Below are 56,483 nucleotides of genomic sequence, written 5' to 3'. Positions count from 1 at the left end.
AACGTAGCTCCGCTTTCTTTTTATAAAAACTCTATTTAAATCAAAAGACATAAGAATAATTGACGATTCTTGTCGGTTTTTTTGCTAGGATAGCACTTTAATTTTTCTATTTGATTTTTGAGTGATTACAACGAGGTTTTTATGAACCCAAGACGCAAATCTAGATTGAAAGTGGTGATGGCAGTGTTAAGTGGGCTTGCCGTTGCTGTTGGTTTAACCCTATATGCGTTAAGCCAAAACATTGACTTATTCTATACGCCATCAGAGATTATCTATGGTAAAAATGATGACCCGAAAACCAAGCCTGAAGTTGGACAGCGTATTCGAGTTGGGGGTATGGTGGTTGATGGTTCAGTGAAACGTGATGAGAAAACCCTTAAAGTGACCTTTGATCTCAATGATATTGGGCCTGCAATTCAGGTGGAATATGAAGGGATTTTGCCTGACTTATTCCGTGAAGGGCAAGGGATTGTGGCACAAGGTACTTTAGTTGAGCCAACCAAACTGAAAGCGACAGAAGTGTTAGCCAAACACGATGAAAACTATATGCCACCTGAGTTAGGCGATCAGATGAAAAAGCAACATCAGCCGATGGGGATTTCAGAAGCCGATCTGAAAGGAAAATCAGAACGTGATGCAACGCAGATCTCTCAGCCGTCTGGAGAAAATAAATGATTGCTGAATTAGGTAACTATACCCTTGCTCTTGCTCTCGCATTGGCAATTTTATTGGCGATCTTACCGCTTGTTGGTGCTCATAAGCAAAATGCAAGTCTGATTGCGTTAGCTCGCCCGATGACCTGGGCGGTTTTTTTAGCCTTGTCTATTTCGTTTGGCTCGCTTTTTTATCTGTTTGCCGTCAATGATTTTACCGTGCAGTATGTGGTGAATAACTCAAACAGTACTTTACCGCTAGAGTATCGCCTTTCTGCTGTTTGGGGTTCTCACGAAGGATCTTTGTTACTCTGGATTTGGCTACTTTCCCTTTGGAGCGTTGCTGTTGCGACATTCAGCAGACAAATGCCTGAAGAAGCTGTAGCTCGTGTATTGGGCGTAATGGGCTTGGTCAGTATTGGCTTTTTAGTCTTTATTCTGTTTACGTCTAACCCGTTTAACCGAACTTTCCCTGATTTTCCTGTTGATGGTCGGGAGCTTAATCCGATGTTGCAAGATGTTGGCTTAATTTTCCACCCGCCATTACTGTATATGGGCTATGTGGGCTTTTCTGTTGCCTTTGCTTTTGCTATTGCTTCTTTGATGACGGGTCGTCTTGATACCGCTTGGGCGAGATGGTCACGTCCTTGGACTATGGCGGCGTGGGTATTTTTAACATTAGGCATTGTACTCGGCTCTTGGTGGGCATACTACGAGCTTGGCTGGGGCGGTTGGTGGTTCTGGGATCCTGTGGAAAATGCGTCGCTAATGCCGTGGATTGCCGGTACTGCATTAATTCACTCTTTAGCCGTTACGGAAAAACGTAGTACTTTCAAAGCGTGGACGGTATTGTTGGCTATTCTTGCCTTTTCACTCTGTTTACTCGGCACATTCTTAGTGCGTTCAGGGATTTTAGTGTCGGTTCACGCTTTTGCTTCTGATCCAACTCGGGGCTTATATATTTTGGCTTATCTCGTGGTTGTGATTGGCGGTTCGCTACTACTTTACGCTTATCAAGGCAGTAAAATTAAGAGCTTAGATAATTCAGAGCGTTACTCACGAGAGTCAATGTTACTACTCAATAATGTGCTGTTAATGGCGTTTTTGTCGGTGGTCTTTTTAGGCACGATTTTGCCGTTAATTCATAAGCAAATTGGTTTAGGAACAATTTCTATCGGTGCGCCTTTCTTCGATCAAATGTTTATGATCTTAATGGTGCCTTTTGCATTTTTATTGGGGATCGGACCGCTTGTAAAATGGCGTCGAGATCAGGTTTCTGCTATCCGTAAGCCTGTACTCATTTCATTAGCCGTAATGGCATTACTCGGCTTTGGGTTGCCTTATCTTTTTGCCAGCAAAATTACGGTCAGCGTTGTATTAGGGACAATGATGTCTGTGATTATCGTGGCACTGAGTTTGTATGAACTACATCAACGAGCAACACATCGTCACAGCTTCTTACAAGGTATTTTGAAACTTTCTCGCTCCCATTGGGGAATGGTATTGGCTCACTTAGGGGTTGCAATGACCGTGTTTGGCATTGCCTTTAGCCAAAATTACAGTATCGAAAAAGATGTACGAATGAATGTTGGCGACAAAGTTGAAATTTTAGATTACAGCTTTACCTTTAAGGGTATTCGCGACTCAAATGGGGCAAACTACATTGGTGGCACAGCGGATATTGAAATTCATCGAGATGGTAAATATGAAGCCACGCTACACGCAGAAAAACGCTTTTACAACGTTAGTAAAATGGGTATGACCGAAGCTGCGATTGACTGGGGATTTAGTCGAGATCTCTATGCAGCCTTAGGTGAACGTTTAGAAGATGGTTCTTGGGGCGTACGTTTATACTACAAACCGTTTATCCGTTGGATTTGGTTCGGTGGCTTGTTTATGTCCATTGGTGGCATACTTTGTATGATGGATAGACGTTATCGCTTGAAAGTAGCTAACCACTAACCTAAGAATATATAAAAAGAATATATCAAACAAAAAGGCATAGTCGTAAAACTGAGACTATGCCTTTATCGTTATTTGGGCAAAATTACATCATTCCGCCCATGCCACCCATGCCGCCCATTCCAGCGCCTAGGTCAGCTTTTTCTTCTTTTGGTAGGTCTGTTACCATACATTCCGTGGTAATCATTAAACCTGCGATAGAGGCTGCAAATTGTAATGCAGAGCGAGTTACTTTAGTTGGGTCTAAGATACCCATTTCTAACATATCACCATACTGTTCTGTTGCAGCGTTATAGCCGTAGTTACCATTGCCATCTTTTACGTTACGAGCAACAACAGAGGCTTCTTCACCTGCGTTTGTTACGATCTGGCGAAGTGGTGCTTCCATTGCACGAAGTGCTAAACGGATACCTACGTTTTGTTCTTCGTTATCGCCTTTCACTACATCAGCCACTTTGCTTGCAGCACGTACTAATGCCACGCCACCGCCTGCAACGATACCTTCTTCCACAGCCGCACGAGTTGCGTGAAGCGCATCATCTACACGATCTTTTTTCTCTTTCATTTCAACTTCAGTTGCAGCACCGACTTTGATTACTGCAACACCGCCGGCTAATTTAGCCACACGCTCTTGTAGTTTTTCTTTGTCATAGTCTGAGGTTGAATCTTCGATTTGTTGGCGGATTTGAGCTACACGACCTTTGATTTGTGCTTCATCGCCAACGCCGTCAATGATGGTGGTGTTGTCTTTTGAAATCACTACACGTTTTGCTTGACCTAACTCTTCGATAGTCGCTTTTTCAAGTTCCATACCGATCTCTTCAGAGATCACAGTACCCGCAGTTAAGATCGCAATGTCTTGTAACATCGCTTTACGACGATCACCAAAGCCAGGTGCTTTCACTGCAGCCACTTTCACAATACCACGCATCGTGTTCACAACTAAAGTTGCTAATGCTTCGCCTTCGATATCTTCTGCGATAATCAATAACGGTTTGCCCGCTTTTGCTACGGCTTCTAATACAGGCAGAATTTCACGGATATTTGAAATTTTCTTATCCACTAAAAGAATGTATGGATTTTCTAATTCTACCGTGCCTGCTTCCGGTTTATTGATGAAGTATGGTGATAAGTAACCACGGTCGAATTGCATACCTTCAACCACATCTAATGCATCTTCTAAACCTGTACCGTCTTCAACAGTGATTACGCCTTCTTTGCCCACTTTTTCCATCGCTTGAGCAATTAATTTACCCACAGTGCTGTCTGAGTTCGCAGAAATCGTACCAACTTGTTCAATCTCTTTTGAAGTTTCGCACGGTTTAGAGAGCGATTTTAACTCTTCAACAACCGCTGCTACTGCTTTGTCGATACCACGTTTTAAATCCATCGGGTTCATACCGGCTGCAACCGCTTTTAAGCCTTCGTTTACGATAGCTTGAGCAAGTACTGTTGCAGTTGTTGTGCCGTCACCTGCTGCATCGTTGGCTTTAGAAGCAACTTCTTTAACCATTTGCGCACCCATATTCTCGAATTTATCTTCTAATTCGATTTCACGAGCAACAGATACACCGTCTTTAGTGATGGTTGGAGCACCGAAAGCTTTGTCTAATACTACGTTACGACCTTTCGGGCCTAAAGTTACTTTTACTGCATCTGCTAATACATTTACGCCCTTTAACATTTTCACACGAGCGTCGTTACCAAATTTTACATCTTTTGCTGCCATTTTTTTATGTTCCTATAAATTAGTTTTATTTTCCCTCTCCCGTTTACGGGAGAGGGTGGAGAAAATTCGAAGAATTTTCGGAGGGAGAGGGCATAATTCCCTCTCTCTGCCAAAATTGCTGAACGCAATTTTGTCTGTCTCTCCCCCGTAAACGGGGGAGAGGAAAAAGTTATTCAACGATTGCTAAAATATTGTCTTCAGAAAGAATTAACACTGTTTCGCCGTCAATTTTTTCTTCTTTCACGCCATATTCATTGAAAATCACCACATCACCGACTTTCACATTTAACGGCAACACAGTGCCATTATCTAAAGTACGACCATTGCCAACGGCAATCACAGTACCACGAGTAGATTTAGTTGCCGCAGAGCCAGTTAAAACGATACCGCCTGCAGATTTAGTTTCGATTTCTTCACGTTTTAAAATCACTTTGTCGTGTAACGGACGAATTTTCATTGAGTTGCTCCTAAAATTGATTGAAAAATTTTGCGTCACCTAACGTGACGCAACGGTGGGTATTTGGTGACTTGATTTGATATTTCAAGGGGAAAAGCAAAAAATTTGCAAAATTTTATCGAAATCTGACCGCTTGTAATTAATGTAATTGCATAATCTGATCTTTTTCTACACTCAGTATCCCCTTTACTTGTGAAAAAAATATTTTGGCTTGTTCAATATCTTTTTCTTTAGGTATGCGAATTGCAAAACTGTTGAAGTTTTGGTACTCATAAACAATATCGGCTTGATAGTTTCTTATCGCATCTAATACTGCTTGCTTTCCTGTTTCATCATAAAAGAGCAGTAGCGTATCAGATGAATAGTGTTGATTTTGTTGATTTTTCTGCTCAATGTTCGCATTAGCACTTGCTAAAAAACCTAAGCATAATATCAAAGTAAAAAAGTAGACTTTCATTCAATTTCCACAAATTTCAATGCTTCAGTTACCACTTCCACACCAGCTCCTTGCTTGCAAGCATTTTCACTTAAATGCCTACGCCACTGTCTTGCACCCTTGCAGTTTTGGAATGCGCCAAGAATATGGCGGACAATGTGATTGAGATAAACGCCTTGTGAAAGTTGCTGTTCAATGTAAGGTAGCATTTTTTCAACGGCTTGTTTTGGTGTAACAATCTCGGCATTTGGGTCAAACAGCTCTCGATCAATATAACCAAGCAAAGACGGATTTTGATAGGCTTCACGCCCGACCATCACACCATCAACAAATTGCAAGTGATGTTTGATCTCTTCAATCGTTTTAATCCCGCCGTTAATGCTCATTTTAAGATGTGGAAAATCCCGTTTGAGTTGATAGACTCGCTCATAATCAAGCGGTGGGATTTCACGATTTTCTTTCGGGCTTAAGCCTGACAGCCACGCTTTACGTGCGTGGACAATAAAATCGTCACAATAAGGCTGAATTTTCTCAATAAAATCACATAGAAATTCATAGCTATCTAGATCGTCAATGCCAATACGATGTTTAACGGTAACAGGAATACTCACTTCTTTTTTCATTGCTTCTACACAGCGAGCGACTAAATCCGCTTTTCCCATTAAACAGGCACCAAACATACCATTTTGAACACGATCTGATGGGCAACCGACATTCAGATTGATTTCCGCATAGCCCCGTTCTTCCACTAATTTTGCACATTTCGCTAACTGTTCAGGATCGCTCCCCCCTAATTGCAACGCCACAGGATTTTCTGTGGGATCGTAAGCAAGCAGATCATATTTCGCGTGCAAAATTGCGGGTGCGGTAATCATCTCACTATAAAGTAAGCTATGTTGAGTAAATTGACGGTGAAAATAGCGACAGTGGCGAGTTGTCCAATCAAGCATTGGTGCAACAGAAAATCGTCCGCGATAGTAGTTTTCTTGCATTGATAAAATCCAGATAAAATAAAGCGGTCGGATCTTAATCCTATTTTGCAAAAAATAGAGAAGATCGAACCGCTTGTGAAGTTCATTGATGACAATGATACTATAAAATTTCAAATTCAGTTAATTAGACATAACAAGAAGATTGTTCTCTATTAGCATATTTCTTATTTATTTGAACCTTCAGGATGTAAGCCTATGCCCTGATGCCGTTCTTTTAATTTCAAAATCACATCTTGCCACGCCAGATTTTCATTATGGAGTAACACCGTTAAGTGATAAACCAAATCTGCCGCTTCGCTAACTAATTCTTCGCGAGCTTTCGCCATCGCAGCCAGTGCGGTTTCAACCCCTTCTTCGCCCACTTTCTGTGCAATTTTCTTCGTGCCTTTGGCATAAAGTTTTGCCGTGTAAGAGCTTTCAGGATCGGCGTTTTTACGCTCAGCAAGGGTGCGTTCTAATTTGCTAAACCACGTCCAATCGCCTTCGGATTGGGTTTCAAACTGATGAAAACAACTTTCTGCCCCTGTATGACAGGTTTCTCCAATCGGATCGGCTAAAATCAGCAAGGTATCGTTATCACAATCCAAGCTCATATCCACCACGTTTAAGAAATGCCCCGAGGTTTCCCCTTTCGTCCATAAACGTTGTTTGGTACGTGAGAAAAAGGTCACTTTTTTCTCGGCTAATGTTTTGTCTAATGCTGCTTGGTTCATATAACCCAGCATTAGGACTTCACAGGTTTGAGCGTTTTGGACGATCACGGGGAGTAATTGATCTACTTTTTGCCAGTCTATTGTGTTTATCATTCTTTAATCCTTGTTTTTTCCTAGGTACTAACGGCGGATCTCAACATTTTGCTGAGCCAGATACTCCTTCAACTCCCCAATATTGATAATCTGCTTATGAAACACGCTTGCCGCCAGCGCACCGTCCACATTGGCGTCCACAAAGGCATCATAGAAGTGTACCATTTCGCCTGCACCGCCCGAGGCAATCAGCGGTACGTGGCACACTTCACGCACTTTTTTCAGTTGGACTAAATCATAGCCGTTGCGTACACCGTCTTGGTTCATCATATTCAGCACGATTTCGCCTGCGCCACGTTTTTGTACTTCGACAACCCAATCAAGCAATTGCCAGTTGGTTTGGCGCGTGCGGCTTTCATCGCCTGTGTATTGATTCACCCAATATTTACCTGTTTCTTTCTCAAACCTGCTGTCAATACCTACCACAATGGCTTGCACGCCAAAGCGATCTGCAAGGCGGGAAATCAGATCAGGATCCGCAAGTGCGGGCGAATTTATAGAGATTTTATCCGCACCAAAGGCAAAAATCTGCTCCGCATCCTCAATGGTTTTAATGCCACCCGCCACACAGAACGGAATGTCGATCACTTCCGCTACCCGCTCCACCCAGCTTTTATCCACCGTTCTGCCGTCTGATGAGGCAGTAATATCGTAGAAGACCAATTCGTCCGCCCCTTCTTCCGCATAGCGTTTAGCAAGCGGTACGATATCGCCGATAATTTCGTGATTGCGGAACTGCACACCTTTGACCACTTGCCCGTCACGCACGTCTAAACAAGGGATTATCCGTTTTGCCAACATTCGATTGCCTCCGCCACATTAAATTTATCCTCCAATAACGCACGCCCGATAATCACACCGCCTACGCCCTTGCCTTTCAATGCGTCCACATCCGCCAACGAGCCGATACCGCCGGAAGAAATAAAATTGATTTCAGGGAAAGCCTCGCACACTTCGCGATATAAATCCACATTTGAGCCTGCAAGGGTGCCGTCGCGGGAAATGTCGGTGCATAGCACATATTGCAAACCAACTTCGCGGAAATCGTTAATCAAAGCTTCCAATGACACACCGCTATTTTCCTGCCAACCGCTCACGGCAATCTGTTTTTCACCTTGGTCGTTGATGTTCACATCCAACGCTAATACAAACTTGTCCGCACCGTATTTGCGGAACCAGCCTTTGACCAATTCGGGCTCTTTCACCGCCGTTGAGCCAATCACCACGCGGTTCGCCCCCACCGCTAATAAATCCGCCACATCTTGCTCCGAGCGGATACCGCCGCCCACTTGAATTGGGCATTTCACCGCTGCAATAATGTCGCCAATCAGCTTGGTTTGACGTTTGCTCGGATCTTTTGCACCAGTCAAATCGACCAAATGCAGTTGCTCCGCACCTTGTGCTACATAATCTTGAAATTGCGCAATCGGATTATCGCTATACAAGGTTTTCTGCGCATAATCCCCTTGATACAACCGCACCACTTGACCGTCAATCAAATCAAGGGCGGGGATAATTATGGATTTTTTCATGTTGTGTTTCCTGTTATCTTGCTGGCACGAGCTTCTCGCTCGTGCCTTTGTAAATTTATTCTAAAATCTGACCGCTTGTAGGGGCGGGGTTTATCCCCGCCCGTTTGAGTTTAATTTGGATGCGGGCGGGGATAAACCCCGTACCTACGAATTAAATATTCTCCACAAAATTTTTCAACAACTGCGCCCCATTTTTGCCCGAACGTTCAGGGTGAAATTGCACGCCATAAAAGTTTTTGCTCGCAATCGCCGCCGAAAAATCCACGCCATAGTTGCTGGTCGCAATAGTGTTTTCATTCGGCAACACCGCATAGCTATGCACGAAATAGAAATGGCTGTCTTGCTCAATGCCGGCAAACAACGGATGATCCGCCGCATAACGCACACGGTTCCAGCCCATATGCGGCAACGGCAGGCCTGTATTCGGAATTAACTCCGTTTTGCCGTTCATCAGGCGCAAGGTTTCCACATTACCCTCCGAGGAAAACTCCGTCATCAGCTGCATCCCCAAACAGATCCCAAGCATCGGTTGAGTAGCATTTTGGATGGTTTCAATCAGCTGACGATCTTGCAGATTTTTCATCGCAGCAATCGCCGTCCCCACGCCCGGTAACAGCAATTTATCCGCCGATTTGATTTTCGCCAAATCACGGCTAATTTCCGCTTGAATACCCAAACGGTCGAATGCAAATTTTACAGAAGACAGGTTTGCACAGCCTGTGTCGATGATTACTAGGTTGATCATTTTATATTATCCTAATGTCTAAAACGCTCTAACGACAAATCAAAATATGGTTTAAGAATTAACTCTTCAAAAAGCTCTTCTTCATCTTCTGGAATTTGAATAAACGTTGAAGGTTCTGTTGGTGTCCACCACTTTCTTTGTCCTTTATAAGGAGAAATTTTAAGTGATTTTCGGATTAGTCTAAATGGTCGTTCCATCCAATCATCTTCAAATTTAGTGAAATAATTTACAGGGCCAGTAAATTGCCCCAATAAATAAATACCATTATTTCCATGAGTTAGATAAAAATAGTCTCCGATAGCTGCACTTACAAAATCTTCTACTTGTGTAGTTGATGATGTTCCCTTAGCTCCCGTTTGACGATGCACATAAACCAGTTTTTCATCAATACTCGAAATCATATCTTCAAATGTAAAATCAACACTTGTTCCTTGAGATAATTTCCAAAAAATTGGTTTTAAATTTTTAGTCATTTTATTATTCCTATCAATTAATTATACAAGCGGTCAGATCTCGCAAAAACTTCACAAATCCCAACCGCACTTTAATCCCGTCTTTGTGCAAAATAAACCGCTCTTTGCTCTTCCACTTTTTGCTCAAAGCTCTCAATTTCTTTCTGCATTTCGTCCAATAACATTTTTTCTGTCGGCAAATAAAGCTGATATTGGCTGGCGAAAATTTGTTTTTGGTTTTCAGGTAGGCTGAATTTGACTACCGCATCATTTTTATCGGCGCAAAGCAAAATACCGATAGTCGGGTTTTCGTGGGGCAGTTTTTCCACACGGTCAAAATAATTGACATACATCTGCAACTGCCCCAAATCTTGGTGCGTAAGTTTGTGGGTTTTAATTTCAATCACCACAAAACATTGCAGCAAGCGGTTGTAAAACACCAAATCGGCAAAGAATTCATCGCCGTCTAAATGCAAGCGTTTTTGGCGCGCCACAAAAGAAAAGCCGTTGCCCAATTCCAACAGAAAATCTTGCAAATGGGTAATGATCGCTTGCTCCAAATCCTTCTCATAATAAGCACTTTCACGGCGTAAGCCTAAAAACTCCAACACCATCGGATCTTTAATAATCTGTCTCGGATCGGTCGGCACCGCCTCATTTCTCGCCACCGCAAGCACACTGGCTTTATCGTTGCTTAGCAATAAACGTTCGTACAAATTGCTGTAAATCTGCCGTTCCAACTGACGCGAACTCCAGTTATTTTTCACGCTTTCCGCAATATAAAATTCACGTTTATCTGCATCATCAAGAGAAAGTAGCAACTTATATTGCGTCCAGTTCAATTGCGTCCGCAGTGCGGACGCAATTGGAAACGCACGATAAAATTGGCGATAACGTTCCAATTGACGAGCAGAAAAACCACTACCAAATTCAGGCTGTAACTGTTGTGCAAGGGATTTGATTAAGTAAGCGCCATAATCCGCGCGATCTTGCCCTTACTGTTCTTCTTCAAAAATCCGCTTGCCGATATGCCAATACATCAGCACCCGATGGAAATCCACCGAGCGGATAGCGGTTTCACGGGATTGTAGGATGATTTGTTTGATGTCGGTGGTTAAAGTATTGGCTGTGAGCATGTTTTTTCCTTACTATTTCCACTTGTTACAAGCGGTCTGATTTCTACAAATTTTTGCAAAATCAATCTCTTGAAATACGAATAGTTTTTTTAATATGTTTTAAATTTGCCACAATAGTAAATGTCATCACAATTAAAAGCGACCAAGCTCCCCATTTTCCTAAATGTACTATTGTCCATGCTCCCATTTGGTTTGGATATTGCCAGATGCCGACAAACGTTCCGATATTTTCAGCTAACCAAATAAAAAAGCCAATTAATGCAAATGCTAATAAAAGCGGCATTCTTCGCTTGCGATCGTAAGGGGTGAAATAAACATAAGTGCGTGCATATAATCCCATTGCAAATGCAGCTAAATACCAGCGATAGTCACCAATATAATGATGAGTAAAAAAATTCAAATAGATCAGTATAGCAACTAAGGTTGATAGCCAATAAGGTGGATGGCTTTTTATTTTTAAATCAAATAATCGCCACGCCTGAATAATATAACTTCCTACCGCTGCATACATAAAACCGGTAAATAATGGTACACCACCAATTTTAGTATAAGCAAAATCAGGATACGCCCAAGATTGTATACTGCTTGATGTTTTAAAATATTCCAAAATAAAACCAATAAGATGAAATAAGGTAATGGATTTTATTTCATCGAGAGTTTCTAATTTTGTCCAGAACATAATCCCTTGTACGGCTAATGCAAAAATTAACAATAAATCGTAACGGGGTATATTCCAGATTCCTTCCTTAGGAATCATAAACATCGCAATAAAAAATAATCCAGCAAATAAACACGCTCTGGCTTCTTTTAAACCAAAAAATAGAAATTCAACACAAAAACGTTGTATGCCTTTCAACTGATTATTAGTTTGATGATAAATAAGCCATTGATCTAATTTATTGAGCATTTTAGTTCCAATTTAATTCTTCTAATTTGTGTTTTTTTCATTTAATTTCTCTTGAATTTATAGAACAAGCAGTCAAATTCTCCCAAAACTTTGCAAAATCCAACCGCACTTTAGGGCGAATATAATTCGCCCCTACAACATTACAATACTCCTTTACTACTCGGCAATTCATTCCCTTCAATGCGGATAGCTTGTCTTAAGGTTCTGCCGAATACTTTAAACAGGCTTTCGATTTTGTGGTGGTCGTTGTCGCCTTTGGCTTTGATATGCAAGGTGGCGAGCATGGTGAAAGCGATGGATTGGAAGAAATGCTCTGTCAATTCTGTGCTGAAATCGCCGACTTTGTCACGTTTAAATTCCGCTTTGAATTTGATAAATGGTCTGCCGGATAAATCCATAGCACATTGAGCTTTGCATTCGTCCATTGGCAACACGAAACCGAAACGGGCGATGCCGCGTTTGTCGCCGATAGCTTGTTTTAAGGCGGCGCCGAGGGCAAGTGCGGTATCTTCGACCGTGTGATGTTCGTCAATCCAGAGGTCGCCTTTGCACGAGATGTTCATTCTAAAACCGCCGTGGGTGGCGATTTGGTCGAGCATATGGTCGAAAAAGCCTACGCCGGTTTTGATGTCGTTCACGCCAGTTTCGTCCAGCCATACTTGCACTTTGATGTCGGTCTCTTTGGTTTTGCGTACCACTTCTGCATAACGTGGTTGGCGTTCGCCAATGTTAGTGACAGCTTCGCCTAGCAGTTTCTCTGCGATTAAATCCCAATTTAATTTTTCAGGGTGATATTGCAAGGCACGAATACCGAGATTTTCCGCCAACTGAACGTCCGTGGCACGGTCGCCAATCACAAAACTGGTGGCAGGATCGAAGAGTTCTCGCTCAATGTATTTTTGCAACAACTTGGTTTTCGGTTTACGACAATCGCAGTTGTCTTCAGGCTTATGCGGGCAAATTAACACGTCATCAAACTCAATGCCTTGCGAGCGGAATAGCTCCATCATCGCATTGTGCGGTTTGTCGAAAGTCTCTTGCGGAAATGAGCTAGTGCCTAAGCCGTCCTGATTGCTGACCATCACAAAACGGTATTTCTGTTTGAGCTTAAGTAAGGCTGGGATCACATTCGGCTCAAATTTGAGTTTTTCTAAGCTGTCGATTTGAAAATCGGTTTTTGGTTCGTCAATTAACGTGCCGTCACGGTCGATGAAAAGGGTTGGTTGCATAATTTTTTCCTTTTTTGCTGTTGTTTTTCCCCGTATTGCATACGGGGTTAATCTAGTGAGAGTGCTCTGCACTCTTGTTACATAAATTATATGTCTCTTTCGAAATATTTTTCGTTAATTTCAATTCCTGCCGATGTCAGAAGAAATTTAGTTTCATCCATAAAGTTTTGTGATTTATGATGCTCTTTTTGTTTTTTGATGTAATTCTTGATTTTTTCTTTTTCTAGCTCGCTATATGTCAAGGCACAGTAGCCTATCGACCAAGCATAAAAATCAGGAAATAACGTCTTATTTTGATCAATCCAGTTATGTGAACTGATCTTAATTTTTTGCACAAATTCGCCGATTGAAATCATCGGATGTAAATCAACTAATAAATGAAGATGATCAGGCATTCCATTTATTTGGTATAAATCACATTTTAATTCTTTGATTATTCCCCAAATGTAGTTATATAGCTGTTTTTCATTTTCTTCACAAATTGTTGGAGTTCCGAATTTTGTACGAAAAATAATATGGTATATCGCTTTGGTATAACTCAAGATGTATCTCCAATCCTGCATTGCAGAGCAATGCAACTAGATTAACCCCGTACGTAGTACGGGGGGTGCCTATATTACTCTTACTTCCCCAATCGCCTCCACTACTCTCGCATTTTCCTCTTTCGTTCCTACAGTAATCCGAATACAGTTTGCCAATCCTAATGCTTTATGTTGATCTCTTAATATAATCCCTTGCTCCCACAGTGCTTTGAACACTTTTGGACCATCTTGGAATTTGACCAGCAAATAGTTGCCATCACTTTCAAAGACTTTTTCTACAAGCGGTAAGTTTTCGAGATTTTTTTGCAAATCGGCGCGCAGTGTTAAAACCTCTTCCACCCGTTGTTTGACTTGTTCGATACCTTGTGCGCTCAAGGCTTGAGTGGCGATATCGGCGACAGGTACAGGGAGCGGGTAAGGGGCGATGACTTTTTGTAGCACGTTAATCAATTCAGCATTAGCAAGAGTAAAGCCACAACGCAAGCCAGCAAGGGCGAAAGCTTTGGAGAGCGTGCGGATAATGGCTAAGTGCGGATAATTTGGCAGTTCATTGACCATTGTCGCTTGCGGACAGAAGTCGATATAGGCTTCGTCCACCACCACAATCGCTTTGCCTGCGGTGATTTGCAAAAGTTTGAGCAAATCCGACCGCTTGACGAGCGTGCCTGTTGGGTTGTTTGGGCTACACACAAACACCACTTTCACACCGTCCAAATTGCGTTCGATTTCAGTTAAGTTCAGTTGGAAATCGGCAGTTAAAGGCACAGTTTTGAGCACAATGCCACAAGTTTCTGCCGACACGCTGTACATTCCGTAAGTCGGCGGGCAGTACAACACACTGTCGGTCGGCTCGCAAAAAGCACGGATAATTAACTCAATACTTTCATCACCACCGCGGCTAACCAGCACATTTTCAGGCGCAACGCCGGCATAGGTGGCATAACCTTCAATCACCGCTTGCGGTTGTGGCTCAGGATAGCGGTTAAAAGTGCGGTCGGTTAAATCAAAGTTTGGCGAAAGCGCATATTCATTCGCATTCAGCCACACATCCCCCGAACCACCCAAACGGCGTGCGGATTGATATGGAGTTAGAGATTGGACGTTTTTTCTGGAGAGTTGTGAGATTGTCATATTGTTTTTCCTGTTGTAGGGACACACTGCGTGTGTCCGTTAATACTTCCGATTATTTATTTTTCGGACACACTCAGTGTGTCCCTACTGTTTATTTTAATTTTTCCAATCGAATCGACACCGCCTGCTTATGCGCTTCCAACTGCTCCGCACTTGCCATCAGTTCTACCGTTTTTGCCAAATCTTTAAAGCCTTGCGGAGTGAGTTCTTGCACGGTCATTCGTTTGCAGAAATCCGCTAAACCAAGGCTGGAATAGGTGCGGGTGTAGCCGTAAGTTGGTAGTACGTGGTTAGTGCCGCTGGCGTAATCGCCCATACTTTCGGGGCTGTATGCCCCTAAGAAAATCGAGCCGGCGTTATCCAGTTGATCGAGCAATGCGCGTGGATTTTCCACTTGCACCACTAGATGTTCGGGAGCGTAGGCGTTGCTGATTTGGACACACTGTTGTAAGTCTTCGGCAATAAATACCCGACTATGCGAAAGTGCCTTACAAGCGGTCTCTTTGCGCGGTAATTTTGCAAGTTGGCGTTCGATGGCTTGTTCGGTGGCTTGAGCAAGCTCAGGGCTATCCGTGACCAAAATCACTTGACTGTCGGCGCCGTGTTCCGCTTGGGAAAGCAAGTCGCTGGCGACAAAATCAGGATCGGCAAATTGATCAGCTAACACCAATACTTCCGAAGGCCCTGCCGGCATATCAATCGCAGCGCCGTTGAGCTGTTGGCTGACTTGGCGTTTGGCTTCGGTCACAAAGGCGTTGCCCGGCCCGAAGATTTTATCCACTTTCGCCACCGTTTCTGTGCCGAACGCCATCGCCGTAATCGCCTGCGCACCGCCTACGGCGTAAATAGTTTCAACGCCACATAAATTGGCGGTGTAGAGAATCTCATCGGCAATCGGCGGCGGTGTGCAAAGCACCACTTTTTGACAGCCGGCAATTTTGGCGGGAATGGCGAGCATCAACACCGTTGAAAACAAGGGGGCTGAACCACCTGGGATATACAGCCCGACTCGTTGAATCGGTCGAGTCAGTACTTGGCAACGCACCCCTGCTTGGGTTTCCACATCCACGACTTGCGGTTTTTGCGCTTCGTGGAAGGTTTTGATATTGCGGTAGGCATTTTGAATTGCTTGTTTTAGTTCATCTGAAATGCGTTTTGTCGCTTGTTCGATCTGCTCTTTTGATACTACAAGGCTGTTAAGTTCGGTTTTATCGAATTTTGCTGTTAGTTCAAATAACGCCTTATCGCCTTCGGTTTTCACTAAATTGACGATATTTTCCACCGCACTTTTGATGTCGCTTGATGCGGAAATCGCAGGGCGGGTAAGGGCTTGTTGTTTTTCCGTTTCGGTTAAATTATTCCAAATTAGGGTTTGCATATTATCGTTCCTTTTTTGCCTAGCACGGCAAAGCCGTACTAGGTTACGCATAATTTTGTATTATGTAGTATTTACTTAATTTTATCGTAGGGGCGGGGTTTATCCCCGCCCGAATATCACGCTGCGTTTACGGGTGGGGATAAACCCCACCCCTACACAAATTTCTTAAACTACTCCATCATCTTCTCGATCGGTAACACTAAAATCGAGCTAGCCCCGATCTCTTTGAGGCTTTCCATCGTTTCCCAGAATAAGTTCTCTTGGCTGACCACGTGCATAGCAACTTTGGAATCATCGTGTGCAAGAGGGAGAATCGTCGGATTTTCCACACCCGGTAGCAATGCGGTGATTTCTTCGAGTTTGTCTTTCGGGGCGTGGAGCATAATGTATTTAGATTCGGCAGCTTGTTGTACGCCTTGAATGCGGGTGAGAAGTTTATCGACGAGAGCTTGTTTATCAGCGTCTAACGGTTCGGCACGTTGAATCAGGCAAGCTTTGGATTTATAGATTACTTCGACTTCTTTTAAACCGTTTGCTTCTAAAGTTGCCCCAGAGGAAACCAAATCGCAAATCGCCGAGGCAAGTCCTGCGCTTGGCGCCACTTCTACCGAGCCTGTTAATAGACAATTTTTAAACGGCACGCCTTGTTCTGCCATATAGCGTTTGAGTAAGTTTGGGTAAGAGGTAGCGATACGGGCATCTTTGAAATCTTGCACGCCGTTGTAGGTGCGGTCGCGATCAATCGCTAATGATAAACGACAACCGCCGAAATCTAAGGTACGGAGCTTTTTATATTCGACCGACTCGCCAGCATATAAACGCCCTAATTCTTCCTCTTCCAACACGTTTTCGCCGATGATACCGAGATCCACCACGCCGTCAAACACTAGTCCTGGAATATCGTCATCCCGTACGCGTAAAATTTCAATCGGCAGATTTTCGGAATAAGCGATCAAACGCTGTTCGTTCCAAGTGATTTTCACGCCGCACTGTTTGAGTAATTCACTGCAATCTTTGCTTAAACGTCCTTTTTTCTGCATTGCAATGCGAAGTCTGTTGTCTGACATATTGTGTTCCTTCTGTTTTTTATTTTGAATAAAGAAAAACCCCTCGAAAGTTGTCTTCCGAGGGGTTGTGAATCTGTGCTGTTAGCCTGCTATTCGCTCTCGGAAGTTATCTTCCGAACACGCCAAATGCCCGAAAGATTAGTCGGTCAAATGGTGATGATGGTGAGTGCGAATAAAAGTTGTCATAGTTTTGCTCCAAAAATGAATGGCTCACAAAATACGATAAAAAGAGAAAGATGACAAGCTTTTTTTGTGTTAAAGATAAATTATTTTTATGACAAATAGCAAACGTTTGCGTAAATTGCTATAATTAGCCTGAATTGTTCAATCTAATAGGAATCCTGCCATGCAAATCAGCCTAAAAAAAATCTATTCGGGTAAAGTCCGTGACCTTTATGAAATTGATGATAAACGTATGCTTATGGTAGCAACGGATCGCCTGTCCGCTTTTGATGTCATCTTAGATGATCCGATTCCACGCAAAGGGGAAATTCTGACCCAAATTTCTAACTTTTGGTTTGATAAATTAGCGCACATTATGCCAAATCACTTTACGGGTGATTCAGTCTTTGATGTGCTTCCAAAAGAAGAAGCAGAAGCGATTCAATACCGAGCAGTCGTGTGTAAGCGTTTAACCCCTGTTAAAATTGAGTCGATTGTTCGTGGCTACTTAACAGGCAGCGGCTTAAAAGATTACCAAAAAACAGGCACAATTTGTGGTCTTGAATTACCAGAAGGTTTAGTTGAAGCAAGCAAATTGCCTGAACCAATTTTTACACCATCAAGCAAAGCGGAAGTAGGCGATCACGATATCAATATCAGTTATGCCGAATGTGAACGTCAAATTGGTGCAGAATTAGCGGAAAAAGTGCGAGATGCTGCAATTCGTCTTTATAAAGAAGCTGCAGATTATGCCTTAACAAAAGGCATTATTATCTGTGATACCAAATTTGAATTTGGTTTAGATGAAAATGGCGTATTAACATTAATGGATGAAGTATTAACCCCTGACTCAAGCCGTTTTTGGTCGGTTGAGACTTATAAAGAAGGGACAAACCCGCCGTCGTTTGATAAACAGTTTATTCGTGATTGGTTGGAAAACAGCGGTTGGAACAAACAAGCACCAGCGCCTAAAGTGCCAGCCGATGTCATTGAGAAAACCGTGGAAAAATACCAAGAAGCGTTGGATCTACTAACAAAATAAGTAAACAAGCGGTAAGATTTTAGCAAATTTTTACTATATCGTAGTTACATAAAGTCTGATTAACTCAATATTTCAAAGGCATAGTAGACAAAATGGTTGCTAATGAATATTTTTAATTATTCTTAGCAACTCTTTTTATTTAAAAAATCCTTTATAAACATAATCTCATGTCTTTTCGTTAATCCTGCATGATGCGATAATTTCTTCTTTAGTTGTCCAAATAAGTTTTCAAGTCTATTTGTCGTTTTTTCGATATTTAAATCGCCATGCTTTTCATAGGTAAATAAATAATCCATATAACGTTTAAAACTATGATAAGCACTTCTTACATTCCGATGTTTATAAGGATAAAACACTTGCCATAGACTGTCCCATAATTATTTATATAATCTTTGTAAAATTATTAATATTAAGGAAAAGATAAATAACATTTTATAGAGAAATGAATTTAGTAGAAGATATCTCTAACAGGCTAAGTTGGTAAAGATCTTAGTAAATGATCATTACCAACTTTTATTCCTAGCGCTATATAGAATAAAAAATTCTAATAACTATTCTATTTACCTTTAGAGCCTATCTCCAAGTTTTGAACTGATTAATCAAACCATTCGTTGAACTGTCGTGGCTAGTAATGGTTTCGTTATTTTCTAGCTCTGGCAAGATACGGTTGGCAAGTTGTTTGCCTAACTCAACGCCCCATTGGTCAAAGCTATAAATATTGAAAATCACGCCTTGAACGAAGATTTTATGTTCATACATTGCAATCAACGCCCCTAAAGTGAATGGGGTGATTTTTTGGACTAAAATCGAGTTCGTTGGTTTGTTTCCTGTAAATACTTTAAATGGCACAATTTCTGCAACTTCTTCTAAAGATTTACCCGCTTGTAAGAACTCTTGTTCTACCACTTCTTTGGACTTACCAAAAGCAAGTGCTTCAGTTTGTGCGAAGAAGTTTGAAAGCAATTTAGGGTGATGATCACCAATCGGATTATGCGTTTGCGCTGGTGCAATAAAATCACACGGGATTAATTTTGTGCCTTGGTGAATTAATTGATAGAAGGCGTGCTGTCCGTTTGTGCCTGGTTCACCCCAAATGATAGGTCCTGTTTGATAATTAACAACTTTCCCATCTCGTCCAACATATTTACCGTTAGATTCCATATTGCCTTGTTGGAAATAAGCTGCAAAACGGTGTAGATATTGATCGTAAGGTAAAATCGCTTCTGATTCTGCACCTAAGAAGTTATTGTTCCAAATGCCGATAAGGGCGAGTGTCAATGGGATATTTTGCTCTGCTGGGGCATTAAGGAAATGTTTATCCATTGCGTGTGCACCATCAAGTAGCTGCTCAAAGTGTTCAAAGCCAATAGAAAGTGCAATAGATAACCCAATCGCAGACCAGAGTGAATAGCGTCCGCCAACCCAATCCCAAAATTCAAACATATTTTCCGTATCAATGCCAAATTTAGCGACCTCTTTGGCATTGGTTGAAAGCGCTACGAAATGTTTCGCCACAGCAGATTCTTCTTTGGCGGTATCCAATAACCATTGACGTGCTGAAAGGGCATTCGTCATTGTTTCTTGAGTGGTAAAGGTTTTTGATGCAACAAGGAAAAGGGTTGTTTCTGGATTGACTTTAGCTAAAGTTTCAGCAATATGAGTACCATCAACATTAGAAACAAAGTGCATTGTTAAGTGATTTTTGTATGGGCGTAATGCTTCGGTGACCATATATGGCCCTAAGTCTGAACCGCCAATCCCAATGTTTACCACATCAGTAATCGCTTTGCCTGTGTAGCCTTTCCACTCCCCTGAAATTACACGCTCACAGAAGCCTTTCATCTTCGCAAGAACTGCATTCACTTCTGGCATCACATTTTTGCCATCTACTTCAACAGGAGTATTTGAGCGGTTGCGTAAAGCAGTATGAAGCACCGCACGATTTTCCGTACGGTTAATTTTTTCGCCATTAAACATTGCATAAGTGGCTGATTTAACTTGGCATTCATCAGCTAACTGATGAAGTAATGCTAATGTATGTTCATTAATCGCATTTTTAGAAAAATCAACGAGAATTTGATCTTCAAAACGCAGTGAATATTTATCAAAACGTTTTGGATCTTCATTAAATAACTGTGGAATCGTCAAATTCTCAGCTTTGTGCTGTTCAAGGGCATTCCAAGCGAAAGTTTGGGTTGGATTGATATTTTTCATTAAATTATCCTCTAAAATTTAATTTTGTAATTCTGTTGATGATGTTGAACTTAATTCATCTAAGCGTTTTTCTAATTCATTCAATTTTTCACGGGTGCGAAGTAATACTTGCGATTGAACTTCAAACTCTTCACGAGTGACCACATCAAGTTTAGCAAGTTGGGCTTGTAAGATTTGTTTAAATTTTTCTTCTAAATCATTGCCCACGTTTTTTAAACCTTGTGGTAATGTGTTGTGAAGTTGCTGTGCGATAGACTCTAAATTTTTTGGATTAAGCATAATATTCCCCTTGTAAATTAGGGCATTAATTTTAAAGAATTTCAGTAAAGATAAAAAGCAAAGAATAGAGAGAATTCGAAAAATCAGAGAATTATTTGATCTAGGGAGATAAGAAGATGGCTGGGGTACTAGGATTCGAACCTAGGGATGCTGGGATCAAAACCCAGTGCCTTACCGCTTGGCGATACCCCAAAAGAAAAAAACTAACTTGCGTTAGTTCATTTGATTTGAAATAATATGGCTGGAGTACTAGGATTCGAACCTAGGAATGCTGGGATCAAAACCCAGTGCCTTACCGCTTGGCGATACTCCAGTCGTTTTATTTGCAAGCTTCAAATGGTGCGGGACGAGGGACTTGAACCCACACACCTCTCGGCGCCAGAACCTAAATCTGGTGCGTCTACCAATTTCGCCAGTCCCGCAAATGGTGGCTACAACGAGATTCGAACTTGTGACCCCAACATTATGAGTGTTGTGCTCTAACCAGCTGAGCTATGTAGCCATTTGCGTCACCATATCGGCTTTGCGGGGCGTATTATGCTGATTTCACTCTACCTCGTCAAATACTTTTTTGAAAAAAGTAAATTTTTCTGTCTGTTTGACTAGAGATTCGGCAAATTGTTAGAAAAATCAACAATACACTATAGAAACTATTGATTTTATAATAAGTTAACATTTGCTTTTTTAAGATTCCATTTCTTGTTTTAACTGTTTCAATATAGGTTCAACATCTGGTAATACATCTTCCCACAACTGAAACGCATAAGCCGCCTGCCCGACTAACATTCCTAAACCATCTTGGCACTGTGTTGCCCCTTGTGAACGGGTGTATTCAAGAAATGGGGTCTGCATATTTGGGGCATACTGCATATCATAAATGTTGGCGTACGTAAGCAACTGTGCTGGCAATTCAACGCACTTACCTTGTAAGCCAAGCGATGTCGCATTGATAATTAAATCAAACGACTGTTCGATAAGTTCATCGAAACAAGCGGATTGAATTTGCCCAAATTTTGCAAATTTTTCAGCTAAACTGACCGCTTTATCTGCAGTTCGATTGTAAATGGTGATCTGCTGTTGAGCTTGTAATAAGGGATAAAGCACGCCTTTGGTTGCTCCCCCAGCCCCTAAAATCAGTATACGTTGACGTGGTTTAAGCCAACCTAAACGGGCAAGATCGGACACTAACCCAACACCATCAGTATTATCCGCATATAAACGCCCATCATCTAACCGTTTGAGCGTATTACAGGCTTCGGCTTGTAAGCAACTTTCGCTATAAAGATCCGCAAGAGCAAAGGCTCTCTCTTTAAAAGGGGCTGTGATATTTGCACCTTTGGATCCTTCTGCAAAAAATTGTTTGAGTTGCTGTTCAAACTGTTGTTCATCGCCTAATTTCGCTACATAAGAGATCGCTTTGTCCGTTTGTTGCCCGAAAAGTGTATGTATTCTTGGGGATTTGCTTTGTGCAATCGGATTTCCCCACACTGCGTACTGGTTCATTGTCTATCCTTGTCGAAAAATATATTGGCTAAAAATGTCACGGATTTCAGACGGATTTGATTTTCCACCTGTGGCTTGATCTAATACTGGGAACTCAGATCCAAATTGTTGTCGAACCTCGTCGGCCGTTCGGCAAGGGGGCAATGTCGTTAAATTTGCACTAGTTGAAGTGAGTGCAAAACCTGTCGCTGTACAAAGTTCAATAACGGCTGGCACTTGGCATAATCGCACGGCAATGGTTTCAAACTGCCCCTTCAGATAACGTGGAACCGTTGCTTTGGCTGGCATTATCCAAGTAATCGCCTGATCGCCGAGCGTTTCAAAACGTTGCCATTCCACTTCTGTCAAATGTGTATCATCAATGTAGGGCAGAAGCAGTTCTTTGTGGTGAGCAATTAAAATCAGCCCCTTGTCTTCTGGACGATTTTTTAATTGAAGTAGGGATCTCACCGCTTGTTCACTTTGCGGATTGCAACCTAATCCGAAAACGGCTTCAGTAGGATAGGCAATTACTTGATTTTGTTTAAGTTTTTCAATAAGTTGATTAAAAGAATACATTATTCGCTTTCACTAAATAGATGCTGACATTTTCTGTTTGCACAGAGAAAATAGGTTTTCCCACGCACTTTTTTTATGGTGGCGAGTTCACCCAAACATTGTGGGCATTGTTGTTTTACAGGCTTAGTGGGTAAGGTAAATTTACACTCAGGAAAACCTGAACAGCCATAAAATGTTTTACCTGAACGCCCTGTGCGTGCCACTAATTTATGTTTTTGACATTCTGGGCAGTCAAATTCTTCTTCGATTTCAGTTTCTTCGTGTACCGTAAAATGGCAGTCAGGATACTGGCTACAACCGATAAACATACCAAAATGCCCTTGTTTTAATTGCAATGGCGATTGACATTCTGGGCATTGTTCATCAAGGGTTTTGATGATATGGCTTGCTTGATGGATAGGTTTGAGATAATCGCATTGCGGATAGCTACTACACCCTAAAAAAAGCCCCTGCTTCCCCCGTTTTAGTTGTAATGGGGAATGGCATTGCGGACATAATTCTGTCTGTTTCGTGGACTTAAAAAGGCTCATTTTTAAACTATATTAACTCAAATTCAATCACAAAAAAGTCGTTATCGTTCGGGTAAATCTCTTTGATCACTTGTTTTAGTTCGGCAAGTGTCATATTTTCCTGTTTAGCGTGTGTTTCATTAAGCTGTTCAAACTGAATAGGAGTAACAGACAGCACACGAATACGGGCAAACAAACGGTCTGTTTCATTTGTAAAAACACTCAACTCTTGACCCGCTTGAAAATAGCTTTCTGACTTATCTCGAATGGTAATGGTCTTTTTACCACTGACAATATCTGCTTCAAAACGGCTAAAAAAAGTAATTTTATTCATCATAGTCACCATAATTCAGATCCAATAAATGCCTAAAATGATCGTTATAAAAACCGTGGCTAACCATATATCGCCACATTTTTTGCTTCGCTTTTATATCCCAATGTGATGGTCTTTTTTTCTCAAAAAGACGTTCGGCAAGTTCAAAAAAATCAACTTCCGCTTCATCAATGGCTTGGCTAATCACCCACTCTTTTACCCCTTTGAGCTGTAACTCTTGTTTTAGACGGCGTGGTCCATAGCCTTGTTGTGAACGATAGCGGACGTAACTTATCGCAAAGCGTTCATCACTTTGCCATTTATTCGCTTTTGCCTGTTCAATGGCTTGCTCAATTTCTTGTGCATTATATTCTTTAAGTTGTAATTTGTGGCGAATTTCAGCTTCGCTATATTCTCGTTTAGAAAGTAGATAAAGCAAATAGCTATTTGCAGAATATTTATGTGTCATTAATTTACTGCGGTAAAATAAAAATGCGGTTTATGATAAACCGCATTGAAATTAGATTATAGTTCTTCTTCGTTAAACTCATCTGCATCATCTTCCACAACTTCTGCATCAGACGATTTCAGTGAGCTATTATTTTTCATTAATGTTTGACGAATCTCTTGTTCAATCTTATTCGCAATTTCAGGGTTCTCTTTTAACCATGTCACTGCATTATTTTTACCTTGACCAATCTTCGTTCCTTCATAAGAGAACCATGCGCCTGCTTTCTGAATTAAACCATTTGCTTCAGCTAAAATCAGTAATTCATTCATTCGTGAAATACCTTCACCATACATGATATCAAATTGTACTTCACGGAATGGGGGTGCAACTTTATTTTTCACCACTTTTACTTTCGTCTCGCTACCAATAACTTCATCGCCATCTTTTACAACACCGCTACGGCGAATATCTAAACGAACAGAAGCATAGAATTTCAGTGCATTACCGCCTGTTGTCGTTTCTGGGTTACCAAACATCACGCCAATTTTCATACGGATTTGGTTAATAAAGACCACTAAACAGTTGGTATTTTTGATATTTGCCGTGAGTTTACGCAATGCTTGCGACATTAAACGCGCTTGTAAGCCCATATGCGAATCGCCCATCTCACCTTCAATTTCTGCTTTTGGTGTTAATGCAGCAACGGAGTCAACAATAATGACATCAACAGCACCTGAACGCACTAACGCATCACAAATTTCTAATGCTTGTTCACCGTTGTCAGGCTGAGAAATTAATAATTCATCAGTATCTACGCCTAAGTTTCTTGCATAGATAGGATCTAAGGCGTGCTCTGCATCAATAAAGGCACAGGTTTTACCCGTTTTTTGTGCTTGAGCGATTAAAGAAAGCGTCAAGGTCGTTTTACCTGAAGACTCAGGACCATAAATTTCAACAATACGCCCCATTGGCAAACCGCCAATACCTAATGCAAGGTCTAGACCAATCGAACCCGTTGAAACGGCTTCGATATCTAATTGCTGAGTCTGTCCTAATTTCATAATTGAGCCTTTACCAAATTGTTTCTCAATTTGAGTAAGTGCAGCTTCAAGAGCTTTTTGTTTGCTTTCTGGATCTGCTTGCTTTGTTACAGCGGTATTTTTAGATGACTTTTTGTTATCAGCCATAATGCTTTCCTTTATCTATTCAGTGTTTCTATTCGACGTTCGACGACAGTGCCGCCACTTAACTGTAAATTATTATACTGTTTAACTATACAGTTTCAACTGTTTTTTTCAAGTTTTTCGATCGATGTCACAAATTTTGCAAAATTACCGCAAGATGTGACCGCTTGTAATAGGTACTGCCCTTTGAAGATCAAAAGGATTTAAGGCATTAATCACCATTATCTGCTCATAATCAAAAAGTGCTTCCACAGGTATATCAGCTAAGCTAATTTTTTGCTCATCTAATAAATAACTCAGCTGCGTGCCTTTTAATAAATAATGATTTGGGCTATACCATTTTCCTTGTTTTAAAAAAAGTAAATTACCAATAGAACAATCACTAATAAAACCATTATTAACAAGAATAATTTCATCACAAGCGGTTTGTTTTAATTTATCTAATTCAAGTCGGTCAGTATATTTGAATTGATAATCAAAATTTTCCACATAAACGCATTGAAAGGTTTTTATTGATTTAGGTATATAATGAAAAAACTGAATTTGATATTCTTTTGTATTATAATCAATGCGACAACGCACTAATCCATTTTGATATTCTTCAGGCACTTTAATAATATCTAACAGTTCAAAACTATTTTCGTGCTTAAAATAATCTATAAATGCATTATTCATTCGTTGTTGATGATAAAAAATATTTTGTATTTTACCATCAATAATCGCTACCGTTTCAAAGAGTGGATATTGGCACATAAACTTTCTCTAAAATTTCATTATATTCTTCATCTAGCTGACTTAATGCAGTAATTCCGCCACCGCTACGAAAATAATATGTATCCCCTTGTTTTTCAATATAGCGAATAGCCACCGCACTCTCTACATTTTCACCATCAAAATAACCGAAAATCCCCGTATAATAACCACGTTCTTGTTGTTCTGCTTGTTGAATAATTTCAACGGTTTTCACTTTAGGCGCACCGCTAATTGAGCCTGCTGGCAAGAGTTTATCCAACATTGTGCCAATATTTTCTTGCCAATTTTCATCAAGTTCTCCACAAATTTCGGAACTCGTCTGATAAATCGCCCCACGATGTGTTTCCACTTTTTCAACATAGCGGTATTTCGTGACTTGAATATATTTCGATACTAAAGCTAAATCATTCCTAATTAAATCAACAATGGTATTATGTTCGGTAAACTCTTTTTCTGAATTTAATAATTTATTTACCGCATCTTCTTCATTTGCATTTATTGTTCCTTTCATAGGATAAGAATAGATTTTATTCTCTTTAATACGAATGAAACATTCAGGAGAAAAACAGACAAACTTTTCATCTAATAACAATTTGTATCTAGCTTTACCTTGCTGAAAAATTTGTGCTAAATGATAATTTGTTTTAATTTCAGTTTGCTGAGTTAAGTTTAAAAGGTAACTATTTCCAATTTGGATTTGTTGTTGAACAAAATCAAAGGCTTTTTTATATTGTGGATAATCAGGTGGAATAATCTCTAACTCAAAATTTCCATTTATTTTTAATGGTTGAATGAACTTTTGTTGTCCATTAAAATCAAAATAAAGCCCTTTATCTTCAATTTCAGATAAAGGATAAATTAATGGTTTCTGTTTTTCAAAATCAATTAAAAAGAAAAAAGGCAAACGCATTTTTCCATACTGATTGGCTAGTTGAATAAATTGTTGCATTTTGATATTTCTATTATTCGGAGTTAAAACCTATGTCGCATTCACATTCTTATATGGAGTCGCATGCCCCACAAAATAAGCGTATCCTATTGATTAGCTTAGCTATTATAACGACTTTTATGGTCGTTGAAGCAATCTCTGGCTATTTCTTTAATAGCCTTGCCTTACTTGCTGATGCAGGGCATATGGCAAGCGATAGTTTATCGCTCTTATTATCGCTTTTTGCACTCTATATTGGCAAAAAAAATGCCAAATAAAATAATGAATTTTGGTTATCGCCGTGCAGAAACACTGGTTGCCCTTGTAAACGGAAGCACACTTGTGATCATTGCAATCTACATTATCATTGAAGCCGTCGGGCGTTTAGTCAATCCAAGCCCAATTATGTCACTACCGATGATTGCCGTTGCCATACTTGGCTTGATAATGAATATTGTGGTTGCTCGCATTATGTTATCAAGCGACCAAAGCAATCTAAATATGAAAGCGGCATATTTACACGTTGTGGCTGATACATTGGGTTCTGTTGCAGCTATTCTTGCTGGGCTTGGAATGTATTTCTTTAACTGGTTATGGCTAGATGCCGTGGCGAGTGCGGCGGTGAGTATTATTATCTTCCGTAGTGGCTTTAATGTCTGTCGTACAGAGATCCGTTTGTTAATGCAGGGTGTGCCAACGAATGTAGATGTGGCAAAAGTAGAGCAAATGTTGCTCGAGCCGAAAGAGATTAAATCGATCACCCGTATGCAGATTTGGGGCTTAACCGAAGATGAAATCTACCTTTCTGCTCAACTCTGCTTCGCCGAAGATGTGGATACAGAAACAGAAAGACAAATTTTGTATAACCTTGCGAAACGTTTTCACGAAATGGATATTCACGCCACATTGCAAAATGATTTAGCCGTCTATTTTGAACAGCACGGAAAAGCGGAGATTGCTCATCATCACTAGACTTCAATCTTATCTACTTTCTAGCTACTATATCATAAGTAGTAGCTAGCTATTCTCCCTGTATTTTCAGACACAAATTTGATCAAAAAAAAAAAAAACGATTTATAATCACCATTATTTTTCACAAAAGGAATATATTGGTCATGAATATTTTTCAAATTTTTATTTCTGATGAAGGTGAAAAAGACGTCGTATTTTCTCCCTATTTGGAAATGGCAATAAACTCTGTCAAATCAAGTATCCCACATACATCACACCATATTTATTCTCATCAAGAATTAAGAGAATGGATTCAGCATGAATATGGCAATGAAATTCTACAAGCCTTTGATAAACTTATTCCTTACGCCTTTAAAGCGGATCTTGCTCGTTATTTATTGCTTTATAAATTTGGAGGCTGGTATTTTGATATCTCCGTTCGAGTACTTAATGGAGTCAATGTTGGAAATGATATTGATTTTATTACATTTTTCGATATGCCTCTTTATTCTAAAGTTTCATACGCTTGCAACAATGCCATTATTTATTCAAAAGCAAAAAGTATTATTCTTGAAGACACCATTAATGAGGTCTTAAAAAATATTGCAAATGAAAATTATGGAAAAAGTGTATTAGCACCAACAGGCCCTATTTGCTTAGGAAAGTTTGTTGCAAAACATACTGAAAAACTCAATATTCATACAGGACTATTCACAGAATTAACTCCTTCATACCCAAATAAAAATAGAGGTTTTGTTTTAGATAATGGTATTTTGTTTGCATTACATAAACCAGGAAATATTGGAGGAGATCTTACTCAACTAGGCGCGAAAGGCACAAATAATTATGGTGAACTCTATAGAGTTAGAAATATTTACAATAAAAATATTCATTTACCCAATGATTTGATACTAAATTATAACATTTAAGAATTTATAGATAGAATATTTGACGAGTAAGAAGGTTCTTTAATCTGACAAATTTAACCAATTTCTCAACATCTGTTCCCCGTATTCCGTAATAAAAGACTCAGGGTGAAATTGCACGCCATAGATTGCAAGAGAGCGATGTTTAACCGCCATTAATACGCCTTGATCGCAAGTCGCAGTAGCAACAAGCGGTGTATTTTCTAATGATTTTTGCGAAATCGCCCAAGAATGGTATAAGCCGATATTGAATTGCTTCGGTAAATTTTTAAACAGTGGGTTGGCTTGTTGCTGAATTAATGGGCGTTGCTGTCCGTGGCGAACTTGATTAAGATTGTAGAGTTCACCGCCAAAAAATTCGCACAAAGTTTGATGTCCAAGACAAACACCTAAAATTGACTTATGTTGGTGATAACGTTCTAGCATTGCAAATAGTTGTGGATATGCTCTTGGCACATCAGGACCTGGTGAAATCATAATATGGCTAAAACGTTCCACGTCGTCTAAATCTAACTCTTCCACAGGCACCACCTGCATTTCAACCCCGATTTTGCGTAATAAATCAACAAGGTTAAAAGTAAAAGAGTCGTGATTATCAATAATAAGCAACATTAAACATTATCCTGTGTTATCGGTTTTTCAACCAGTAAATGTAAACGAGTCGTATCCCAATCGGTTTCAAGTAATTCAACTTGTGGCGTTGTCTGCTGTGCTTTAGCGGAAAGCTGTTGGAACCGCTCGACTTTCCCTAGTAATCCCTGTTTACCGACCAGTGCTGTGACACTTTGGTTATATTGATTGCTCGCTGTATTCAAGGTGTTACCCAATTTAGCAAGACGCTCTGCAATGACGCAAACTTGGTTATAAATATCCCCTGCTTTTTCGCTGATCTCTCGTGCCTCTGCATTACCTCGCTCAATTCGCCATAAATTTGCGACCGTGCGTAAAATCGGCATTAACGTTGTGTGAGAAACCAAAATGACATTACGTTCATAGCCATAATTAAAGAGCTGTGGATCGTGCTTCATTGCTTCAATATAAGCAGGTTCAATCGGTACAAACATCAGCACGAAATCAGGGCTTTTTATCCCAATCAGCTGGCTATAATTTTTCTTAGACAATCCATCAATATGGGTACGAAGTGAACGGCAGTGTTCATCAAGTGCTTGTTGAATTGCAAAATTATCTTCGGAACGTACCGCTTGATCGTAGGCAATCAAGGAAACTTTACTGTCTAAAATCAAATGCTTATCGTCAGGTAACTTCACCACAAAATCAGGAGCAAAGCGTTTTCCCTCTTCATCTCGGTAGCTCTCTTGGGCGACATAATGTTCCCCAGCCAAAAGCCCTGCTGTTTGTAACGCACTTTCTAACTGAATTTCCCCCCAGTTTCCTGCAATTTTATTATTGCCTTTTAATGCAGTAGTAAGATTTTGTGCTTCCTGTGACATTGACAGCCCAATTTCAAGCACGCGTTTGATCTCAGCCCCCAAATCCGCATTGCCTTTTATTGCTTCACTATGCACCTCATTGACACGTTTTTGAAAACTTTCGATCTGCTCTTTAAAAGGCTTGAGCAGTAAATCGAGTGCTGACTGATTACTCTCAGAAAAGGATTTACTCTTTTCTTCCAGAATTTGTTGAGCAAGATGTTGAAATTCAACATTTAACTGCTGGCGGACTTCTAGGAAATTCTTCTGTTGAGTTTCAAAATTTGCCTGTTTTTCCGAAAGTGTCGTGCGTAATTCCGTTAATTCTTGTTGTGATTGGGAAAATTTAGCCTGTAACTGACCGCTTTCTTCTTGCTGATGTTGTAGCTGTAACTGAGTTTGTTGTAACTGTTCTTCCAAACTTTCCGCTTTAGTCTGAGCCGAACCGATCCGCTCTTTTAATTCATTAATATAACGTTCTAGTTGGTCTTCCTGTAATTCTGCCTGCTCAAGCTGTTGCTGAAGTTTTTGAATCGCTAAATCTCGTTCATTTAAACGCTCAAGGGTTGATTCTGCTTTTGTCTGTTGCTGAACAGCAAATTGTTCTACTTGATTTTTTTCAAGGGAAATTTGCTCATATTTTTGCGAGAGCGTTGAAAACTGCTGTTGTAATTGCTCAAGATCTTGTTGCAACTCTTGGCTATCTCGTTGTGAACGGGAGTAGCTAAAAAAGAGCCAAAGTGAGATCAATAAGAGTAATGCTATCGTTGCATAAAGCCAAATTGGGTCGAGGTTCATAGGAATATATACTGTAAAAATAACTAGTGGTATTTTAACGAGTTTTGGGATTAAAAAGCAAGATACAAAAGTAGGAACACCATTCAGCGCCCTACGGAATATAGAGAATAGTATTAACTATGTCTTACAGTTTCACATCAATCGAAATACTTTTGATCAATGCTTGAGATCCAATACATTCTGAAATCGTATATTGGTTCAAATATTGGTAAAACTGCTCAAGAGCATCATGTAATATAGACTTAAACTGACAATTCGGTTTTAAAACACATACTGGAGAATTGCAATTTACAAGCTTTGGATCACCCTGCAATGTTCTAACCACTTCCCCCACAGGCATGGAAAGTACTAAAGAAGAGACTTTAATCCCACCACCTTTTCCTCTCGTAGTAATTAACCAATGTTGCTTTGCCATGAAATGAACTACTTTGACTAAATGGTTTTGCGATACATTAAGTTTTTCTGCAAGATGTGGGATAGTATGAAGCTCTTCTTGATGATGAGCAATATACATCAACACGCGAAAAGCATAATCGGTAAATTTACTCAGCTGCATAGGTCATCCTTTCATGATTTTTTTATTCCTCTCTTATGGCGATAGTTTAAACCATTTTTTGTTATTTTTTATGATTTAGTTCATTGCAATGATAAGATTAAAAGATGTATTATAAATATATCTTTTAATCCGTTTCATTTGAAGGAAAAACCTATGTCTCTTACCGCTCAACAAATCGAATTAGTTAAAGCAACCGTGCCTGTTTTAAAAGAAAACGGTGTTGCCCTGACAAGTTATTTTTATAACCGTATGTTAACTAATCATCCTGAACTCAAAGAAGTGTTTAACTTAGGGCATCAACGTAGTGGTGCACAAGCACGTTCATTGGCGGGTGCAGTATTGGCTTATGCTGAAAATATTGAAAATCCAGCCGTATTAGCATCTGCGATTGAATTAATGGCACATAAACACGTGAGCTTAGAAATCCAAGCACCAGACTACCAAATTGTCGGTACAAACCTACTTCATTCCATCAGCGAAGTATTAAATATTTCTATGGACGATCCTTTAATTGATGCATGGGCTGCAGCTTATGGGCAATTAGCAGAAGTATTAATTAATACAGAAAAAGCCATTTATGATGAGCATGCACAAACGCAAGGTAGCTGGTTAGGCTGGCGTAAATTTAAAATTGCGAAGAAAGTAGAAGAAAGTAGCGAAATCACATCATTCTATTTAGTTCCTTCAGATAATGGCGCATTACCGCAATATAAAGTAGGGCAATATATTTCTGTTCGTGTATTTGTTGAAGATCTTGGATTAAAACAGCCACGCCAATATACTTTATCGGATAGCCCAAAAGCTGATCATTTACGTATTTCTGTAAAACGTGAAGATGCCAAAGCGGATTTTGCGGCTGGTTGGGTTTCAAATACCCTACACAACCTTAAAGAAGGCGATGAAATTGAAGTCACTGCGCCAACAGGGAATTTCTTCTTACTTGACCACAATAAGAAAAATGTTCTAATTAGTGGCGGTGTCGGTTTAACACCAATGATTGCAATGCTAAACGGCTTGGTTGATGCAGGTATTCCACAACCTGTCAGCTTTATTCATGCTTGCCGTAATGCACAAGTGCATGCGATGAAGCAACATATTGAGCAAGTGAAAGCACAATACCCAACGGTACGTAGCTTCGTGGCTTATGAAGAAGATAACGCAAATGAAGCTGATGTAGTCGGTCGTTTAGATTTAACACAAGTCCCAAGCGATATGTTACCAAAAGATGCCGATTACTATTTATGTGGTCCAGCATTCTTTATGCAAGCGCAACATAAAGCATTAGTAGATTTAGGTATTTCGCCTGCTCAAATTCATTTAGAAGCCTTTAGTACAGGTGGCGTTCAGCTAAGCTAACCCTTACAAGCGGTAGGATTGTCATTCTTTTTTGTAAAAAAATAGCGGTATTATGCAGTACTTGCACAAACATTAAATGTTTTCGTAGGGGCGGGGTTTATCCCCGCCCGAATCTCGTTCGAACATCAGGACTTACGGGCGGGGATAAACCCCGCCCCTACATAAATTTTCCTAAAATTGACTTTTGTGCAACTACTACATAATACTGAAAAATAGGCAGATCTTACCGCTTGTCTCCCTTCCCTTTTCTCCAAACGTAAAGTCGATACCTCCACGTTAGAAAGCGATCTATAATGCATTACTTTTTTCAATTCATTAAGGAATGTGTATGGCAACGATGAATATTACTCTTTCAAAAAATCCAGCCCCTGAAGTTTGGGGAAAAAAGGCGATTTTATCGGCAAACGATCAAGGTATGACCATTCATCTGGTAAAAGATGAATTAACCACCATTCAACAAGCAGCTCGCAAAATCAAAAATCAAAACATTTTAAATGTGGCTTTAACAGGCGAAGGCTGGGGGTTAGAACAATGTTGGGCGTTCCATCAAGGGTTTGTGAGCGTGAAAAATGCAGGCTCAGTAACCTATCCTGCGTTAAATGAGCAACAAGCAGAATTTGACGCTCGCCTTGCGTGTAGCACCTTTACCCGTGACATTATTAACGAACCATCTGACCGCTTAACCCCCGAAGTATTGGCTCACAAAGCGGCAGAATTTATTCTGCACCAAGCGGATAAATATGTCGGAAAAGGCAAGGTATCTTTTGAAATCGTTGCTCGTGAAGCATTGAATGAACGTGGCTACCACGGCATTTGGACAGTCGGTAAAGGCTCGGCACATTTGCCAGCGATGTTACAACTTGACTATAACCCAACGGGCAATCCAGATGCTCCTGTGTTAGCCTGTTTAGTTGGTAAAGGCATTACCTTTGACACGGGCGGTTATAGCTTAAAACCAAGTGACAGTATGTCCACAATGCGTACCGATATGGGCGGAGCAGCCTTAGTCACAGGGGCTTTAGGTTTTGCTATTGCGCGTGGCTTAAAACAACGTGTGAAGCTCTATCTTTGCTGTGCAGAAAATATGGTAAGTAGCCGAGCATTCAAATTAGGCGATATTATTACCTATCGCAATGGCGTAACCGCAGAAGTGTTAAATACCGATGCAGAAGGGCGTTTAGTGTTAGCAGACGGTTTAATTGAAGCCAGCAAACAGAAACCACAGTTTATTGTCGATTGTGCGACATTAACAGGAGCAGCCAAAGTGGCGGTGGGCAATGACTACCACTCAGTGCTATCAATGGACGATCAATTAGTCGCTCGTTTATTTGCGTCCGCCAAAGCCGAAAACGAACCTTTCTGGCGTTTACCATTTGAAGAGTTCCACCGTTCTCAAATTTCATCTTCCTTTGCAGATATTGCTAATATCGGCTCTGTTCCCGTTGGTGCAGGGGCAAGTACTGCGACCGCCTTCTTATCCTATTTTGTGGAAAATTATCAGCAAAATTGGTTACATATTGACTGTTCTGCAACTTTCCGTAAAACTCCAAGTGAGTTATGGGCAGCAGGTGCAACGGGGATTGGCGTAAAAACCTTAGCGAATCTATTAGTTTCAGAGAGTAAAGAGTAGTAGATCAAAAAGTTGCTAACATTTATTGATTTAAATCTTAGCAACTTTTATCTCAAAATTATTTTAATAAATCTTCATTCTTAGCATGGTTCCATTTACCACGTTTTTTATCCATATACTGAAAATATTCGTTAGTAAATGTGCCTTGCGCACAAGTGATCTTATCTCGACGGTGATTAACTATTTTACCTTCCAACGCCATATTTAAGGTTGTTGGCCCTGTCAGCGAAAATACCCCGCCATCGATACGACGTTGTTCAATATTATCAATAATAATGTCCAAGGTATCTTTTAAGAATGAGTTCCCCTTCTCACTCGCTAGAAAGAAATTGGTATATTTATCTCGTCGGGTAATAATCACTTCACTGTCATTTTCACCAATAATAGAAGATAAATTCCACACTAAATGTCCATCAATATCCATATAAATTCCACCTTCATTATATAAGGTGAAAATACGCCAGAAATCTGCCTGAGCCGCACCATCCGTAAGTTTACTATAAGCATTAAAAGTACGCTCATCCGCATTTGCTTTAATATATTCTGCTCTCTCTTCCGTACTTACATAGCGATAGTCATAATCCAATGATAAAAGGCAGTTCACTAAATAATTACAATAAACTGGTAATGTTACTCGGTTACTGTAATTCGTTTGCCAAATCGTTTTATTAATTCTAGTTGGCTTTGTTGATTTAATTTTAGCAGGACTAAATTCTGGAATCGTAAAACGCTTTTTAGGAAAAAGTGCATGAAAAGGATAACTTGATACTTTAATAATATTGCCAAGTAAACGCCACAAGCCATTTGCGACGACAATAGGTTTATCACATTTTGTAGGTTTGCTCATAGAAACTCCTTTAAAATCAATTTATCTTAGCATTTTCTTGATATTGAAAAAAGTAGCGAAGTAGACAAAATAGTAACCAACATAACAACTGCTTTTTCCATTTTAAGTAGCTATTCACTGACTAAATTTGATAAATAACTTAAAACCTATTGTTGATGTTTACTTGTACTGATAGAAAAAAAGCCTTGAAACGTTGTGCTTCAAGGCTTTCTGTTATGTTCATTTACGTCTGTTTAGGTTAATTTGGTGGAGATAATCGGGATCGAACCGACGACCTCTTGAATGCCATTCAAGCGCTCTCCCAACTGAGCTATATCCCCAAAATTGCGAGAAATGATATGCTCTCGCTTTTTTTCTGTCAATCTGAAAACAGTGCAAACAGATTAATTGATTAAAAACTAACTAGTTCTGCGCTTCAATAAATGCAATCGCTTTTTGAATACGCACGAGCGTTCTCTCTTTGCCAACTAATTTTGCGGTAATATCCATAGATGGCGACTGCCCTGAGCCTGTTACGGCAAGGCGGAATGGCATACCGACTTTACCCATACCGATTTCAAGCTCTGTGGCTGTTTGGTTCATTGCATCGTGGATATTTTCAACGCTCCAGTCATCACAAGCGGTCAGTTTTTCCAATAATTTTGCAAGTGGTGCAATCGCTTCTGCTTTGAAGTTTTTCGCTACTGCTTTTTCATCATAGCTATCAAATTCTTGATAGAAATAACGGCTTTGGCTTGCCAGTTCTTTTAAAGTTTTTGCTCGTTCACTTAATACAGGGATAATAGCTTCCAATGTAGGGCCATTCGTTGTGTCAATGCCTTGATCATTCATGTGCCATGCCAAGTATTTAGCGACATGCTCTGCCGGTAAACTACGCATATAGTGTTGGTTTAACCACTGTAATTTTTCAGTGTTAAAGGCACTTGCTGATTTGCTTACCGAATGAATATCGAATAATTCAATCATCTCTTCACGAGTGAAGATCTCTTGGTCGCCGTGTCCCCAGCCTAAACGTACGAGATAGTTAATTAAGGCTTCCGGTAAATAGCCATCATCACGATATTGCATGACGCTGACTGCACCATGACGTTTAGAAAGTTTTTGACCATCATCGCCGTTAATCATCGAAACGTGTGCATAGGTTGGAATTTCTGCCCCTAACGCTTTTAAGATGTTGATTTGGCGTGGCGTGTTGTTGATATGATCTTCGCCACGAACAACGTGGGTAATGCCCATATCCCAGTCATCTACAACCACACAGAAGTTGTAGGTTGGTGCGCCATCGGTACGACGGATAATTAAGTCGTCCAATTCGCTGTTGCTGATTTCAATGCGTCCACGCACGGCATCATCAAAGACCACTGAGCCTTCTGTTGGATTTTTAAAACGAACAACGTGCGGTTCGCTTGGATCGTGTGAATGATCGCCTAAGCAATGGCGGTCATAACGTGGTTTTTCTTTATTTGCTTCTTGGTTTGCACGTAATTCATCTAAACGCTCTTTTGAGCAATAGCAACGGTATGCAGTGCCTTCTTCAATCATTTGATCGATCACCTGGTTATAACGATCAAAACGTTTTGTTTGGAAATAAGGGCCGTGTTCCCACGCCAAGTTAAGCCATTCCATGCCTTCAATGATCGCAGCGGTTGCTTCCGGGGTGGAACGCTCAAGGTCGGTATCTTCAATGCGTAGTACAAATTCGCCGTTGTTATGTTTAGCATATAACCAAGAATAAAGGGCGGTTCTTGCACCACCAACGTGTAAATAGCCAGTCGGGCTTGGTGCGAAACGAGTACGCACTTTTACATTCGGATCTAAAGGGAAAAGGGTTTCAATTTTCATATTATCGCCTATATTTTCAACAATGTTTTTAAACAAACAGATCTCGGTATTTTACCCCTCTTGAGCGGAAATCCTAGTAGAAAATCAGCAATTTGGGCGAAAAATTCAACGAACAAGTAAAAAATAGCAAAAATGGATTGACTGAAAATTTTTGAACTCTATAATGCCACCCCACAACGACGGGCGATTAGCTCAGTTGGGAGAGCACCTCCCTTACAAGGAGGGGGTCACTGGTTCGAGACCGGTATCGCCCACCACTTCAACTTTTGAAGTCCGTTGTTACAATCTAATTTAGTTTGAAAAGGGCGATTAGCTCAGTTGGGAGAGCACCTCCCTTACAAGGAGGGGGTCACTGGTTCGAGACCGGTATCGCCCACCACTTTTTTAAAGTACCAACCTTTCAAACTTCCCATTAGTTTAAATGCTTATCTTAAGTGGGCGATTAGCTCAGTTGGGAGAGCACCTCCCTTACAAGGAGGGGGTCACTGGTTCGAGACCGGTATCGCCCACCACTTAATCCAAGTGTTTAAACTAGTCGAAACCGCAAGGTATTCGGGCGATTAGCTCAGTTGGGAGAGCACCTCCCTTACAAGGAGGGGGTCACTGGTTCGAGACCGGTATCGCCCACCACTTTACTTTTCATCAATATCCTTTTTATTTTGCAAACTTTTTGTTTTATCTAACCGCTTGTATTTTCATTTTGTTATTTTTGTGATCCCCATCGAAAAATTCATTATTTCAACTTTTCAAATCTTGTAAAAATCACTAGCCTAAACAAGCAGACAACAGTAGAATTGCCGACTTTAATTTAACTAAACCCTAGCAAAACTAACCTTTTGCCACAAACCGTGTAACAACGAGGCTTTCAAACAATGTCTGAACAAATTCAAGCAACGGACGTAAGTTGCAATTCAACCAAAACTGAAAAAATTAACTTATTAAACCTAAACCGTCAGCAGATGCGTGAACTGTTTGCGGAGATGGGCGAGAAACCATTCCGTGCCGATCAGCTGATGAAATGGATTTATCATTTTGGTGAAGATAATTTTGATAATATGACCAACATCAACAAGGTGTTGCGTGAAAAATTAAAACGGATCGCTGAAATTAAAGCACCTGAAGTTGCCGTAGAACAACGTTCTGCCGACGGTACAATCAAATGGGCGATGTGGGTTGGCGACCAGCAAATTGAAACGGTATATATCCCAGAAGATGATCGTGCTACCTTGTGTGTTTCTTCGCAGGTGGGTTGTGCCTTGGCTTGTACTTTCTGCTCAACGGCACAGCAAGGCTTTAACCGTAATTTGAGCGTATCTGAAATTATCGGGCAGGTGTGGCGAGCTTCAAAAATTATCGGTAACTTTGGTGTAACGGGTATTCGTCCGATTACCAATGTGGTAATGATGGGAATGGGTGAGCCATTGCTAAATATGAATAACGTTATTCCGGCAATGGAAATTATGTTAGACGATTTTGCTTATGGTCTGTCTAAACGCCGTGTGACCCTTTCTACATCAGGGGTTGTGCCTGCGTTGGATAAAATGCGTGAGCAGATTGATGTGGCGTTGGCAATTTCATTGCACGCACCAAATGATGAGTTGCGTAATGAATTAATTCCGCTGAATAAAAAATATAACATTAAAATGTTAATTGATTCGGTGAATAAATACTTGGAAGTATCAAACGCTAATCACGGTAAAGTGACGATTGAGTATGTGATGTTAAGTCACGTCAATGATGATGTGGAACACGCCCATCAGCTTGCTGAAGTATTAAAAAATACCCCAAGTAAAATCAACTTAATCCCGTGGAACCCGTTCCCAGAAGCACCTTATGCGAAGAGTTCAAATACACGTATTGATCGCTTCCAAAAAACTTTGATGGAATATGGTTTTACGGTGACAGTACGTAAAACTCGAGGTGATGATATTGATGCTGCCTGCGGACAGCTTGCTGGTGATGTGATTGACCGCACTAAACGCACCCTTGAAAAACGTAAATTTGGCGAAGGGATTGCGGTTCAAAATCAATAAAGACAGATATAAGAAAGATGTAGGGACGCCACGCTTGGCGTCCGTTTAATCTAGGCTTGTGTAAAAGTAATACTTAAAGGACGCCAAGCGTGGCGTCCCTACAATTTACTTTAAATCTAGGAGTTAAATGATGACCTTCGCAAAATTTTTCCGTAATTTGACCGCTTGTAGTGTGGCGTTATGGCTTGTTGCTTGTACAAATCAAACCGCAAAGGTGGATTTTAACCGTTCAGAAGCCGTCAAAGCTCGCATTAATTTAGCACTGGCTTACCTTGAGCAATCTGATTTTCCAAAAGCGAAAGAGAACATCGACAAAGCGCTTGAACACGATGCAAAAGACTATTTACCGCACTCTGTACTTGCCTATTATTACCAACAAACCGGCGATAGCCCAAAAGCAGAAGAAGCCTACCAACAAGCCCTGAAGTTAAGTAAAACACAGAGCAAAAGCAACCAATTTCGTCCCGATGTATTGAATAACTACGGTACCTTTCTCTGTAAACAAAAGCAATTCGACAAAGCCTATCAGCAATTTGAAACGGCATTAACCAGTCAAGAAGCCTATTATAATCAAGCAGATACACTAGAAAATATCGCCTTATGTGCCAATATGGAAAAGAATGTGGCTAAACAAAATGAGGCTTTAGAGGCTTTGGCGAAATTAGATCAAACAAGGGCAGATAAACTTCGCCCGCTTTTTAAATAGAGAAATGAGACTTTTCTCGAATAATGTTTTGTAATTGCTGAAGCCCATTTAACCTTGTACTTGTTAAGTGGCGAGTTATTTGCAAATCATCAAAAAGCGTTTGAATTTCAAATAATTGCAATGCTTCAGCTGATTTTTCCGTAACAAAAGCAATCAACACCACTAACACCCCCTGCATTAAACGAGCGTCGCTATAACCTTGTACTTGACGTGGCTCAAGATGAAAATCAAACCATAAACGGCTTTCGCACCCGTGAATTTCTTGCCACTGCTCAAGCTGTTGTTCGGTTGGTTTGGGTAATTGACGGCTTAATTGAATTAACAAGCGGTATCTTTCTTCCCAAGATTTGCAAAGGGCAAACTGGGCATTGATTTCATCAAATGTCATAAAATCCTAGTAAGTATATCAACGATAAAAGGCTATATCATACTGCGATTTTTTGTTAAAATCCCCCGATTTTTACCGATTTATAAAAGGAATAGAAAATGTCTGTAATCCCTATGGTCGTTGAGCAAAGCTCAAAAGGCGAACGTGCCTATGATATTTATTCCCGTCTGTTGAAAGAACGTATTATTTTCTTAAATGGCGGTGTTGAAGATGAAATGGCGAAATTAATTATTGCTCAAATGCTCTTTTTAGAAGCAGAAGATCCTGAAAAAGATATTTATCTTTATATTAATTCCCCTGGCGGTGTAGTCACTGCAGGTTTAGCGATTTACGATACGATGAACTTTATTAAACCTGATGTCTCTACATTGTGTATGGGGCAAGCCTGTTCAATGGGAGCATTTTTATTATCCGCAGGGGCGAAAGGTAAGCGTTTTGCATTACCTAACTCTCGTGTGATGATCCACCAGCCTTTAGGCGGTTATCGTGGGCAAGCGACGGATATTCAAATTCACGCACAAGAAATTTTAAAATTGAAAGAGATGCTAACACGCAAAATGGCAGAACATTGTTCACAGCCTTTTGAGAAAGTGGCTCAAGATACAGAACGTGATAATTTTATGTCTGCGGAAGAAGCAAAAGCCTACGGCTTAGTTGATGACGTTGTAACAAAGAGATAGTGAATAATGGCAAATTTTGAGAAAGAACCACATTGTAGCTTTTGTGGGAAGCGTCGTAATGAAGTTGATGCGTTAATTGAAGGTACAGAAGGGCATATTTGTAACGAATGTATTGAAGAGTCTTATGCGTTAATTAATGGAACAGACGAACCATTGATTGATGAAAATGAAGCTGAGAGCCAAGATGTGTTAGGCAATGTGCCTACCCCACACGAAATTCACGCACATTTAGATGATTATGTGATCGGACAAGAACACGCTAAAAAGGTATTGTCCGTTGCGGTCTATAACCACTACAAACGCTTACGCAATGCACTGTCTGACAATAAAGAGAGTGAAGGCGTTGAGTTGGGTAAAAGTAACATTTTGCTTATCGGCCCTACAGGAAGTGGTAAAACATTGTTGGCAGAAACCTTGGCGCGCCGTTTAAATGTGCCTTTTGCTGTGGCTGATGCAACAACGCTGACGCAAGCTGGTTATGTGGGTGAAGATGTTGAAAATGTGATCCAAAAATTGCTGATGAAGTGTGATTTTGATAAAGATCAGGCTGAACGTGGCATTATTTTTATTGATGAAATCGACAAAATTACCCGTAAATCAGAAAATCCATCATTGACCCGTGATGTATCCGGTGAAGGGGTTCAGCAAGCGTTACTTAAATTGATTGAAGGCACTATTGCGAATATCAATCCACAGGGTGGACGCAAACACCCGAAACAAGAAACAATTCCAGTCGATACGTCTAAAATTCTCTTTATCTGCGGTGGTGCATTTGCTGGGCTAGATAAAATTGTCGAAGCTCGAACAAATACACAAGGTGGAATTGGCTTTAAAGCGGAATTGAAGAAAGATAAAGATCGTCAGGCACTCACTGAATTATTCAAACAAGTTGAGCCTGAAGATTTGGTGAAATTTGGTTTAATTCCAGAGTTAATCGGGCGTTTGCCTGTTATCACACCGCTTGAAGAACTTGATGAGAAAGCACTTATTAATATTTTGACAGAGCCGAAAAACGCGATTATTAAGCAGTATCAAGCCTTGTTCAAAATGGAAGGTGTGGAATTAAAATTCACCAAAGATGCTTTAGTGGCGATTGCTCAAAAAGCGATTTCTCGCAAAACAGGGGCAAGGGGGCTACGTTCTATCGTGGAAAACTTGTTACTCGACACGATGTATGATTTACCATCATTGAAAGCAAGTAAAGTGACAGTGGGTAAAAACTGTGTTGAGAAAGGTGAAAAGCCTAAGGTGGAGTAACTTAATAAGGGGCATTTATGCCCCATTATCATTAGAAGAAAGTATGAAAATCTGGCAAACAACATCTCTTATCACTTGGCTACTTGCTCCATTCTCGTTACTCTTTTGGCTAATTAGCCAAATTCGAGTGATGTTATATCGCAAAAAAATCCTGACATCTTACCGCTCACCAGTGCCAGTCTTAGTGGTGGGAAACATCTCCGTTGGCGGAAATGGCAAAACACCTGTTGTCGTGTGGTTGGTCGAACAGCTTCAACAGCGTGGCGTGAAAGTTGGTGTTATCTCTCGTGGTTATGGTGGAAAAAACAAGCAATTCCCACAGTTAGTGACTGCCGATAGCGATCCCGAACTAATGGGCGACGAGCCTGTACTCATTGCTCAACGGACACTCGCCCCTGTGGCAATTTCTCCGAACCGCCGACAAAGCATTGAGCTATTATTGAGCCAATTTGAGCTAGATCTAATTATTACTGATGATGGCCTACAACATTACGCCCTTGAACGAGATATGGAGTGGGTTGTTGTCGATGGTGAGCGTCGTTTTGGCAACGGATTTGTCTTACCGGCAGGGGGCTTAAGAGAGCTTCCAAGCCGTTTAAAATCGGTGCAAGCGGTGATTTGCAACGGAAAATCTGCACAAGCCGGCGAACATCTAATGCAGTTAGAACCTGAATGGACGATCAATCTAAAAACAGGTGAGAAAAAACCGATAACCGATTTTTATCATCAGCCTGTGATTGCCCTTGCTGGCATTGGCTATCCGCCTCGCTTTTTTATGATGTTACAAGATCTTGGTATTCAACTTAAAGCGAGCTATGGCTTCTCTGATCATCAGCCTTACGCATTAGAAATCATCGAACCTTTGCAGAAAGACGGCTTACCGCTATTAATGACCGAAAAAGATGCGGTAAAATGCCGTAGCTTTGCTCAACCAAATTGGTGGTATGTGCCTGTTTCTGCAAAATTTTCAGCACAAGATACCGCTTGTTTATTAGAACCCGCCCTTGAATTAGTGAGAAAACAGAATGAACGAAAAACTGCTTAATACTATCGCTTGCCCAATCACCCAGACAAAATTAGAGTGGGATAAAGAAAACAACCGTTTAATTAGCCGTTTGGCGAATGTCGCTTATCCGATTGAAAATGGCATTCCTGTGTTGCTGCCAGAGAAAAGTTACGCTATTGATTAAATCACTTTTTAAAAAGCATGGAGCAAAAGGCCTAAAGCTTTATCACAACAAGCTTTAGGCCAGTTTTTACTTACATTTATATCTTTCCCCCAATAATAAATATCAATCTAGATATTGCAAATAAATATTCGTTCTTCTAGAAATCCCTATCACCTACATACAATTTCAATACAGACTATCTGACTCATCGATTGCTTAATCTAAATCAGTTATTTTATTTATATATTATATGTAAATCTTATTTCTAAACGCTTTTAAACCGCTATAATGTTGAAAATTTGTAAAAAATCGTGAAAATCTCACCGCTTGTGACTTTGGAGCAACTATGACAAAGCTACTCTTTATCATTAACTCAGCCCCTTATGGCAATGAAACCTTTTTTAGTGGTTTGCGCTTAGCGTTACAAATTCAAGAACAGCATCAAGCTGAAATTAAACTCTTCTTAATGTCTGATGCTGTTGTTGCAGGACTTGCAAAACAAAGTCCAACAGAAAGCTACCACGCCCAACAGATGCTTGAGATTTTGACAGCGCAAGGCGCTATCGTTAAACTCTGCAAAACCTGTACTAATGCACGTGGTATTAGCGCATTACCGCTCGCAGATGGCGTAGAAATTGGCACTTTAGCTGAGTTAGCCGATTGGACTATTGAAGCCGACAAAGTATTAAATTTTTAGGGGCTGTAGTAGATAAGGTCTAAATCCCACACCATTTTCTCAATATTTTAAGCTGATTAGATGGTGTGCTGTAGTTAAATCTAAACTCACATTCTTTGATAAAAAGATGGAAGTTTTTCTTGTCAATGCCATTGTATTTTCTAAGTACTCGTTTGGCTTGAGACCAGAAATTTTCAATGCCATTGATGTGGTTGTGATCTTTGACAAACTCTTTGGAATGATTGATGCGAAAGTGTTTAAACTCACTCACATCAAGAGCATTATAGCTTCTGTAACCATCTGTGTAAACGATGCTATCTGGCTTGATTTTGCTTGAGATGATAGGCATTAAGGTACTTTGCTTGGTATCTTTTACAACAACAGTATAAACCTTGCCATTACGCTTCAAAAGACCAAATACAGCTGTTTTGCCACCAGCTCCACGACCTCGCTTGCCTTTGCGAATGCCACCGAAGTAGCTTTCATCAAGCTCTACTTCGCCATCAAACAAAGTGTGAGCTTCAAGGTTGAGATTATATTCTATCACAAGTCTGATTTTGCGGTAAAATAAAGCTGCTGAATTGTGCTGAATGCCAAGCAAATCACTTGCTGTTCTAGCAGTAACTTGTGCAACAAAAAATTCAAGCAGTTTTATTTGAACTTTTTTACTTAATTTACAACGAGTTATCTTCATGTTTGTAGTATAGCATAAGTGCTAATCTACTACAGCCCCAATTTTTAATTAAGAGAAGAGAATGACAACAAAATTAACGCCAGATGAAGCAATAGACATTGCTTACGATATATTCTTAGAAATGGCAGGGGAAAACCTTGATCCTGCGGATATTTTGCTCTTTAACTTACAGTTTGAAGAGCGTGGTGCAGTAGAGATGGTAGAAACGAGCGATCAATGGGATCAAGAAATTGGTACATTGATCGACCCAGATGCGTTTGCAGAAGTATGGGTAGGATTAGTCAATGAGCAAGATGTGATGGATGATGTATTTGCTCGCTTTTTGATATCCCATGATGCTGAAAATAGAGAATATCACGTCGTTTGGAAAGAATAAGATGAATACACTTTCAGTACAACAATTTAGAAATGCAATGGCACATCTTCCGTCAGCGGTCAGTATCGTCACAAGTAATGGCACTGCTGGAAAGGTCGGCATGACCATCTCGTCAGTTACATCTGTTACAGATTCCCCTGCAACCTTGCTCTTTTGCATAAATCAAAATAGTGATTTACACGATATTATTAAACAAAATGGCAAAGTCTGTGTGAATGTGCTTAATCATCAACAAGAGACATTAGCCAAACACTTTGCTGCTATGTTAGAAAGCACCATGGAAGAACGTTTTTCTTGGGATATTTGGAAAGTTGGTAAATCAGGGCAATTTGCGTTAAAAGAAGCGATTACCGCACTTCATGGCAAAATTATTGATACGCACTCTGTGGGTACTCATACTATTTTTATCGTGCAACTTGATGAGATAGATACACAACCTCAAACTGGTTTGATCTATTTTGCTCGACAGTTTAAATCTCTTGAAATTTGATCAATATCAAAAAGAACCTAAAGACCGACTAAATTAGTCGGTTTTTTATTGCCTTCAAAAGAGAAAGGCATAAGATCTAGAAAGTGAATTAATTGAAGGAAATCTCTATGGAAAATTTAATCTGTTACAAAAAAATGCCTGAATGGAATAAAGAAAGCTTACCGCAAATGTTTCAAGAGAAACACAATACCAAAGAAGGCACTTGGGCAAAACTGACGATTCTACAAGGTCAACTCAAATACTACGCATTAACAGAAGATGGGGAAGTCACGCAAACCTTTATTTTCGATAGCAATAACCAGCCACCTTTTGTTGAACCACAAGCATGGCATAAAGTTGAAGCGCTTAGTGATGATTTAATTTGCCAACTTTCCTTTTACTGCAAACCTGAAGATTATTTCGCGAAGAAATATAATCTGACAACCACACATTCCGAAGTGTTAAATGCCACAAATTATATTAAATCTGGCAAGGTGCTAGACTTAGGTTGTGGACGTGGTCGCAATTCACTCTATATGAATTTACTCGGCTGTGATGTCACTGCGGTAGATCACAGCGAAGAGAGCATTCACTTCCTGAATACGATTATCGAAAAAGAGCAGGCTCAGCATATCCGTACAGGGGTTTATGATATTAACCAAGCCAATATCGAAGGGGAATTTGACTTCATTATTTCAACGGTGGTAATGATGTTCTTAAACCGTGAGCGCATTCCAGCCATTATTGAGAATATGCAGAAAAATACCAAAATCGGCGGATATAACTTGATTGTTTGTGCCATGAGTACGGAAGATTACCCTTGCCCTATGCCGTTTTCATTTACCTTTAAAGAAGGGGAATTAAAGCAGTATTATCAAGACTGGGAGTTGGTTAAATATAATGAAGATTTGGGACATCTACATAAAACCGATGCTAATGGAAACCGAATCCAACTACGTTTTGCAACGATGTTAGCTAAAAAAGTGAATGAATAAAACATAATGGGGAGCAAATAGCTCCCCATAAATTACTGAGTTTTTAACATCTGCTCCGCCATTTTGATACTTTTAATAATCTCTTTGCGGTCTAAGGCGGGGTTATTATCGTTATCTAACACACGCTCCCAATAAGCGATCGCTTGCTTAGGATTATTTTGAAAAAAAGCATCAGATGCTAATAAAAGCAAGCTTGCACTCTCTCGGGGATCAAGATGTAATGCCCGTTCAACCCACTGTGTTGCTTGTGGTGTAAATTGTTGTTTATGTAAATAATATTCTGCCGTCGCCATTGCCCCTAAAATCGTTGCTTTTTCACCTAGCACCGTTTGTGCATTACGAAAACAGACTAGAGCACTCTCAAAATCATTATTCAGCGAATATGCTTGCCCAAGTTCAAACCACAGCTCGCCATTATTTGCATTTTGGCGTAACTGATTTTGTAAATGGGTAATGTAGTGTTGATTACGCTGTTCACTACTCTCTTCCGCCCGTTGCTGTTTAAAGGCTTGCAATTCAGCTTGCCCCTGTTTAACTTGCTCATAACGCCCTGTTTGCCAATAATATAAACCACTTAATAACAAGGTGAACGTTAATAACATCATCACAAGCGGTCGCTTTATGCTCTTTTTTTGCAAAGGTGCTTGACGTTGTGACTGTTCAAATTGCTGACGATCATTCAGTTCTGCTAAAAATTCATGGCGTTCTTCATCGGAGAGATGATTCGCTAATGAAACGGCTTGCTGATAATAGGCTTGGTTAATCTTATCTCGTTGATTCATTTTCGTTTATTCCTATTCACTCGCCAAAGAATTGCACCACATAGCATCAAGAGTAAAACAAAAGGCGTTCCCCACAGCACCCAAGTTTGCGGATTAAACGACGGTTTGTAGTAAACAAAATCGCCGAAACGTTCAGTCATTATCTTAATAATTTCCTTATCGCTTTTACCTGCATTCACCATTTCATACACTTCTAAACGCAATTTATAAGCCTGAGTCGCATTAGACTCTACTAAGTTCTGATTTTGGCACTGTAAACAACGTAATGAGCGAGCAAGCTGAATCCCACGTTGGCGCTCTGCATCGGAATGAAATTGAAAGGTATCTACCATTTCAGCCTGCGCCATGATTGCAATTAACATCGCATAAAGAAAAGCAAAAAATCTCATGGCATTTCCTTTTTCAATTCTAACCATTTTGGCATAAAGTCTTGTTCAAAATTGGGGTTATATCCTTTTTGTTGATAACGAATAATGCCATTGTGATCAATCAGATAACTAATAGGTGCAGAATTCACTCGTAGAGTCTCAATGAATTGGCCATTTTCATAACTATCTATGATCATAGAAAATGGATTTCCCCACTCTGTTAAGGCTGATTTAGCATCATCTGGTCGATCTACATAAGTTAGCCCCACAATTTTCACCCCTTGTTTTTGCATATTCAACAAGATCGGAAACTCTTTAATACACCAAGTACACCAACTTGCCCAAACGTTTAAAATAAACGGCTCTTTGGGTAGATTGGCTTTGGTAAGCTGTTGCTCATCAAATAACGACTTTGCGTTAAATTCAGGCACAGGCTTACCACGCCAATCTTCGCTCGGTGAAATATTATCCGATGATTTTAACTGTATCGCTAAAAAGAAAACCACCGCCAATAACAACACTAAAGGCAAAAACAGCAATCCTTTTTTCATATTCTTTTTCTCCAATAACCAAGGACTGAGAGCAGACTTGCTATCACCATCAACACGCCACCAAGCCATAATGCCCTGACATAAGGTTTATAATGTAAACGGAATGCGTATTCCTTATGCCCTAGCTTATCCCCCATCACCACATAAATATCATCTAAACCGTAGTGAGCTAGCCCTACTTCTGCCATCGTCATGGTTCTCACATCATAATAACGGCGTTCAGGGTAAACAGTATCTAAATAGCGTTCGCCATCGTAAATATGAATCGCTACACTCTCTGCCGTATAATTTTGTCCAATGTCATGGTAATGGCTAGCATATTCAAAATAAAAGCTTGCTAATTCTGTGCGATCTTGTGGCTTCATCCGTACGCCCATTTCATCGCCATAATAACTGTTCATCATAGCGCCAATCACACAGACCGCAAAACCAATATGTGCTAAGCGCATTGCAAGCGGTCTGATTTGCCACATAAATTGCTGATATGGCAAATGAGTTAAAATAATCCAAATCGCAAAGCTATTAAACACGATTGGCAATAGCTGAAATGAATGTGTATGGACACGAGATTGCATCACATAACTTAATAAAAGGCTTAATCCGATTGCCACAGCACCGATTATTCCCTGTTTCCACAGCTTGCGAGTATTTATATTCTTCCAACGTAACAGAGTAGCGAAGCCCATGATACTTAACAGCAATAACACAAGGGGCGTAAATACGGAATTAAAGTAAGGTGCGCCAATGGAAATCGATCCCCAACCCATTGCACTAAATACCATAGGATAAAATGTACCAAGTACCACAACGACGGTTGCTAGGGTAAAAAGTCCATTGAGAAATAAAAAAGCGGTTTCCTTAGAAAAAAGCCCAAAACGGACATTGCCTTGCCATAGGTTCACTTTTAAGGCAAAAAGGGAAAGTGCTACAAAACTCAAAGCAAAAAAGAGAATTAGCAGGGCAAAGCCACGTTCAGCATCAACAGCAAAGGCATGGACGGATGTCAGCACACCAGAGCGAACAATAAATGTCCCTAATAAACTGAGTGCAAAAGCAAAGATGGCTAATAAAATCGTCCAATAGCTAAAAATGCCTCGCTGTTCGCTCACAACTAAACTATGAATTAATGCTGTTCCTAATAACCAGGGCATCAGTGATGCATTCTCTACGGGATCCCAGAACCACCAACCGCCCCAACCTAACTCATAATAAGCCCACCAAGCGCCTAGCACGATACCTGCTGTTAAAAATCCCCACGCAATCATTGCCCAAGGTCTCATCCAACGGGCAATGGCATAATCAAACACGCCACCAAGTAACATTGCCATGGTCATCGCAAAAGTGACCGCAAAGCCCACATAGCCTAAATAAAGTAACGGCGGATGAAATATCAATCCAATGTCTTGCAGCATAGGATTTAAGTCTCGCCCTTCAGGTTGCGGGGGAAACACCCGCTCAAAAGGGCTTGATGCTAAGAGAATAAATAATGAAAAACCAAGAATAACAAGGGATAGAAATGCTAAAGTTCTATGGGTAAACAAGCGGTCTGTTTTGCCTGAAAAAATGCAAAAAACACCCGTCCAGAGCGCTAATGCCGTTAACCAAAACAACATCGAACCTTCATGCCCTCCCCAAGTCGCCGCAAATTTAAAGAAGGTAGGAAGTTGGCTGTTTGAATGTTGAGCAACATAGCTCATGGTAAAGTCATCATTAATAAAGCCATAGGCTAATGCACCAAATGAACCAAGTGACAACAAAGACTGAACCAAACTTAAAATGCGGTTTGCTGAAAGCCATTGTGGCTGTTTACGAATTTCACCCCACAATGAAAATAAAAATTGTAGCCCTGCAATGAAAGTTAATGCAATTAAACAAAAATAGCCAAATTCAGCAACCATGCAATATCCATGTTTTGTAAAAAATTACCCTATTCTAACCGCTTGTAACGCATGAAAAAAGGGCGATATAAAACCGCCCTATGATATAAGATAAAAATTATGCACTTTTCTGCACTTTTTCATCAGAAACCGTTAAATGCTCATGTTCTTCTGTCGCTTCGAGAATACTCGCCGTCTCTTCATTTAATGCTTCCGCTTCCTGCGTTGGCTTAATAAAAGGTTCAACTGACCAATATTTTTTCTCGAGTTCATCGGAGAAGCCATGTAACACTTCTTCATGTAATCTCTCTTGATCTAAATTTCGAACAAGCGTAATCACATCATGCGCTTCCGTTTCTGTTGCACCTAATTTTTCTAATGCAACTTTACTTAATAACAATGCGGACTCAAAGGTTTCTCTTACTTGATAATCGACATGTTGTTTAATCAAATTGACTGTATTAATTCTATCGTATGAACGTGCTAATACAGGTGTTAGTGGGTATTCATGTTTAATCAATTCCACAATTTTGAGAATACGATCAGGCTCTGCAATCCCCACAATCACGCAGTCGCATTGTTCAATACCACTTGCACGTAATACATCAATGCGTTCACCTTCACCATAATAGACTTTGAAACCAAAGCGAGCGGCAGTACGAATATTTTTAAGATCAGAATCAATGACGGAAACACTAACACCTCGAGCTAATAATGCTTGGCAAATGATCTGACTAAAACGACCAAAACCAATCACTAATACGCTATTTTCTAAATTTTCTGCAAACTCAATACCCTCTAGATTCGGGGTAGAATCTCCATCGGTCTTATTTGTTTTACGATTCACTACACGTTGAATCAGAATAACCACTAATGGAGAAAGTAGCATAGAAACAATAATTGCGGCTGTAAATGTTGCTTTATTATCTGCAGAAAAAACACCGGCACTTGCTGCAGCCGCAAAGAGTACGAAAGCAAATTCACCACCATGAGACATAATGGCCATACGCATAATTGCCTCTCGATTCGTCAGCATCGTTAATCGAGCCACAATGTAGATGGCTAAGCCTTTACCAAATACATAAAGTAATACAATGCCCAATAACCAAAGTAGATTATTGAATACGAGAGAAAGATCTAACGACATTCCCACGCCCATAAAAAACAATCCGAGTAGCAAGCCACGGAACGGCTCAATATCTGCTTCAAGCTGATGACGGAAAGAGGATTCAGATAACATAACCCCAGCGACAAATGCGCCCATAGCCATGGATAATCCGCTCAACTCCATTAATAACGCGGATCCAAGTACTACCAATAAAGCTGCGGCAGTCATCATTTCTCGAATATGCGCTTTTGAAATCATTTTAAAAAGCGGATTCATTAACCATTTGCCAGAAGCCACTAAAATCAAAACACCGACTAATCCAGCCCCGATCGCCGTCCAATTCGCACCTTGTTCAACATCGGCCTGAGTTGGTGCAAGAAAGGCAATAGAGGCTAATAACGGTACGATCGCTAAATCTTCGAAAATAAGGGTTGAAACAATGCGTTGACCTTTAGGGGTAGTGCTGACACCTTTTTCTTCAAGTACTTGCATCACTATTGCAGTAGAAGATAAAGTAAACCCCATTCCTGCAATAAACGATACTTCTTTAGGTAAACCTAAAATAAAAATACCCGCAAGCGTAAGTAAACTGCCACAAAAAGCAACTTGTAAAAAACCTCGTCCAAAAATGGCCTTACGCATACTCCATAAGCGTTCAGGGTGCATTTCTAATCCAATAATGAACAGAAACATGACCACACCCAATTCTGCCATATGGACAACCACATCTGGGTCTTGGAAAAGACCAATTCCGGAAGGACCAATCAAACAACCCGCAACAAGATAACCAAGTACACTACCTAATCCAAGTCTTTTAAAGAGAGGAACAATGGTGACACTTGTTGCAAGTAGTGCAACCGTTTTAATGAGTTCTGGACTGACAAGTGCTGTAGTAGACATAATAAACCTTATCCTAAACGTTGTTTTTCTAAAAAATCTCGATGTTGTTTGCTTTGAAATGGCACAATGAGAATTTGCTCATTCTGCTTTAATAATTGATAAAATTGCGGAAAATTAAAACTACCCAATCCATCCTGCTGTTGAGTAACAGTATGTTGAGTATAAAGCCGGCTAATTGTTCGGACTTTATTTTCTTTCTCTCCTAAACAGTAGCTGTAAGTCTCTGCTTTATTTTGTTTATCCAATACGTAGACATTAAAACTACCATTCGGATTATCTTCAAAGAAAAATTGTAGAAAACCTTCACTAGCGAAATCAAAAACTTCTTTCGGAATCTGTATTTCAGGAGCGTCGCTATCAGACTGACCATCTTGATTTTCATCTTCCACAATGTCTTTTAATTGGTTTTGTTTATTAAAAATAAGCTGCCATTTTTTCCCTGCCATCTTAAATGTTTGAGGTTGCTGGCGTTGGAAAATGGAGCCAGTTTGCACAGTAATACAACGATTCACTAAATTCATTACAGAACTCTGCAATTCATTTCTTAATTGACTACTATAACAAACCACATTGACTGATTGTGGTGGTGCTGAGTTTCGATATATTTTATTTGAAATAAATTTTAACGCTTTTAATAGAGCATCATTCCCACCGAAATGCTGAGTCATAATTTCATTCCACATATTGCGATAAATAATACTCATGCTTCCAATCATTCCTTTTTCTGAAGAACCCAAATTAAATAGGTCTAATTGGGCAACATCGGATTTTGACAACAAAGGTAATGCCTTAGTAGGATCATCAACAAGATTAATTGCTACAATCAGATTTCGAATTTCATTCGGGTGATAGAGATCTTCCTCTTTCAATTCAGGTGGCTTTGCAGGAAAAGACAAACGCAAATCGGTAATAAAACGTCTCAATTTATCTAAACTGATACTTTGGCTCACTAAATGTATTTGTGTCGAAGCCGTAATAACCCGATTAAAATACGCCCATGCAATCGCTTTAATTAATGTTCTTTGATATTGGACATGTCTTTTTGTTGAATCGTAAGAACTTAACGGTGCATGATTAATTAAATACCAACCAGCATTTGTCGAAACACCTTCACTTACCTCAATAAAAGTGACCTCATCTTCTGATAAATTTCTTCCGATATTTTGATTAATTAAAGATACTTTCCCTGGCACTACCTCAAAAGCAGAGTAGAGTTTTCTCATCAAAATATCGGTATCTTGAGGTAAGATGCTTGGGTCAATATGGAATTTACGTGCAAATTGAATTAAATGACGATAGCTTTGTAATAATTGTTCAACAATCATCTGTTGGTGAATAATCGCTTGTTTTACTTTCCAATGTTCGCTGTTATTTAAACATTGAACTTCTTTTTCGCTCCAATTCCATGTAGAAATGAGTTCACGCAATGCATCTTTACGCCAAGGATCATGTTGACCATAATAGGCTTTAATATAAAAACAACTTCTTAAACGATCTAAACGAACAAATTCTTTACGATTTTCTAAATACGTCGTCACTTGTTCTAACATAGCTAAGTAAGGATCAAAATGATAACGAACAGCCTGATCTGATAAGAGTAACTGCTTAAATTTCTTTGAAATCAAAGGGGTTTCAGGATAAGTTTCAGCGTAACTTTCCAATAATAAAATTTTGATCGCTGATTTATAAGGGCTTTCAATGCCTTTATAAAGTTGCCATAAACTTGCTCCAAAATATTCATTAATCGCTAAGGACGAAAAATCGCCAAAATCTATCCATTCATTTGCATTTAATTGCCCTGAAATGACCGCTTGTTGAACAAAACTCTCATAATCTTGATCACCATTATCAATATGTAGCCATAAAATTCTTTTACCTGCTAAACGAACTGCCGAACGATAAAACTCATCAAGAAGAAAAAAGTGTTGAGCCGAACCATTATGCTCTTCACTCACATCACTACTGTATTGTTTATCCTTAAAGGTATTTGGATTCATCAAATAAAAATTAACATCTATGCCTTGCTGTTTAGCCCATTTCTGCACTAACGCCAGTTTTTTTTGTAATAATTGATGTTCTTCTTTGGTAAAGACTTGAGAATGGCACAGCCATAAATCTAAATCTGATAAACGAGTTTGAGTAATAGAACCTATACTTCCCATCACATACAATCCATCAAAGGCAATGGATTTATTCTCTTCTACAAGGGGAAAATAAGTAGACAGATGTGCTTTTTGCGTAGATGAAAGGGTAAAATTAAAAATACCTTTAGGAGCATTCTCCACATAAGTGGGAAGATCTGGAATATTATAGTGTAACAATGCAGGTAGCACAGAAAAGACAAACTGAAAATCATCAGAATGGTTTCGTAAAGCACTATGGATTCTGAATTGATCTAAACAATCAATCCGTTTTTTTGCCATTGAAAGCCGATTTTCAAACCATGACGAAAAAGCAACATGTTCATTCATTGCGGAAAACATTAGCTCTTTCATGTAGGATCTTCTCGGTAGTTAAAAATGTGAGCAATGTAACATTTTTGAGAAAAAAGTAAAGTTATGCCGATTCTCTAATGCTTTACAAGCGGCCATATACCCTCACTTTTTTGCAAATCCTCTTGCAAATATCTCCCACCATCCTACCGCTTGTTTGTCTACTATGCCTGTTTGTTCAATGCTTATCCCCAAACGCAAAAAACCGCAAGCTATCTCTAACTTGCGGTTTCTTTACCTTAATAAAACCCTGATGGTGCCCTACTCTCACATGGGGAAACCCCACACTACCATCGGCGTTACTGCGTTTCACTTCTGAGTTCGGGATGGAATCAGGTGGGACCACAGCACTATGGCCATCAGGAAAATCTTTAATGACTTTCTCTATCTTATTGTCTGTTCTTTCATTTCGAAACAAGCTGCTCTGAGTGTCTTTATTTTGTTTAGTTAGTTTGTTGCTTTTATTCAGCTTTCAACTCTCTTGCGCTTCTTCTTCAAAAACGCTTGAGGTTGTATAGTTAAGCCTCTCGGGCAATTAGTACACGTTAGCTCAATGTATCACTACACTTACACACCGTGCCTATCTACGTCGTAGTCTCCAACAACCCTTACAGTCTTATAGACTGGGATGACTCATCTTGAGGCAAGTTTCGTGCTTAGATGCTTTCAGCACTTATCTCTTCCGCATGTAGCTACCCAGCAATGCCTCTGGCGAGACAACTGGAACACCAGTGATGCGTCCACTCCGGTCCTCTCGTACTAGGAGCAGCCCCTCTCAATCATCCAACGCCCACGGCAGATAGGGACCGAACTGTCTCACGACGTTCTAAACCCAGCTCGCGTACCACTTTAAATGGCGAACAGCCATACCCTTGGGACCTACTTCAGCCCCAGGATGTGATGAGCCGACATCGAGGTGCCAAACACCGCCGTCGATATGAACTCTTGGGCGGTATCAGCCTGTTATCCCCGGAGTACCTTTTATCCGTTGAGCGATGGCCCTTCCATTCAGAACCACCGGATCACTATGACCTGCTTTCGCACCTGCTCGACTTGTCTGTCTCGCAGTTAAGCTTGCTTATACCATTGCACTAACCTCACGATGTCCGACCGTGATTAGCAAACCTTCGTGCTCCTCCGTTACTCTTTGGGAGGAGACCGCCCCAGTCAAACTACCCACCAGACACTGTCCGAGACCGCGTTCCGCAATCTTCGTTAGAACATCAAACGTTAAAGGGTGGTATTTCAAGGACGCCTCCACAATCACTGGCGTGACTGCTTCAAAGGCTCCCACCTATCCTACACATCAAAATTCAATGTTCAGTGTCAAGCTATAGTAAAGGTTCACGGGGTCTTTCCGTCTAGCCGCGGGTACACCGCATCTTCACGGCGATTTCAATTTCACTGAGTCTCGGGTGGAGACAGCCTGGCCATCATTATGCCATTCGTGCAGGTCGGAACTTACCCGACAAGGAATTTCGCTACCTTAGGACCGTTATAGTTACGGCCGCCGTTTACTGGGGCTTCGATCAGGAGCTTCTCTTTCGATAACACCATCAATTAACCTTCCAGCACC

56 protein-coding genes, 9 tRNA genes, 2 rRNA genes, 1 pseudogene and 1 other annotated feature (1 of these 69 running past the window's edge) are annotated in these 56,483 nt (G+C 40.2%); of the genes and pseudogenes, 22 read left to right on the top strand and 46 right to left on the bottom strand.

The window, feature by feature from the left end; genetic code table 11:
• Positions 1–141 precede the first annotated feature (141 nt).
• Both ccmE and EXH44_RS07910 read left to right on the top strand, forming a co-directional pair.
• Complete coding sequence (gene ccmE / locus EXH44_RS07915; RefSeq protein WP_162856980.1) at positions 142–675, top strand: cytochrome c maturation protein CcmE; 534 nt, start codon at positions 142–144, stop codon at positions 673–675.
• Positions 672–2,615 carry a heme lyase CcmF/NrfE family subunit gene (locus EXH44_RS07910; RefSeq protein WP_162856979.1) on the top strand — a complete coding sequence of 648 codons (1,944 nt, stop codon included), beginning with the start codon at positions 672–674 and terminating at the stop codon, positions 2,613–2,615. Before ccmE ends, EXH44_RS07910 begins: the two co-directional genes overlap by 4 nt.
• 85 nt (positions 2,616–2,700) lie before the next feature.
• On the opposite strand, the gene groL is transcribed toward EXH44_RS07910, so the two are convergent.
• From groL to hisG, 16 genes and pseudogenes are all read right to left on the bottom strand, one after another.
• Positions 2,701–4,344, bottom strand: a complete 1,644-nt coding sequence (gene groL, locus EXH44_RS07905; RefSeq protein ID WP_021111239.1) for a chaperonin GroEL — start codon at positions 4,342–4,344, stop codon at positions 2,701–2,703.
• 169 nt (positions 4,345–4,513) lie between these two features.
• A complete protein-coding gene (locus EXH44_RS07900; protein ID WP_005713186.1) occupies positions 4,514–4,801 on the bottom strand; it encodes a co-chaperone GroES in 288 nt (95 codons plus the stop codon).
• 139 nt (positions 4,802–4,940) lie between these two features.
• Entirely contained in the window at positions 4,941–5,258 is a 318-nt protein-coding gene (locus tag EXH44_RS07895) for a protease inhibitor I9 family protein (protein ID WP_162856978.1), read from the bottom strand.
• Positions 5,255–6,229, bottom strand: coding sequence for a tRNA dihydrouridine(20/20a) synthase DusA (dusA, locus tag EXH44_RS07890; protein WP_162856977.1), 975 nt, complete (start codon positions 6,227–6,229; stop codon positions 5,255–5,257). The genes EXH44_RS07895 and dusA overlap by 4 nt, the downstream gene beginning before the upstream one ends.
• A gap of 164 nt (positions 6,230–6,393) precedes the next feature.
• Positions 6,394–7,035 (bottom strand): bifunctional phosphoribosyl-AMP cyclohydrolase/phosphoribosyl-ATP diphosphatase HisIE, encoded by a 642-nt coding sequence (gene hisIE, locus EXH44_RS07885; RefSeq protein ID WP_162856976.1) that lies wholly within the window; start codon positions 7,033–7,035, stop codon positions 6,394–6,396.
• A gap of 27 nt (positions 7,036–7,062) precedes the next feature.
• Entirely contained in the window at positions 7,063–7,836 is a 774-nt protein-coding gene (hisF, locus tag EXH44_RS07880) for an imidazole glycerol phosphate synthase subunit HisF (RefSeq protein ID WP_162856975.1), read from the bottom strand.
• Complete coding sequence (gene hisA / locus EXH44_RS07875) at positions 7,818–8,567, bottom strand: 1-(5-phosphoribosyl)-5-[(5-phosphoribosylamino)methylideneamino]imidazole-4-carboxamide isomerase (protein WP_162856974.1); 750 nt, start codon at positions 8,565–8,567, stop codon at positions 7,818–7,820. The genes hisF and hisA overlap by 19 nt, the downstream gene beginning before the upstream one ends.
• A 151-nt stretch (positions 8,568–8,718) precedes the next feature.
• Positions 8,719–9,312, bottom strand: a complete 594-nt coding sequence (hisH, locus tag EXH44_RS07870; RefSeq protein ID WP_162856973.1) for an imidazole glycerol phosphate synthase subunit HisH — start codon at positions 9,310–9,312, stop codon at positions 8,719–8,721.
• 11 nt (positions 9,313–9,323) lie between these two features.
• Positions 9,324–9,785: a hypothetical protein gene (locus EXH44_RS07865; protein ID WP_162856972.1), complete on the bottom strand. Its 462-nt coding sequence runs from the start codon at positions 9,783–9,785 to the stop codon at positions 9,324–9,326.
• 71 nt (positions 9,786–9,856) lie between these two features.
• Positions 9,857–10,900 (bottom strand): annotated as a pseudogene (locus tag EXH44_RS11070) (PDDEXK nuclease domain-containing protein).
• Positions 10,901–10,961: 61 nt separating this feature from the next.
• Entirely contained in the window at positions 10,962–11,807 is an 846-nt protein-coding gene (locus EXH44_RS07855) for a DUF817 domain-containing protein (protein ID WP_162856971.1), read from the bottom strand.
• A gap of 140 nt (positions 11,808–11,947) precedes the next feature.
• Positions 11,948–13,036, bottom strand: coding sequence for a bifunctional histidinol-phosphatase/imidazoleglycerol-phosphate dehydratase HisB (hisB, locus tag EXH44_RS07850; RefSeq protein ID WP_162856970.1), 1,089 nt, complete (start codon positions 13,034–13,036; stop codon positions 11,948–11,950).
• Positions 13,037–13,122: 86 nt separating this feature from the next.
• The gene (gene tnpA, locus EXH44_RS07845) at positions 13,123–13,578 is read right to left on the bottom strand and encodes an IS200/IS605 family transposase (protein ID WP_162856969.1); all 456 of its coding nucleotides are present in this window, start codon (positions 13,576–13,578) and stop codon (positions 13,123–13,125) included.
• A 69-nt stretch (positions 13,579–13,647) separates the two neighbouring features.
• Positions 13,648–14,709, bottom strand: a complete 1,062-nt coding sequence (hisC, locus tag EXH44_RS07840) for a histidinol-phosphate transaminase (protein WP_162856968.1) — start codon at positions 14,707–14,709, stop codon at positions 13,648–13,650.
• 91 nt (positions 14,710–14,800) lie between these two features.
• A complete protein-coding gene (gene hisD / locus EXH44_RS07835; RefSeq protein WP_162856967.1) occupies positions 14,801–16,087 on the bottom strand; it encodes a histidinol dehydrogenase in 1,287 nt (428 codons plus the stop codon).
• Positions 16,088–16,257: 170 nt separating this feature from the next.
• Entirely contained in the window at positions 16,258–17,154 is an 897-nt protein-coding gene (gene hisG, locus EXH44_RS07830; protein WP_162856966.1) for an ATP phosphoribosyltransferase, read from the bottom strand.
• A 31-nt stretch (positions 17,155–17,185) separates the two neighbouring features.
• Positions 17,186–17,317 (bottom strand) — a sequence feature (His leader region).
• Between the two features lie 183 nt (positions 17,318–17,500).
• Here hisG and EXH44_RS07825 point away from each other — a divergent pair.
• Complete coding sequence (locus tag EXH44_RS07825; RefSeq protein ID WP_162856965.1) at positions 17,501–18,358, top strand: phosphoribosylaminoimidazolesuccinocarboxamide synthase; 858 nt, start codon at positions 17,501–17,503, stop codon at positions 18,356–18,358.
• 573 nt (positions 18,359–18,931) lie between these two features.
• Here the strand turns inward: EXH44_RS07825 and pgi are convergent.
• The 14 genes from pgi to EXH44_RS07755 all read right to left on the bottom strand — a co-directional run bounded on the left by pgi (position 18,932) and on the right by EXH44_RS07755 (position 27,071).
• Positions 18,932–20,572 (bottom strand): glucose-6-phosphate isomerase, encoded by a 1,641-nt coding sequence (gene pgi, locus EXH44_RS07820; RefSeq protein WP_162856964.1) that lies wholly within the window; start codon positions 20,570–20,572, stop codon positions 18,932–18,934.
• Positions 20,573–20,590: 18 nt separating this feature from the next.
• Positions 20,591–20,851 (bottom strand): ubiquinone biosynthesis accessory factor UbiK, encoded by a 261-nt coding sequence (gene ubiK / locus EXH44_RS07815; RefSeq protein ID WP_162856963.1) that lies wholly within the window; start codon positions 20,849–20,851, stop codon positions 20,591–20,593.
• Positions 20,852–20,968: 117 nt separating this feature from the next.
• Positions 20,969–21,043, bottom strand: a tRNA-Gln gene (locus EXH44_RS07810).
• Positions 21,044–21,089: 46 nt separating this feature from the next.
• Positions 21,090–21,164: transfer RNA gene (locus tag EXH44_RS07805), tRNA-Gln, on the bottom strand.
• Between the two features lie 24 nt (positions 21,165–21,188).
• Positions 21,189–21,273, bottom strand: a tRNA-Leu gene (locus EXH44_RS07800).
• Positions 21,274–21,276: 3 nt separating this feature from the next.
• Positions 21,277–21,353: transfer RNA gene (locus tag EXH44_RS07795), tRNA-Met, on the bottom strand.
• A 182-nt stretch (positions 21,354–21,535) separates the two neighbouring features.
• Positions 21,536–22,354, bottom strand: coding sequence for a shikimate dehydrogenase (gene aroE / locus EXH44_RS07790; protein WP_162856962.1), 819 nt, complete (start codon positions 22,352–22,354; stop codon positions 21,536–21,538).
• 3 nt (positions 22,355–22,357) lie between these two features.
• Entirely contained in the window at positions 22,358–22,912 is a 555-nt protein-coding gene (gene tsaC, locus EXH44_RS07785) for an L-threonylcarbamoyladenylate synthase type 1 TsaC (RefSeq protein ID WP_162856961.1), read from the bottom strand.
• Positions 22,912–23,442: a DNA topoisomerase family protein gene (locus EXH44_RS07780; protein WP_021109872.1), complete on the bottom strand. Its 531-nt coding sequence runs from the start codon at positions 23,440–23,442 to the stop codon at positions 22,912–22,914. Before EXH44_RS07780 ends, tsaC begins: the two co-directional genes overlap by 1 nt.
• A gap of 7 nt (positions 23,443–23,449) precedes the next feature.
• Positions 23,450–23,755 (bottom strand): N(4)-acetylcytidine aminohydrolase, encoded by a 306-nt coding sequence (yqfB, locus tag EXH44_RS07775; protein ID WP_162856960.1) that lies wholly within the window; start codon positions 23,753–23,755, stop codon positions 23,450–23,452.
• Positions 23,748–24,203, bottom strand: coding sequence for a recombination regulator RecX (gene recX / locus EXH44_RS07770; protein WP_162856959.1), 456 nt, complete (start codon positions 24,201–24,203; stop codon positions 23,748–23,750). The genes yqfB and recX overlap by 8 nt, the downstream gene beginning before the upstream one ends.
• 56 nt (positions 24,204–24,259) lie before the next feature.
• Positions 24,260–25,372: a recombinase RecA gene (recA, locus tag EXH44_RS07765; protein ID WP_180338921.1), complete on the bottom strand. Its 1,113-nt coding sequence runs from the start codon at positions 25,370–25,372 to the stop codon at positions 24,260–24,262.
• A gap of 144 nt (positions 25,373–25,516) precedes the next feature.
• Positions 25,517–26,122, bottom strand: coding sequence for an aminotransferase class IV family protein (locus tag EXH44_RS07760; RefSeq protein WP_162856958.1), 606 nt, complete (start codon positions 26,120–26,122; stop codon positions 25,517–25,519).
• Positions 26,100–27,071: an aminodeoxychorismate synthase component I gene (locus EXH44_RS07755; RefSeq protein WP_162856957.1), complete on the bottom strand. Its 972-nt coding sequence runs from the start codon at positions 27,069–27,071 to the stop codon at positions 26,100–26,102. Before EXH44_RS07755 ends, EXH44_RS07760 begins: the two co-directional genes overlap by 23 nt.
• A 32-nt stretch (positions 27,072–27,103) precedes the next feature.
• Between EXH44_RS07755 and EXH44_RS07750 the strand changes: the two genes are divergently transcribed.
• The 3 genes from EXH44_RS07750 (at position 27,104) to EXH44_RS07740 (ending at position 28,930) form a co-directional block, all read left to right on the top strand.
• The gene (locus tag EXH44_RS07750; protein WP_162856956.1) at positions 27,104–27,328 is read left to right on the top strand and encodes a cation efflux transmembrane domain-containing protein; all 225 of its coding nucleotides are present in this window, start codon (positions 27,104–27,106) and stop codon (positions 27,326–27,328) included.
• Positions 27,318–28,022: a cation diffusion facilitator family transporter gene (locus tag EXH44_RS07745; protein WP_162856955.1), complete on the top strand. Its 705-nt coding sequence runs from the start codon at positions 27,318–27,320 to the stop codon at positions 28,020–28,022. The genes EXH44_RS07750 and EXH44_RS07745 overlap by 11 nt, the downstream gene beginning before the upstream one ends.
• A gap of 143 nt (positions 28,023–28,165) precedes the next feature.
• Positions 28,166–28,930, top strand: a complete 765-nt coding sequence (locus tag EXH44_RS07740) for a glycosyltransferase family 32 protein (protein ID WP_162856954.1) — start codon at positions 28,166–28,168, stop codon at positions 28,928–28,930.
• 39 nt (positions 28,931–28,969) lie between these two features.
• Here EXH44_RS07740 and EXH44_RS07735 read toward each other — a convergent pair whose 3' ends face one another.
• From EXH44_RS07735 to EXH44_RS07725, 3 genes are all read right to left on the bottom strand, one after another.
• Complete coding sequence (locus EXH44_RS07735; protein WP_162856953.1) at positions 28,970–29,539, bottom strand: anthranilate synthase component II; 570 nt, start codon at positions 29,537–29,539, stop codon at positions 28,970–28,972.
• Positions 29,539–31,155, bottom strand: coding sequence for a DNA recombination protein RmuC (locus EXH44_RS07730; protein WP_162856952.1), 1,617 nt, complete (start codon positions 31,153–31,155; stop codon positions 29,539–29,541). Before EXH44_RS07730 ends, EXH44_RS07735 begins: the two co-directional genes overlap by 1 nt.
• 124 nt (positions 31,156–31,279) lie before the next feature.
• Positions 31,280–31,711, bottom strand: a complete 432-nt coding sequence (locus tag EXH44_RS07725) for an RrF2 family transcriptional regulator (protein WP_162856951.1) — start codon at positions 31,709–31,711, stop codon at positions 31,280–31,282.
• A gap of 153 nt (positions 31,712–31,864) precedes the next feature.
• On the opposite strand from EXH44_RS07725, the gene hmpA reads away from it, so the two are divergent.
• Entirely contained in the window at positions 31,865–33,067 is a 1,203-nt protein-coding gene (hmpA, locus tag EXH44_RS07720) for an NO-inducible flavohemoprotein (protein WP_162856950.1), read from the top strand.
• A 337-nt stretch (positions 33,068–33,404) separates the two neighbouring features.
• Positions 33,405–34,697 (top strand): aminopeptidase PepB, encoded by a 1,293-nt coding sequence (gene pepB, locus EXH44_RS07715; RefSeq protein ID WP_162857555.1) that lies wholly within the window; start codon positions 33,405–33,407, stop codon positions 34,695–34,697.
• A 58-nt stretch (positions 34,698–34,755) separates the two neighbouring features.
• Here pepB and EXH44_RS07710 read toward each other — a convergent pair whose 3' ends face one another.
• The 3 genes from EXH44_RS07710 to gltX form a co-directional block, all read right to left on the bottom strand.
• Complete coding sequence (locus tag EXH44_RS07710) at positions 34,756–35,544, bottom strand: glycosyltransferase family 32 protein (RefSeq protein WP_162856949.1); 789 nt, start codon at positions 35,542–35,544, stop codon at positions 34,756–34,758.
• Positions 35,545–35,788: 244 nt separating this feature from the next.
• A tRNA-Ala gene (locus EXH44_RS07705) sits at positions 35,789–35,864 on the bottom strand.
• A gap of 82 nt (positions 35,865–35,946) precedes the next feature.
• Positions 35,947–37,386 (bottom strand): glutamate--tRNA ligase, encoded by a 1,440-nt coding sequence (gltX, locus tag EXH44_RS07700; RefSeq protein ID WP_162856948.1) that lies wholly within the window; start codon positions 37,384–37,386, stop codon positions 35,947–35,949.
• A 181-nt stretch (positions 37,387–37,567) separates the two neighbouring features.
• Here gltX and EXH44_RS07695 point away from each other — a divergent pair.
• From EXH44_RS07695 to pilW, 6 genes are all read left to right on the top strand, one after another.
• Positions 37,568–37,643, top strand: a tRNA-Val gene (locus EXH44_RS07695).
• Between the two features lie 46 nt (positions 37,644–37,689).
• Positions 37,690–37,765, top strand: a tRNA-Val gene (locus tag EXH44_RS07690).
• A gap of 57 nt (positions 37,766–37,822) precedes the next feature.
• A tRNA-Val gene (locus tag EXH44_RS07685) sits at positions 37,823–37,898 on the top strand.
• 42 nt (positions 37,899–37,940) lie between these two features.
• Positions 37,941–38,016 (top strand) — tRNA-Val (locus tag EXH44_RS07680).
• Between the two features lie 242 nt (positions 38,017–38,258).
• Positions 38,259–39,419, top strand: a complete 1,161-nt coding sequence (rlmN, locus tag EXH44_RS07675; RefSeq protein ID WP_162856947.1) for a dual-specificity RNA methyltransferase RlmN — start codon at positions 38,259–38,261, stop codon at positions 39,417–39,419.
• Between the two features lie 130 nt (positions 39,420–39,549).
• Complete coding sequence (gene pilW, locus EXH44_RS07670) at positions 39,550–40,125, top strand: type IV pilus biogenesis/stability protein PilW (RefSeq protein WP_162857554.1); 576 nt, start codon at positions 39,550–39,552, stop codon at positions 40,123–40,125.
• On the opposite strand, the gene EXH44_RS07665 is transcribed toward pilW, so the two are convergent.
• Positions 40,118–40,513, bottom strand: coding sequence for a SufE family protein (locus tag EXH44_RS07665; RefSeq protein WP_162856946.1), 396 nt, complete (start codon positions 40,511–40,513; stop codon positions 40,118–40,120). The two genes, pilW and EXH44_RS07665, sit on opposite strands and share 8 nt — an antisense overlap.
• Before the next feature lie 98 nt (positions 40,514–40,611).
• On the opposite strand from EXH44_RS07665, the gene clpP reads away from it, so the two are divergent.
• The 5 genes from clpP to EXH44_RS07640 all read left to right on the top strand — a co-directional run bounded on the left by clpP (position 40,612) and on the right by EXH44_RS07640 (position 44,316).
• Positions 40,612–41,193 (top strand): ATP-dependent Clp endopeptidase proteolytic subunit ClpP, encoded by a 582-nt coding sequence (gene clpP / locus EXH44_RS07660; RefSeq protein ID WP_162856945.1) that lies wholly within the window; start codon positions 40,612–40,614, stop codon positions 41,191–41,193.
• Between the two features lie 6 nt (positions 41,194–41,199).
• Positions 41,200–42,450 (top strand): ATP-dependent protease ATP-binding subunit ClpX, encoded by a 1,251-nt coding sequence (gene clpX, locus EXH44_RS07655; protein WP_021117767.1) that lies wholly within the window; start codon positions 41,200–41,202, stop codon positions 42,448–42,450.
• A gap of 43 nt (positions 42,451–42,493) precedes the next feature.
• Positions 42,494–43,495, top strand: coding sequence for a tetraacyldisaccharide 4'-kinase (gene lpxK, locus EXH44_RS07650; RefSeq protein WP_162856944.1), 1,002 nt, complete (start codon positions 42,494–42,496; stop codon positions 43,493–43,495).
• On the top strand, positions 43,476–43,640 hold the full coding sequence (locus EXH44_RS07645) for a Trm112 family protein (RefSeq protein ID WP_162856943.1): 165 nt from the start codon (positions 43,476–43,478) through the stop codon (positions 43,638–43,640). The genes lpxK and EXH44_RS07645 overlap by 20 nt, the downstream gene beginning before the upstream one ends.
• A 325-nt stretch (positions 43,641–43,965) precedes the next feature.
• Positions 43,966–44,316 carry a DsrE/DsrF/TusD sulfur relay family protein gene (locus tag EXH44_RS07640; RefSeq protein ID WP_135674715.1) on the top strand — a complete coding sequence of 117 codons (351 nt, stop codon included), beginning with the start codon at positions 43,966–43,968 and terminating at the stop codon, positions 44,314–44,316.
• A gap of 19 nt (positions 44,317–44,335) precedes the next feature.
• On the opposite strand, the gene EXH44_RS07635 is transcribed toward EXH44_RS07640, so the two are convergent.
• Complete coding sequence (locus tag EXH44_RS07635) at positions 44,336–44,989, bottom strand: IS1595 family transposase (protein ID WP_162856388.1); 654 nt, start codon at positions 44,987–44,989, stop codon at positions 44,336–44,338.
• A gap of 61 nt (positions 44,990–45,050) precedes the next feature.
• Here EXH44_RS07635 and EXH44_RS07630 point away from each other — a divergent pair, with 61 nt between their 5' ends.
• From EXH44_RS07630 to tehB, 3 genes are all read left to right on the top strand, one after another.
• Positions 45,051–45,365, top strand: coding sequence for an HI1450 family dsDNA-mimic protein (locus tag EXH44_RS07630; RefSeq protein WP_135674712.1), 315 nt, complete (start codon positions 45,051–45,053; stop codon positions 45,363–45,365).
• 1 nt (position 45,366) lies between these two features.
• On the top strand, positions 45,367–45,855 hold the full coding sequence (gene hpaC, locus EXH44_RS07625; RefSeq protein WP_162856942.1) for a 4-hydroxyphenylacetate 3-monooxygenase, reductase component: 489 nt from the start codon (positions 45,367–45,369) through the stop codon (positions 45,853–45,855).
• A gap of 107 nt (positions 45,856–45,962) precedes the next feature.
• Positions 45,963–46,829 (top strand): SAM-dependent methyltransferase TehB, encoded by an 867-nt coding sequence (gene tehB, locus EXH44_RS07620; RefSeq protein WP_162856941.1) that lies wholly within the window; start codon positions 45,963–45,965, stop codon positions 46,827–46,829.
• Positions 46,830–46,861: 32 nt separating this feature from the next.
• Here the strand turns inward: tehB and EXH44_RS07615 are convergent, their stop codons facing one another.
• The 8 genes from EXH44_RS07615 to EXH44_RS07580 all read right to left on the bottom strand — a co-directional run.
• Complete coding sequence (locus EXH44_RS07615) at positions 46,862–47,611, bottom strand: TPR domain-containing protein (RefSeq protein ID WP_162856940.1); 750 nt, start codon at positions 47,609–47,611, stop codon at positions 46,862–46,864.
• Positions 47,608–48,000 carry a heme lyase NrfEFG subunit NrfF gene (gene nrfF / locus EXH44_RS07610; RefSeq protein ID WP_162856939.1) on the bottom strand — a complete coding sequence of 131 codons (393 nt, stop codon included), beginning with the start codon at positions 47,998–48,000 and terminating at the stop codon, positions 47,608–47,610. Before nrfF ends, EXH44_RS07615 begins: the two co-directional genes overlap by 4 nt.
• On the bottom strand, positions 47,997–48,530 hold the full coding sequence (locus EXH44_RS07605) for a redoxin family protein (protein ID WP_162856938.1): 534 nt from the start codon (positions 48,528–48,530) through the stop codon (positions 47,997–47,999). Before EXH44_RS07605 ends, nrfF begins: the two co-directional genes overlap by 4 nt.
• Complete coding sequence (locus tag EXH44_RS07600; RefSeq protein ID WP_162856937.1) at positions 48,527–50,428, bottom strand: heme lyase CcmF/NrfE family subunit; 1,902 nt, start codon at positions 50,426–50,428, stop codon at positions 48,527–48,529. The genes EXH44_RS07605 and EXH44_RS07600 overlap by 4 nt, the downstream gene beginning before the upstream one ends.
• A gap of 97 nt (positions 50,429–50,525) precedes the next feature.
• A complete protein-coding gene (locus EXH44_RS07595) occupies positions 50,526–52,415 on the bottom strand; it encodes a monovalent cation:proton antiporter-2 (CPA2) family protein (RefSeq protein WP_162856936.1) in 1,890 nt (629 codons plus the stop codon).
• 8 nt (positions 52,416–52,423) lie between these two features.
• Complete coding sequence (locus EXH44_RS07590; protein ID WP_162856935.1) at positions 52,424–54,910, bottom strand: class I adenylate cyclase; 2,487 nt, start codon at positions 54,908–54,910, stop codon at positions 52,424–52,426.
• Between the two features lie 245 nt (positions 54,911–55,155).
• Positions 55,156–55,271, bottom strand: a 5S ribosomal RNA gene (gene rrf / locus EXH44_RS07585).
• 150 nt (positions 55,272–55,421) lie between these two features.
• Positions 55,422–56,483 (bottom strand): 23S ribosomal RNA (locus EXH44_RS07580); it runs 1,836 nt beyond the window's last position.

This window comes from Actinobacillus indolicus (assembly GCF_004519515.1).
GTDB classification, from domain to species: Bacteria; Pseudomonadota; Gammaproteobacteria; order Enterobacterales; family Pasteurellaceae; genus Glaesserella; species Glaesserella indolica_A.
The sequence above is the reverse complement of the archived record's forward strand: the minus strand, read 5'-3'. Positions and strand labels throughout refer to the sequence as shown.

Excerpts from the sequence above, each read along its gene's own strand:
- ccmE (WP_162856980.1), top strand. The coding sequence starts at position 142 with ATGAACCCAAGACGCAAATCTAGATTGAAAGTGGTGATGGCAGTGTTA.
- EXH44_RS07910 (WP_162856979.1), top strand. The coding sequence starts at position 672 with ATGATTGCTGAATTAGGTAACTATACCCTTGCTCTTGCTCTCGCATTG.
- groL (WP_021111239.1), bottom strand. The coding sequence starts at position 4,344 with ATGGCAGCAAAAGATGTAAAATTTGGTAACGACGCTCGTGTGAAAATG.
- EXH44_RS07900 (WP_005713186.1), bottom strand. The coding sequence starts at position 4,801 with ATGAAAATTCGTCCGTTACACGACAAAGTGATTTTAAAACGTGAAGAA.
- EXH44_RS07895 (WP_162856978.1), bottom strand. The coding sequence starts at position 5,258 with ATGAAAGTCTACTTTTTTACTTTGATATTATGCTTAGGTTTTTTAGCA.
- dusA (WP_162856977.1), bottom strand. The coding sequence starts at position 6,229 with ATGCAAGAAAACTACTATCGCGGACGATTTTCTGTTGCACCAATGCTT.
- hisIE (WP_162856976.1), bottom strand. The coding sequence starts at position 7,035 with ATGATAAACACAATAGACTGGCAAAAAGTAGATCAATTACTCCCCGTG.
- hisF (WP_162856975.1), bottom strand. The coding sequence starts at position 7,836 with ATGTTGGCAAAACGGATAATCCCTTGTTTAGACGTGCGTGACGGGCAA.
- hisA (WP_162856974.1), bottom strand. The coding sequence starts at position 8,567 with ATGAAAAAATCCATAATTATCCCCGCCCTTGATTTGATTGACGGTCAA.
- hisH (WP_162856973.1), bottom strand. The coding sequence starts at position 9,312 with ATGATCAACCTAGTAATCATCGACACAGGCTGTGCAAACCTGTCTTCT.
- EXH44_RS07865 (WP_162856972.1), bottom strand. The coding sequence starts at position 9,785 with ATGACTAAAAATTTAAAACCAATTTTTTGGAAATTATCTCAAGGAACA.
- EXH44_RS07855 (WP_162856971.1), bottom strand. The coding sequence starts at position 11,807 with ATGCTCAATAAATTAGATCAATGGCTTATTTATCATCAAACTAATAAT.
- hisB (WP_162856970.1), bottom strand. The coding sequence starts at position 13,036 with ATGCAACCAACCCTTTTCATCGACCGTGACGGCACGTTAATTGACGAA.
- hisC (WP_162856968.1), bottom strand. The coding sequence starts at position 14,709 with ATGACAATCTCACAACTCTCCAGAAAAAACGTCCAATCTCTAACTCCA.
- hisD (WP_162856967.1), bottom strand. The coding sequence starts at position 16,087 with ATGCAAACCCTAATTTGGAATAATTTAACCGAAACGGAAAAACAACAA.
- hisG (WP_162856966.1), bottom strand. The coding sequence starts at position 17,154 with ATGTCAGACAACAGACTTCGCATTGCAATGCAGAAAAAAGGACGTTTA.
- EXH44_RS07825 (WP_162856965.1), top strand. The coding sequence starts at position 17,501 with ATGCAAATCAGCCTAAAAAAAATCTATTCGGGTAAAGTCCGTGACCTT.
- pgi (WP_162856964.1), bottom strand. The coding sequence starts at position 20,572 with ATGAAAAATATCAATCCAACCCAAACTTTCGCTTGGAATGCCCTTGAA.
- ubiK (WP_162856963.1), bottom strand. The coding sequence starts at position 20,851 with ATGCTTAATCCAAAAAATTTAGAGTCTATCGCACAGCAACTTCACAAC.
- aroE (WP_162856962.1), bottom strand. The coding sequence starts at position 22,354 with ATGAACCAGTACGCAGTGTGGGGAAATCCGATTGCACAAAGCAAATCC.
- tsaC (WP_162856961.1), bottom strand. The coding sequence starts at position 22,912 with ATGTATTCTTTTAATCAACTTATTGAAAAACTTAAACAAAATCAAGTA.
- EXH44_RS07780 (WP_021109872.1), bottom strand. The coding sequence starts at position 23,442 with ATGAGCCTTTTTAAGTCCACGAAACAGACAGAATTATGTCCGCAATGC.
- yqfB (WP_162856960.1), bottom strand. The coding sequence starts at position 23,755 with ATGAATAAAATTACTTTTTTTAGCCGTTTTGAAGCAGATATTGTCAGT.
- recX (WP_162856959.1), bottom strand. The coding sequence starts at position 24,203 with ATGACACATAAATATTCTGCAAATAGCTATTTGCTTTATCTACTTTCT.
- recA (WP_180338921.1), bottom strand. The coding sequence starts at position 25,372 with ATGGCTGATAACAAAAAGTCATCTAAAAATACCGCTGTAACAAAGCAA.
- EXH44_RS07760 (WP_162856958.1), bottom strand. The coding sequence starts at position 26,122 with ATGTGCCAATATCCACTCTTTGAAACGGTAGCGATTATTGATGGTAAA.
- EXH44_RS07755 (WP_162856957.1), bottom strand. The coding sequence starts at position 27,071 with ATGCAACAATTTATTCAACTAGCCAATCAGTATGGAAAAATGCGTTTG.
- EXH44_RS07750 (WP_162856956.1), top strand. The coding sequence starts at position 27,104 with ATGTCGCATTCACATTCTTATATGGAGTCGCATGCCCCACAAAATAAG.
- EXH44_RS07745 (WP_162856955.1), top strand. The coding sequence starts at position 27,318 with ATGCCAAATAAAATAATGAATTTTGGTTATCGCCGTGCAGAAACACTG.
- EXH44_RS07740 (WP_162856954.1), top strand. The coding sequence starts at position 28,166 with ATGAATATTTTTCAAATTTTTATTTCTGATGAAGGTGAAAAAGACGTC.
- EXH44_RS07735 (WP_162856953.1), bottom strand. The coding sequence starts at position 29,539 with ATGTTGCTTATTATTGATAATCACGACTCTTTTACTTTTAACCTTGTT.
- EXH44_RS07730 (WP_162856952.1), bottom strand. The coding sequence starts at position 31,155 with ATGAACCTCGACCCAATTTGGCTTTATGCAACGATAGCATTACTCTTA.
- EXH44_RS07725 (WP_162856951.1), bottom strand. The coding sequence starts at position 31,711 with ATGCAGCTGAGTAAATTTACCGATTATGCTTTTCGCGTGTTGATGTAT.
- hmpA (WP_162856950.1), top strand. The coding sequence starts at position 31,865 with ATGTCTCTTACCGCTCAACAAATCGAATTAGTTAAAGCAACCGTGCCT.
- pepB (WP_162857555.1), top strand. The coding sequence starts at position 33,405 with ATGAATATTACTCTTTCAAAAAATCCAGCCCCTGAAGTTTGGGGAAAA.
- EXH44_RS07710 (WP_162856949.1), bottom strand. The coding sequence starts at position 35,544 with ATGAGCAAACCTACAAAATGTGATAAACCTATTGTCGTCGCAAATGGC.
- gltX (WP_162856948.1), bottom strand. The coding sequence starts at position 37,386 with ATGAAAATTGAAACCCTTTTCCCTTTAGATCCGAATGTAAAAGTGCGT.
- rlmN (WP_162856947.1), top strand. The coding sequence starts at position 38,259 with ATGTCTGAACAAATTCAAGCAACGGACGTAAGTTGCAATTCAACCAAA.
- pilW (WP_162857554.1), top strand. The coding sequence starts at position 39,550 with ATGACCTTCGCAAAATTTTTCCGTAATTTGACCGCTTGTAGTGTGGCG.
- EXH44_RS07665 (WP_162856946.1), bottom strand. The coding sequence starts at position 40,513 with ATGACATTTGATGAAATCAATGCCCAGTTTGCCCTTTGCAAATCTTGG.
- clpP (WP_162856945.1), top strand. The coding sequence starts at position 40,612 with ATGTCTGTAATCCCTATGGTCGTTGAGCAAAGCTCAAAAGGCGAACGT.
- clpX (WP_021117767.1), top strand. The coding sequence starts at position 41,200 with ATGGCAAATTTTGAGAAAGAACCACATTGTAGCTTTTGTGGGAAGCGT.
- lpxK (WP_162856944.1), top strand. The coding sequence starts at position 42,494 with ATGAAAATCTGGCAAACAACATCTCTTATCACTTGGCTACTTGCTCCA.
- EXH44_RS07645 (WP_162856943.1), top strand. The coding sequence starts at position 43,476 with ATGAACGAAAAACTGCTTAATACTATCGCTTGCCCAATCACCCAGACA.
- EXH44_RS07640 (WP_135674715.1), top strand. The coding sequence starts at position 43,966 with ATGACAAAGCTACTCTTTATCATTAACTCAGCCCCTTATGGCAATGAA.
- EXH44_RS07635 (WP_162856388.1), bottom strand. The coding sequence starts at position 44,989 with ATGAAGATAACTCGTTGTAAATTAAGTAAAAAAGTTCAAATAAAACTG.
- EXH44_RS07630 (WP_135674712.1), top strand. The coding sequence starts at position 45,051 with ATGACAACAAAATTAACGCCAGATGAAGCAATAGACATTGCTTACGAT.
- hpaC (WP_162856942.1), top strand. The coding sequence starts at position 45,367 with ATGAATACACTTTCAGTACAACAATTTAGAAATGCAATGGCACATCTT.
- tehB (WP_162856941.1), top strand. The coding sequence starts at position 45,963 with ATGGAAAATTTAATCTGTTACAAAAAAATGCCTGAATGGAATAAAGAA.
- EXH44_RS07615 (WP_162856940.1), bottom strand. The coding sequence starts at position 47,611 with ATGAATCAACGAGATAAGATTAACCAAGCCTATTATCAGCAAGCCGTT.
- nrfF (WP_162856939.1), bottom strand. The coding sequence starts at position 48,000 with ATGAGATTTTTTGCTTTTCTTTATGCGATGTTAATTGCAATCATGGCG.
- EXH44_RS07605 (WP_162856938.1), bottom strand. The coding sequence starts at position 48,530 with ATGAAAAAAGGATTGCTGTTTTTGCCTTTAGTGTTGTTATTGGCGGTG.
- EXH44_RS07600 (WP_162856937.1), bottom strand. The coding sequence starts at position 50,428 with ATGGTTGCTGAATTTGGCTATTTTTGTTTAATTGCATTAACTTTCATT.
- EXH44_RS07595 (WP_162856936.1), bottom strand. The coding sequence starts at position 52,415 with ATGTCTACTACAGCACTTGTCAGTCCAGAACTCATTAAAACGGTTGCA.
- EXH44_RS07590 (WP_162856935.1), bottom strand. The coding sequence starts at position 54,910 with ATGAAAGAGCTAATGTTTTCCGCAATGAATGAACATGTTGCTTTTTCG.